Origin of the sequence: Bacillus sp. PS95 (genome assembly GCF_037963565.1) — a bacterium.
GTDB lineage: Bacteria > Bacillota > Bacilli > Bacillales > Bacillaceae > Bacillus > Bacillus subtilis.
Genome location: NZ_CP150160.1, coordinates 2,505,500 through 2,562,680, shown reverse-complemented (window position 1 = coordinate 2,562,680; position 57,181 = coordinate 2,505,500). Strand labels below are relative to the sequence as shown.

The window sequence follows — 57,181 nt, the reverse complement described above, 5'->3', positions numbered from 1 at the left end:
GTTTTTCCAAAGAGTTCGTGATGAAATAGGGAATAGGTTGAAGGAATTTGCTGAAACAGGGAAATAAATAAACTCTTTTGTTAAAGGATGCATATTTATATGTGTCCTTTTTTTATTAATGTCTAGCTATACGAACTTGACACCAGTGAAATGTCATTAACTATCTAACAATGAAAAACACTACTCCATTGTACTCTCAAATAATAATAAATCATTGAAAACTATAATAAGCGAATGTTGAGGCATAGAAAATAAAATCTTTTCTATTGAGGACCTAAAGGAGTGTAGAAAAGTCACAACAACTTTTTTTAAATTTTTTGCATATTCATTGAAACGTTTAATAACACTATAGTTTAATTTAAAATCTCCTCATTTGGACAAACAGCTGTTACATAGCATTACCCAAGGGGTGATGCATTTTATGAAAGTGATAATCATCGAGGGACCGCAAGCTGACAAATGCATTAACGATTGCTATCATTATTTAATAAAACTTTATAGGAAGGAGATTCAGGGTGATAGCAATATATGTAAGGGTATCGACCGAGGAACAAGCGATCAAGGGATCGAGCATCGACAGCCAAATCGAGGCCTGTATAAAGAAAGCAGGGACTAAAGATGTGCTGAAGTATGCAGATGAAGGATTTTCAGGAGAGCTTTTAGAACGTCCGGCTTTGAATCGCTTGAGGGAGGATGCAAGCAAGGGACTTATAAGTCAAGTCATTTGTTACGATCCTGACCGTCTTTCTCGGAAATTAATGAATCAGCTAATCATTGATGACGAATTGCGAAAGCGAAACATACCTTTGATTTTTGTAAATGGTGAATACGCCAATTCTCCAGAAGGTCAATTGTTTTTCGCAATGCGCGGGGCAATCTCAGAATTTGAAAAAGCCAAAATCAAAGAACGGACATCAAGCGGCCGACTTCAAAAAATGAAAAAAGGCATGATCATTAAAGATTCTAAATTATATGGCTATAAATTTGTTAAAGAGAAAAGAACTCTTGAGATATTAGAAGAGGAAGCAAAAATCATTCGGATGATTTTTAACTATTTCACCGATCATAAAAGCCCTTTTTTCGGCAGAGTAAATGGTATTGCTCTACATTTAACTCAGATGGGGGTTAAAACAAAAAAAGGCGCCAAAGTATGGCACAGGCAGGTTGTTCGGCAAATATTAATGAACTCTTCCTATAAGGGTGAACATAGACAGTATAAATATGATACAGAGGGTTCCTATGTTTCAAAGCAGGCAGGGAACAAATCTATAATTAAAATAAGGCCTGAAGAAGAACAAATCACTGTGACAATTCCAGCAATTGTTCCAGCTGAACAATGGGATTATGCTCAAGAACTCTTAGGTCAAAGTAAAAGAAAACACTTGAGTATCAGCCCTCACAATTACTTGTTATCGGGTTTGGTTAGATGCGGAAAATGCGGAAATACCATGACAGGGAAGAAAAGAAAATCACATGGTAAAGACTACTATGTATATACTTGCCGGAAAAATTATTCTGGCGCAAAGGACCGCGGCTGCGGAAAAGAAATGTCTGAGAATAAATTGAACCGGCATGTATGGGGTGAAATTTTTAAATTCATCACAAATCCTCAAAAGTATGTTTCTTTTAAAGAGGCTGAACAATCAAATCACCTGTCTGATGAATTAGAACTTATTGAAAAAGAGATAGAGAAAACAAAAAAAGGCCGCAAGCGTCTTTTAACGCTAATCAGCCTAAGCGATGACGATGATTTAGACATAGATGAAATCAAAGCACAAATTATTGAACTGCAAAAAAAGCAAAATCAGCTTACTGAAAAGTGTAACGAAATCCAGTCAAAAATGAAAGTCCTAGATGATACGAGCTCAAGTGAAAATGCTCTAAAAAGAGCCATCGACTATTTTCAATCAATCGGTGCAGATAACTTAACTCTTGAAGATAAAAAAACAATTGTTAACTTTATCGTGAAAGAAGTTACCATTGTGGATTCTGACACCATATATATTGAAACGTATTAAAGAGGGGTGTATGCACCCCCCTTTTGTAATTACAATCTCATTTTCAATACACCTCGCAGCATACGTCGCCAGCTTTGTCCCTTTACCAGCGGAATAGCTTTCAATTCCTTTTATCAGCCCGATCGTTCCGATGGAGATTAAGTCCTCTGCATCCTCACCTGTATTTTCAAATTTTTTCACAATATGGGCGACCAAGCGAAGATTATGCTCAATCAGCATGTTTCTGGCATGTTCATCCCCTTTAGCCATGAGCTCTAAGTATTTTTTTTCCTCGCTGCTTGAGAGCGGTTGTGGAAAGGCATTGTTTTTCACGTAAGATACTAAAAAGACAAGCTCTTTAACAACAAAGCCGAGCGCTGCGAAAACACCTGTCACCATCGTCACCTCCACAAAAGTATGTAGGCAAAAGCCTATATGTAAATGTATGTGACCGGGAGGCTGTCTGTGTCTGTACCGGGAAATTTCTCGCGGGGGAGTCCGGCTTTTGTAAGCAGCATACTAACTTCAAATGTTAAAAATAATCTTTATCAAGCGCCCATACATTGAAATGAACAAAGGTATGGGGGGATGGGAATGAAAAAATGGATGGCAGGCCTGTTTCTTGCTGCAGCAGTTCTTCTTTGTTTAATGGTTCCGCAACAGATCCAAGGCGCATCTTTGTATGACAAAGTGTTATATTTTCCGCTGTCTCGTTATCCGGAAACCGGCAGTCATATTAGGGATGCGATTGCAGAGGGACATCCAGATATTTGTACCATTGACAGAGATGGAGCAGACAAAAGGCGGGAGGAATCTTTAAAGGGAATCCCGACCAAGCCGGGCTATGACCGGGATGAGTGGCCGATGGCGGTCTGCGAGGAAGGCGGCGCAGGGGCTGATGTCCGATATGTGACGCCTTCTGATAATCGCGGCGCCGGCTCGTGGGTAGGGAATCAAATGAGCAGCTATCCTGACGGCACCAGAGTGCTGTTTATTGTGCAGTAATAAAGAAGAGGCTCTTTCTTGAGCCTCTGTTGTTACAATCCTTCGCCGAGCTGAATTTTTGGGGGATAGGTTTCTGCTTTTCGCCAATATTGGCGTGTGCCTTCGTCCCGTACAACGATGCCCAGCTGTGCCAGTTCGAGACGGAATTCTTCAATATCGTCTTTTTCTTCGTCCTGCAGCGCTTTGTGACGAGCTTTTAATAAGGCATGGGCGCCTTGCGATAGGTCTGGTGCATCAGGAATCCATCGGCGAAATTGATCTTTAAACGGATCACCATCTGTTGCCCATTCGTAATGATGCTGTCTAAAGGCCTTCTCAACGTTTACTGGTTTTTCATCAATTTCTTCCCGTACCAATTCATATCCGGCTGTTCCCAGGAGGACAAGCCGTTTGTGATCCATAAATACAAGAGCGATGTCATCGGAATGAATTGTTTGCACTTTTTTTCCTTTGATGAATTCCACTGTGTGATCTGTAATTTTGACAGACAGCAGCATTGCAATAACAGAATAAGCGAACCAAATCCCCGCACACATACCGAGAAGAGCAGTGATAAATGAAGCTGTAGATCCCTGAAAAGAGGTAATGAGCCGAAGCGGTCCTTCAAGAGGGATCCAGGGGAGGGATAATGCCCATTTCGCAATCTGCGGAATAAAATACCCGATTGCAAAACCGATGATTGCAAGTGCAGCGTATAAAAAGAATACAGCGGTTTTCGTAACTCCAATAAGAGTATGAGATTGATTCTGCAACATGTCACCTTCTTTTTACTGAAAAAATCGAATTCCTTCCCATATTTTAACTTAAACTGATGGTAAATCAAGGATAAAGTGATAATTATGGATATAAAGAGGTTCAGTAATAGAACTGGCAGGAGCAGTCGGCCCATGAAAAATAAAATTTACATGCGCAGACGATGTAAGCCCCATTTGTTTTCTGCGTATCACAATACAGTCCAAAGGGAACATAAAGAGTAAAGGCTTTTTAGACAATCAGGAGGAACAGATATGAAAATCGGATTAATCGGCTTAGGGAAAATGGGCATAAACATAGGAAAGCAATTCATTGACCGCAATCATCAAGCGGTTGGATATGATGTAAATCAAGCGGCTGTTGATGAACTGAAAGCATACGGGGCAGAGGGAACAACGAATCTTAAAGAGTTCATTTCTTTATTAGACCCGCCGCGTATCCTATGGGTTATGGTACCGCATGGCATTGTCGATGCTGTTTTGCGTGATGTATCACCTTTATTAAGTAAAGGCGATATGATTATCGAAGCTGGAAACTCTCATTATAAAGAATCAATTCGCCGCTACAATCAAATGAAAGAAGCGGGTATCCATTATCTCGATGCCGGAACGTCGGGCGGAATGGAAGGCGCACGGCATGGAGCCTGTTTTATGGTGGGGGGCGACCATGAAGCATGGGAGATTGTGGAACCGCTTTTTCGTGATACTGCCGTCGAAAATGGTTATCTATACGCTGGTGAAGCGGGAAGCGGACATTTTTTAAAAATGATCCATAATGGAATTGAGTATGGAATGATGGCCGCGATTGGTGAAGGATTCGAAGTGCTTGAAAACAGCCAATTTGATTTTGACTATGAGAAGGTTGCCAGAGTGTGGAATCATGGTTCTGTCATTCGTTCTTGGCTTATGGGACTGACTGAGCGAGCTTTCTCTAAGGATGCGAAACTGGATCAGATCAAGGGCATTATGCATTCCTCAGGTGAAGGAAAATGGACGGTGGAAACCGCGCTTGATCTGCAGACGGCAACGCCGGTCATCGCCATGTCACTAATGATGAGATACCGTTCTTTAACAGACGATACGTTTACAGGAAAGGTGGTTGCTGCGCTTCGAAATGAATTTGGAGGCCATGCGACAGAAAAAAAGTAAGGGGGCCAACAAGCCTCCTTATTTTTTTGGCACCTTCAGAAGATGAGGGAACTTTTTATAAATGACCAGCATGATGATCAGAATATATGTACCGTAAATGCTGATAGACAATAATTTATTGCTGGTGAAATTGGCACCTGCAATAGTGACAACAACAATATTGGGGATTTTCCCTATTAAAGACGCAAAGAAAAAAACATGCCAGCGAACCTGGCTCAGCCCGCAGATCACGTTCATTACAAGTGAAGGTATGACAGGTATCAGCCTTCCTAATAAAACAGCGGTAAAAGCGTTTTTGTTGAAGGAAGCCTCGTAGCTTTGTATGGCAGGATAGGCCTGAACTTTTTTTCTGGCCCAATCTCTAAAACTGTACCTGGCGAGAAAAAACAGCAATATTGTACCAAGCATTGAGCCGGTCAGTGTAATCCAAATTCCATTTGCAGTCCCGAACACTGCGCCATTTAAAGCAGCAACCAAAGCAAACGGCACTATTGGGAAAAAAACATCGGCAGCAATCAGCAACATACTAAATAAAACGGAAAACATCCCTCCTGCTTTGATTGCATCAAGCCAAGCTTCTTTCTGAAAAAAACCGACTGCAATGATAGCGATAATCACAAGTATACCTATTACTTTTTTTAACATGTCTATGGTCACTCCCAACTTAGGTGATGTCAGGAGCCAAAACCTCCGTCATCTAAATTAGTATAACTGGTGCCATTTCAGCGGTTCAACTGAAAACCAGGTTAAGAACACAATTCTTTTTTACCTCATAAAAAAGGCTGTCCATCTCTCTGTTTTCTGCATTCTTAATAATAGGGAGGGATAGAAATGGTAACCATAAAAAAGGATTTTATACCGCTATCAAATAATAATCGTCCTGGCTATTCGATGACGCCTGCTTATATTACGGTGCATAATACAGCGAATACAGCAAAAGGCGCTGATGCGAAAATGCACGCCAATTTTGTGAAAAACCCGAGCACATCCGAAAGCTGGCATTTTACAGTTGACGATTCAGTCATTTATCAGCATCTCCCGATAGATGAAAACGGCTGGCATGCGGGAGACGGTACAAACGGGACAGGAAACCGCAAATCGATCGGGATTGAAATCTGCGAAAATGCTGACGGCGATTTTGAAAAAGCAACATCAAATGCCCAGTGGCTGATCAGAAAGCTGATGAAGGAAAACAATATTCCGTTACATCGTGTTGTTCCCCACAAAAAATGGTCCGGGAAAGAATGTCCGCGGAAACTCTTGGACCACTGGAACTCTTTTATAAACGGAATTTCTTCCTCGGATACACCTCCAAAAGAAACTTCACCATCATATCCTCTGCCGTCTGGGGTTATAAAGCTCACTTCGCCTTATCGAAAGGGCACAAACATTCTCCAGCTGCAAAAGGCTTTAGCTGCACTTCACTTTTATCCTGATAAGGGAGCCAAAAACAATGGCATAGATGGAGTTTACGGACCGAAAACAGCGAATGCCGTCAAGCGTTTTCAGCTCATGAACGGATTAACTGCAGACGGGATTTATGGGCCAAAAACAAAGGCCAAGCTTAAATCGAAGTTAAAGTAAATGCAGGATTTAACGGATAACCTGTTTCCAGTGCGGATTCAGGTTATTTTCTTTTCTTTGGTTTGTGTGTTTTTCAGATTGGAAAGAAGGGAATTTTAAAAAATCATCAGCTGCGCCGCAATGAAAGCAGAATGATATTCACTGAGGGGGACACGTTAACTATAGGAAAAAACAGTGATAGCGAAAAACTCTTCATTGAACGAAGAGAAACAGAGGTATAACATTAAGGTGAGGCTTTTGGGGGTGTAAAGATGAAACATTTTATCATCCTTTTCCTTCTGCTGTTTGTTACAGCAGGATGCGAGGGAAGGGGATACGAAGACGTTGTAGCATTTGGTGACAGCAATACGCGTGGCTCTAATTGGGATTATCGCGATTATCCAAAAGCACAGCAGTGGGTCAATATATTAAAAACAGCTGAGCGCGGTAACCTTGATATACTCAATGCGGGAATCGGCGGACAGACGACAGAGGATGCCCGTCTCCGATTTCAGACAGATGTGCTGGATCAAAAACCGAAGTATTTGTTTATTATGTTCGGCACCAATGACGCTGCCATACTGACTGAGGGGAAACCGAGAGTGTCGAAGCAGCGTTTTAGAGAAAATCTGGTTTATTTTATTGAAGAAAGCAGAAAACACGGGATCAAGCCAATCTTAATGACGTGTATCCCAATTATAGAAGGTAATGGGAAGCATCATCTGTTTTACTATTCCAGATATCAAGCAGCTGCTTTTGAACCAAAAGGCGGAGCAAGGAAATGGCACAACTCATATAACGATATTACAAGAGATGTGTCGAAGCGCCTGGATGTCCCTCTTGTAGATAACTGGAAGCATTTTATAGAAGCAGACGGCGGAAAAGCAACTGATGAAGCGCTTATCCAATCTGGTTTAATAGATCCTTCTGGAAATCATATGACACCTAAAGGGGCAAGGATCGTATATGAAGGAATACAAGATGGGCAGATCCTGCAGCGTTGAGCCGGACAACCGCCTAGTCCGATTTATTTCTCCTACATAGGCTGTTATAAAACCTTATTAAGGAGGCGCTTCACATGTATGGCGCAGGCAGAGCATATGGATACGCTTTTATTGTTGTTTTAGTTGTTGTTCTCCTGGTTGTGGGCGGCATATACTGGTTAGCATAATAACCGGCCCTTTAAAACACCTCTTTTTAGGGGTGTTTTTTGCTGAAAGTAGTAGTAAAGCGCGCAGCCAAAGTGATATAATATCAGTCATCTGAGTAAAAAAAGGAAATACGCCCGGAAAAAATAGACAAATTCCTATTAAGAAGATACGGAAATAATATGTCCGAGCGATCTTCTTTTTATTTCGTTTTCAATTAACTCGATAAAGTCACGGTTTAAATTCATTTCGGTGGCTTTGAAATAAGATTCTATTAGTAATTCATCAGACAGTTTTCTCATGCTAGGAACCCAATTAATGGGAGAGGCACCTCCTTAAAAGTTGGAATCATTCATGATTTTAACGCATACAATGATAAGTTGCGTTCATCTGAGGTTGAAGTTATCTTTAATCTACCATGAAATGCATATAAGAACAATCGTTCTGTTATCCACACCAAAAAGTGGATAACTTGTGAGTATCGTGTTTATAATTTGTCTAAAGAGTGATGTAATAAGAGTGGATAGTGTGTGTAAATTTATCCACACCTGGTGAAGAAACCCAATTTTTGTCGAAATTTTTTTGCTCAGTTTTTCTTTAGGCGCAAGTTCGATTTTTTTCGACAATCATTTTGAAAGAAAGAAAAAGGGAAGGGTGCGGGTTTTGTTAAAAAAGTTTTTTTTACCTGACGAGTTTGTAAAAAATATTTTTCATATTACACCTGAGAAATTAAAGGAACGAAATGTAAAAGGGATTATTACTGACCTGGATAATACGCTTGTTGAATGGGACAGACCGAATGCGACGCCGCGATTGATCGAGTGGTTTGAAGAAATGAAGGAACACGGCATTAAAGTGACAATTGTCTCTAATAATAACGAAAGAAGAGTGAAACTTTTCTCAGAACCGCTTGGAATCCCATTCATCTATAAAGCAAGAAAACCGATGGGTAAAGCCTTTAATAGAGCGGTGCGCAATATGGAGCTGAAAAAAGAGGACTGCGTTGTCATCGGAGACCAGCTGCTGACCGATGTACTCGGGGGAAACCGAAACGGCTACCATACGATTTTGGTCGTGCCAGTCGCTTCCTCTGACGGATTCATTACGCGCTTTAACCGCCAGGTCGAACGCAGAATACTGAGTGCTCTCAAACGAAAAGGGCACATTCAGTGGGAGGAGTAAGAAATGGAAAAGGTTGTTTGTATCGGGTGCGGAGTTACGATCCAAACCGAGGACAAAACAGGTTTGGGGTACGCGCCGCCTGCATCGCTTACGAAAGAAAATGTGATTTGCCAGCGTTGCTTCAGACTGAAAAACTATAATGAAATACAAGATGTCTCCTTAACTGATGATGATTTTTTGAACATTCTTCACGGTATTGGAGAAACGGACTCTCTTGTCGTAAAAATTGTTGATATTTTTGATTTTAACGGCAGCTGGATTAATGGGCTGCAGCGCTTGGTGGGGGGAAACCCTATCTTATTAGTTGGCAATAAAGCGGATATTTTGCCTAAGTCACTGAAAAGAGAACGTCTGATCCAATGGATGAAGCGTGAAGCGAAAGAGCTTGGCTTAAAACCGGTTGACGTATTTTTGGTTAGTGCGGGACGCGGCCAGGGAATCAGAGAAGTAATTGACGCGATTGAGCATTACCGCAATGGAAAAGACGTCTATGTTGTCGGATGTACAAATGTAGGAAAGTCAACCTTTATTAACCGGATTATTAAAGAAGTGTCAGGTGAAGAAGATATTATTACAACATCCCAATTTCCTGGCACAACCCTTGATGCGATTGAAATCCCGCTGGATGACGGTTCATCGCTTTATGATACACCGGGAATTATCAACAACCATCAAATGGCGCATTATGTCAATAAAAAGGATCTGAAAATATTATCTCCTAAAAAGGAGCTGAAGCCTCGCACATTCCAGCTTAATGATCAGCAAACACTGTATTTTGGCGGACTTGCAAGGTTTGATTATGTGTCTGGGGAAAGATCTCCTTTTATTTGCTATATGCCGAATGAGCTGATGATTCATAGAACAAAACTTGAAAATGCAGACGCGCTTTATGAAAAGCATGCAGGGGAATTGCTCACACCTCCGGGTAAAGATGAAATGGATGAGTTTCCGGAATTGGTCGCCCATACGTTTACGATAAAAGACAAAAAGACAGATATCGTTTTCTCTGGGTTAGGCTGGGTTACTGTCCATGACGCCGATAAAAAGGTAACTGCATACGCGCCAAAAGGCGTTCATGTATTTGTTCGACGTTCATTAATTTAAGAAAAGGGGAGAGGAGTATGAAAAAGCTGTACGGGGTTATCGGAAATCCGATTGGCCATTCTATGTCACCTGATATTCATAACGCATCATTGAAAGACCTCGGGCTTGACGGACATTATCATGCCTTCAAGGTAGAAGAGAATGATCTGGAGGATGCGGTAAAAGGAATAAGAGCTCTAGGCGTACAAGGAATCAATGTGACTGTTCCGCACAAGGTTTCCATTATGGATTATCTGGATCATATTGATGAGAGTGCAAAAGTGCTCGGTGCCGTAAACACGGTCAGAAGAGAGGGAGATAAGCTTGTCGGATACAATACCGATGGGGAAGGCTTCGTGAAGTCATTAATGAAGGTATTAGACAAGCCCATCTCTGAACTGTCATTCTTAATGATCGGCGCTGGCGGAGCGGCGAGAGCCATTTTTACAACAATTGTCCGAAATACCCCGAAAAAATTTGACATTTGCAACCGGACGTTAGAAAAAGCAAAGCGGCTTACAGAAGCTACTCCCTCGTTTCACAATAAAGAAGTATTAAGCATAAAAGAAGCAGAAGAACGTCTTGAGCAGTATGATGTTATCATCCATACAACGTCTGTGGGCATGTATCCGAACGTGGACGATGTGCCGCTTTCATTACAGCGTGCCGCGAGCAGTGCCGTCGTATGTGATATCGTGTATAATCCAATACAGACGGCCCTTTTAAAAGAAGCAAGCCAAAAAGGCTTGAAAACACTCGACGGTGTGGGCATGTTTGTTGAACAGGCAGCATTGTCTTTCCAATTGTGGACTGGACAAGAGCCTAATATTGAAAAAATGAGATCCATTGTAATAGGAAAATTAGGAGGAACAGAATGTTAACAGGTAAACAAAAACGTTTTTTGCGTTCAAAAGCGCATCATTTAACGCCGATTTTTCAAGTAGGTAAAGGCGGAGTAAACGACAACATGATTAAACAAATTGCTGAGGCGCTTGAAGCGAGAGAGCTCATTAAAGTCAGCGTGCTTCAGAATTGCGAAGAGGATAAAAACGATGTAGCGGAAGCTCTTGTAAAAGGAAGCCGCTCTCAATTGGTGCAGACAATCGGCAATACGATTGTGTTATATAAGGAATCAAAGGAAAATAAACAAATCGAGCTTCCTTAAAGGTGGTTGAAATGAAGAAAATCGGAATTTTCGGAGGCACGTTTGACCCTCCGCATAATGGTCACCTCTTAATGGCGAATGAGGTGCTGTACCAGGCAGGGCTTGATGAAATTTGGTTTATGCCTAATCAAATTCCGCCGCATAAACAGAACGAAGACTATACCGACAGCTTTCATCGCGTGGAAATGCTAAAGCTTGCAATTCAATCTAATCCGTCCTTTAAGCTGGAGCTTGTTGAAATGGAAAGAGAAGGGCCATCATATACCTTTGATACCGTTTCTTTACTGAAGCAGCGTTATCCAAATGATCAGCTGTTCTTTATTATCGGCGCTGATATGGTTGAATATTTGCCGAAATGGTATAAGCTGGACGAGCTGCTGAACCTCATTCAATTTATTGGAGTAAAGCGCCCCGGTTTTCATGTTGAAACCCCTTATCCGCTTCTCTTTGCAGACGTTCCGGAATTTGAGGTATCATCAACTATGATAAGGGAACGGTTTAAAAGCAAGAAGCCCACTGACTACTTAATCCCTGATAAAGTGAAGAAGTATGTAGAGGAGAATGGTTTATATGAATCGTGAGGCGGCACTTGCATGCGTGAAGCAGCAATTGACCGAACACCGATATATCCATACGGTTGGCGTGATGAACACGGCGATCGAACTTGCGGAGCGTTTTGGAGCCGATTCTAAAAAAGCGGAAACAGCGGCAATCTTTCATGATTACGCCAAATTCCGCCCGAAAGAAGAAATGAAACAAATTATTGCACGTGAAAAAATGCCTGCGCATTTATTGGATCATAATCCGGAGCTCTGGCACGCTCCGGTCGGCGCTTATTTGGTCCAAAGAGAGGCAGGGGTTCAAGATGAAGACATTCTTGACGCCATTAGGTATCATACCTCAGGGCGCCCCGGTATGACACTTTTAGAAAAAGTCATTTACGTTGCCGATTACATTGAGCCAAACCGGGCATTTCCCGGTGTCGATGAGGTGCGTAAGCTTGCTGAGACAGATTTGAATCAAGCGCTGATTCAGTCCATTAAAAATACAATGGTTTTTCTTATGAAAAAAAATCAACCGGTTTTTCCAGACACATTTTTAACGTATAACTGGCTTGTGTCTGGCAGCTGAACAGGAGGAATTTGTGAATGAACCAAAAGTCCATTTTAAAGATCGCAGCTGCGGCTTGCGATGATAAACGGGCAGAGGATATTTTAGCACTGGATATGGAAGGTATTTCTCTGGTTGCTGATTATTTTCTGATCTGCCACGGAAATTCAGATAAACAGGTACAGGCGATTGCCCGTGAAATCAAGGATCAAGCTGATGAAAACGGCATTCAAGTCAAAAAGATGGAAGGCTTTGATGAAGCAAGATGGGTTCTCGTTGATCTAGGCGATGTAATTGTCCATGTCTTCCACAAGGATGAAAGAAGCTACTACAACCTTGAAAAGCTGTGGGGAGACGCTCCGCTCGCAGATCTTGATCTTGGAATGAATCAATGATTTATCAAGGCTTTGCAAGCGTGTATGACGAGTTAATGTCACACGCGCCTTACGATCAATGGACAAAATGGATTGAAGCATCTCTCCCGGAAAAAGGCCGTATTCTCGATCTGGCATGCGGCACGGGGGAAATCTCCATCCGGCTTGCCGAAAAAGGCTTCGAGGTTACAGGCATCGATCTCAGCGAAGAGATGCTTTCTTTCGCCCAGCAAAAGGTATCGAGTAGCCAGCCTATTTTATTTCTTCAGCAGGATATGAGAGAGATTACCGGCTTTGACGGTCAATTTGACGCTGTTGTGATATGCTGTGACTCATTAAATTATTTAAAAACAAAAAATGATGTGATCGAAACCTTTAAAAGTGTTTTTCGGGTATTAAAGCCTGAAGGCATTCTGCTGTTTGATGTTCATTCATCTTTTAAAATTGCGGAAGTCTTTCCGGATAGCACATTTGCTGACCAGGACGAAGATATCAGCTATATTTGGCAGAGCTTTGCCGGAAGTGACGAGCTTTCTGTCATTCATGATATGTCGTTTTTTGTGTGGAACGGAGAAGCGTATGATCGTTTTGATGAGACACACGAGCAAAGAACGTTCCCGGTGGAAGAATACGAAGAAATGCTTAAGAACTGCGGCTTTCAGCTCCATCGCGTGACAGCTGATTTTACGGATACCGAGCCATCAGCACAATCAGAACGCCTCTTTTTCAAGGCGCAGAAATCAAAAACCATCGTTTCCTAAAACGATGGTTTTTTAAAATGCTTTTTTATGCTTTTGCAGTACAGACGAACGTATGACATACTCGTCTACACATGAAACTGCTTTTTCACTGCGGAAATATCCTCCTCGTACTTCATATGAGTATTTTGAAATACCCGGTGAAACATATCCTGCACACCGCTTTCCAGCGCTTTAATGCCTTCTCCTGTTACACCGCCTTTAACGCAAACCTTTTCCTGTAATGCAGGCAGGGTATACAATTCGGTTTCTAACAGTTTTCCCATTCCGACAAGCATTTCCTTACACATCAAAATCGCGTCCTGTTTAGACACTGATGTTTCCGAAACAGCTGCATCTATAAACCGCTGAATCAGATAGCTCATAAAAGCGGGGCCGCAGCTTACGATGTCTGATGCAACCCTGGTGATGTCACTTTCAATTTGCAGCGGATGAGAGATATGCTGCATCAGCTCATTGATTTTCGTTTTTGCAGATTCGCCGCAGCTTGTGCCGAAAGTGACGAGAGAAACACCTGCCAGCGCTCTGTTCGTAATACTTGGGATCACTCGAGCCACTTGACACGGCACATATTGTTCGAGCTGTTCGGTTTGAACGGGGCTTGTAATTGAGATGAGAATATGATCTTTTCTTAAATAAGGTAACGCTCTTGCCAGTAAAGGATATATATCAAGCGGCTTAACACAAATAAAAATCATCTCGTTTTCAGAAACGAGCTTTTCGAGACTTTCGGTAACGTTTATGCTGTTGTAGCGGTTTTTTATGTGCAACGCTTTTTCAATTGTGCGGTTTGTGATTGTCATGTTTGAGGGATCGGCTGCTTTTGATTCAATAAATGATTCGATAAGGATCGTACCCATATTTCCTGTGCCGATAAAGCCTATCTTCAATGGTTTCCCCTCCTTTGAGCTATTATCCTCTAAACCATATGTGTTATGAAAATAAAATATGACGAAAGCGGGGAACATGCACGATGAATTGGTTGAATCAGCATAAGAAAGCAATTATTTTAGCGGCTTCTGCGGCTGTTTTCACAGCGATTATGATCTTTCTGGCCACAGGGAAAAATAAAGAGCCGGTGAAGCAAGCTGTACCAACAGAGACAGAAAATACAGTGGTAAAGCAGGAAGCAAACAACGACGAGTCAAACGAAACAATTGTGATAGACATCAAAGGTGCTGTTCAGCATCCTGGCGTTTATGAAATGCGAACAGGGGACAGAGTATCTCAGGCAATTGAGAAAGCGGGCGGGACCAGTGAACAAGCAGACGAAGCGCAAGTAAATTTGGCGGAGATTCTGCAGGACGGGACAGTGGTGTACATCCCGAAAAAGGGAGAGGAAACAGCAGTGCAGCAAGGTGGCGGAGGGTCTGTCCAAAGCGATGGAGGGAAGGGAGCGCTGGTGAATATCAATACAGCAACCTTAGAGGAGTTACAAGGCATCTCAGGGGTGGGGCCATCCAAAGCTGAAGCTATTATTGCATACCGGGAAGAAAACGGGCGTTTCCAAACAATTGAAGATATCACTAAGGTTTCAGGAATAGGTGAAAAGTCATTTGAGAAAATAAAGTCTTCCATTACAGTAAAGTGATTTGACGGTCATGCATTATGATAGGTAAACTAAAGGTCAGGCAACACAACATTTGGAGGGAACAACGTGGAACGAATTTCATGGAATCAATACTTTATGGCTCAAAGCCATTTATTGGCGCTGCGCAGCACATGTCCGAGATTATCTGTCGGCGCTACTATAGTCAGAGACAAACGCATGATAGCAGGAGGCTACAATGGGTCAATCGCGGGCGGCGTACATTGTGCAGATGAAGGATGCTTAATGATAGATGATCATTGCGCAAGAACCATTCACGCTGAAATGAATGCGATTCTTCAATGCTCTAAGTTTGGGGTGCCGACTGATGGAGCCGAGATTTATGTGACGCATTATCCGTGCATTCAATGCTGCAAATCTATTATTCAAGCGGGTATCAAAACGGTTTATTATGCTGAGGATTACAAAACACATCCGTATGCGCAGGAATTATTTGAACAGGCGGGTGTAACAGTTGAACAGGTTGAACTCGATGAAATGATCGTTGATCTGAAAAACAGGGAAAAGCTTTCATTTGTAGCGGGTCTTATAGGGAAATTGGCTGATGCCGGTTTAGCGGAGGAAGAATTGAAAAAGATACATGAACAGGCGAATACACTTTTCACGAGCTACGTGTGATGAATGCGTAATTCGCGCTTATTATTGCCTATGGCGGCAGCTTCGGCAACGGCTGGAATTACTGCCGCCGCTTATTTCCCCGCTATTTTTCTTTTCATCCTCTTTCTCCTCATCATTTTAATCAAAACGAGGCACGCTTTTCTCATTATTGTTTGTTTCTTCTCTTTTATATTGTTTTTTGTACTGTATGCAGTCACAGATTCTCAGAATGTCTCTTCCTATCGGCAGGGAACCTATCAATTCAAGGCAGTGATTGACACTATTCCCAAAATTGACGGCGACCGTATGTCTATGATGGTTGAGACACCTGATAAGGAAAAATGGGCTGCTGCGTATCGCATTCAGTCTGCTGGTGAAAAAGAACAGCTGTTATACATAGAACCAGGAATGTCATGTGAGTTGACTGGTACATTGGAAGAACCGAATCACGCAACTGTGCCGGGTGCATTTGATTATAACGAGTATCTTTATCGGCAGCATATTCATTGGAACTACTCTGTCACGTCTATTCAAAACTGCAGCGAACCTGAAAATTTTAAGTACAAGGTGCTCAGCTTGAGAAAACATATCATATCATTCACAAACAGCCTTTTGCCTCCTGATTCGGCAGGGATTGTACAGGCACTTACAGTTGGTGACAGATTTTATGTGGAGGATGAAGTGCTTACCGCGTATCAAAAGCTTGGTGTTGTCCATCTCTTGGCAATATCAGGACTCCACGTGGGGATTTTGACAGCAGGTTTGTTTTATATCATGATTCGCCTTGGTATAACTAGAGAAAAGGCGTCAATTCTGTTGCTGTTATTTCTGCCGCTCTATGTGATGTTGACCGGCGCTGCTCCTTCAGTGCTACGCGCCGCTCTCATGTCGGGTGTTTACTTAGCTGGAAGCCTTGTCAAATGGCGTGTCCACTCTGCAACTGCAATTTGTCTTTCATACATCGTCCTTCTGCTCTTCAATCCTTATCATCTCTTTGAAGCCGGTTTTCAGCTATCGTTCGCCGTCAGTTTTTCTTTAATTCTATCCTCTTCTATTTTTCATCAGGTTAAAACCTCCTTGGGGCAGCTGACAATTGTATCACTCATCGCTCAGCTGGGCTCGCTTCCGATTCTCCTATATCATTTTCATCAGTTTTCTATCATCAGCGTACCGATGAATATGTTGATGGTACCATTTTATACCTTCTGTATTTTGCCGGGAGCTGTAGCAGGTGTTCTTCTATTAAGTCTTTCCGTTTCGTTTGGGAGATTGTTTTTCAGCTGGTTTGATTTATTGATAAGCTGGACCAATAGGCTAATCACAAACATTGCAGATGTTGAAGTGTTCACGATTATGATCGCACATCCTGCACCTGTTTTGCTTTTTTTATTCACGGTCACGATCATCCTATTGCTTATGGCGATTGAAAAACGCTCCTTGTCGCAGTTGATGGTAACCGGAGGCATTTGCTGCACGGTGATGTTTCTGCTCTTTATATATCCGTGTCTTAGTTCCGAAGGAGAAGTGGATATGATAGATATTGGACAGGGTGACAGCATGTTTGTAGGTGCTCCGCATCAGCGGGGTCGTGTCTTAATTGATACCGGCGGCACTTTGTCTTACTCGTCAGAGCCTTGGCGCGAAAAACAGCATCCGTTTTCACTGGGGGAAAAGGTGCTGATTCCGTTTTTAACTGCTAAGGGAATCAAACAGCTTGACGCTTTAATTCTGACGCACGCTGACCAAGATCATATCGGAGAGGCGGAGACTCTGCTGAAGCATCATAAAGTAAAGCGCCTCGTGATTCCGAAGGGGTTCGTTTCTGAACCTAAAGATGAGAAAGTGCTGCAGACAGCCAGAGAAGAGGGAGTGACAATTGAAGAGGTGAAGCGAGGCGATGTATTGCAAATAAAGGATTTGCAGTTCCATGTACTGTCACCTGAAACACCTGATCCGGCAAGCAAAAATAATTCCTCTCTCGTTCTGTGGATGGAGACGGGCGTTCTGAGCTGGATTTTGACGGGTGATCTGGAGAAAGAAGGGGAACAGGAGGTGATGGACGTGTTTCCAAATATTAAAGCAGATGTCTTAAAGGTGGGGCACCATGGGAGCAAAGGCTCTACCGGTGAAGAATTCATCCAACAGCTTCAGCCGAAAACGGCCATTATCTCAGCCGGGAAAAACAATCGGTACCATCATCCTCATCAAAAAGTTCTGCAACTATTACAGAGACATTCTATCCGCGTGCTGCGAACAGATCAAAACGGAACGATCCAATATAGATACAAAAACAGAGTTGGAACCTTTTCTGTCTATCCTCCATATGATACATCAGATATAACAGAGACGAACTAAAAAAGACTGCCGAGAAATCAGCAGCCCGGGCAGTCGCTGTTATGAACCAACTAGGTGAATAACCGTTGCCATGACAAACAAGAAGGCGAAAAATCCGAAGGACACAACAAAACCAACAGCTGAATCTACAGCATCATTTCGTTTGCTTTGAACGTTTTTTTCAAAATCATTCAACTTTATCCCTCCTGACTGACTTAAGTATAATGGAATTGTTTTGAAAAATCTAGAAGCTAAGGTAACGTTTTCTGTTCTGGTGATTATCGCCTTTTTACAAGCTGTCCCGGGGGCTTGCGAACAGGCGTTTAATATAAATGGGGAAGCAGCAGTCAGGCTTCCTCTTTACTATTTTGCAAACTCAATTTAGGATAGAGGGGGATGATGAAAGAGAGGAAGTCGTACAACAATGGTATTTGATGTGTGGAAAAGCCTAAAAAAAGGAGATGTCCATCCGGTTTATTGCTTATACGGAAAAGAGACATATCTGCTGCAAGAAACCGTCAGCAGGATCAGACAGACGGTCGTTGATCAGGAGACAAAGGATTTCAATCTATCCGTTTTTGATCTGGAAGAGGACCCGCTGGATCAAGCGATTGCAGATGCTGAAACGTTTCCGTTTATGGGAGAGCGGCGTCTTGTCATTGTGAAAAATCCATATTTTTTAACAGGTGAAAAGAAAAAAGAAAAAATTGAGCACAACGTCAGTGCGCTTGAATCATATATACAATCACCTGCGCCTTACACAGTCTTTGTCCTGCTTGCTCCGTATGAAAAGCTTGATGAGCGGAAAAAGCTGACGAAAGCGTTAAAGAAGCACGCGTTTATGATGGAGGCGAAGGAATTAAACGCAAAGGAAACGACAGACTTTACTGTCAACCTTGCAAAAACAGAGCAGAAAACAATCGGCACGGAAGCGGCGGAGCATTTGGTTCTGCTTGTGAACGGGCATCTGTCATCGATTTTTCAGGAGATTCAAAAGCTCTGCACGTTTATTGGAGATCGTGAAGAAATTACGCTGGATGATGTGAAAATGCTTGTTGCTAGAAGCCTTGAACAAAATATTTTTGAGCTGATCAATAAAATCGTCAACCGAAAACGAACTGAGAGTCTGCAAATTTTTTATGATTTGCTTAAACAAAATGAAGAACCGATCAAAATTATGGCGCTTATTTCGAACCAGTTCCGGCTGATTCTGCAGACAAAGTACTTCGCGGAACAGGGATACGGACAAAAACAAATCGCTTCTAATCTAAAAGTTCACCCATTTCGGGTAAAGCTGGCGATGGATCAAGCAAGGCTTTTTTCAGAGGAGGAGCTCCGTTCAATTATTGAACAGCTTGCCGTCATGGACTATGAGATGAAAACCGGAAAAAAGGACAAGCAGCTTCTGCTCGAACTGTTCCTTTTACAGCTGTTAAAAAGAAATGAAAAAAACGATCCCCATTATTGAGGATCGTTTTTATATTATGCAGAAAGTCCGTTCACTTTTTTCGCTAGTCTTGATTTGTATCGAGCTGCGGTATTTTTGTGTACAAGACCTGTTTTCACTGCTTTATCAATACGTTTAGCTGCTTCAGTAAGAGCAGTTTTCGCTTTGTCAGCTTCGTTGTTGGCAACAGAAGCTTCAACTTGTTTGATTGCAGTACGCATAGCAGATTTGATTGTCGCGTTATGAACGCGGCGTTCGTTGTTTGTTTTTGTACGTTTAATCGCTGATTTAATGTTTGGCATGTGTTTCACCTCCTAAGATACAACCTGTAGCACAGTGTCTTAAGGTTAAATCTTCTTCACAATAGAACAAATTGTATTCTATCAAACACACCTTTAGATTGCAATATAAATGTAAAGTATTTTTCATTGAAGGTTCTCTTTTTAGCATGATTCATTCAGCAAATGGCAACAATATAGGTACTTAATGTGAAGGAGGCCCCTGTATGAAAAAGAGTGAGCTGGATGTGAATCAGTATTTGATACGGACCGATTTGGCAGTGGAAACGAAGGAAGCAATGGCCAATCAGCAGGCTGTGCCGACAAAAGAAATTAAAGGCTTTATTGAAAAAGAGCGTGATCACGGCGGCATTAAAATCCGCACAGTTGATGTTACAAAGGAAGGCGCGGAGCTTTCGGGAAAAAAAGAAGGGCGCTATTTAACGCTTGAAGCACAGGGAATCAGGGAGAATGATTCGGAAATGCAGGAGAAGGTCTCTGCTGTCTTTGCGGAGGAATTCTCAGCTTTTCTTGAAAACCTTAATATCTCAAAAGATGCGAGCTGTTTGATCGTTGGGCTCGGCAACTGGAACGTGACACCTGATGCGCTTGGACCGATGGCAGTAGAAAATCTGTTGGTAACAAGGCACTTGTTTAAGCTTCAGCCGGAAAACGTACAGGAGGGTTACAGGCCTGTCAGTGCATTTGCACCGGGTGTAATGGGGATAACAGGAATCGAAACAAGTGACATTATTAAAGGTGTGATTGAGCAATCGAAGCCTGATTTTGTCATCGCCATTGATGCGTTGGCAGCGCGGGCGGTGGAAAGGGTCAACACAACCATTCAAATATCGGATACAGGCATTCACCCGGGATCTGGAGTGGGGAATAAACGAAAAGATTTAAGCAAAGACACGCTTGGTGTTCCGGTGATTGCTATCGGTGTTCCGACAGTAGTTGATGCCGTGACAATTGCCAGCGACACGGTGGACTACATATTAAAACATTTTGGCAGAGAAATGAAGGATAACAGGCCATCAAGATCGCTTGTTCCGGCAGGCATGACGTTTGGGAAAAAGAAAGTGCTCACTGAAGAAGATCTTCCCGATCAAAAGCAGCGCCAATCGTTCCTAGGGATTGTCGGAACCCTTCAAGAAGATGAAAAACGGCAGCTCATTCACGAGGTGCTTTCGCCTTTAGGACACAACTTAATGGTTACGCCGAAGGAAGTCGATTCATTTATCGACGATATGGCAAATGTTTTAGCGAACGGACTAAACACAGCGCTTCATGAAAAAGTGTCACAAGAAAACAAAGGCTCCTACAATCACTAAACAGTTCTACTTCCTCTAGCTTGTTCATAGAGTAATTACTAGACAAGCGCTGGAGGGATTCAATGAGAAATAAACGCAGAAACAGACAGATTGTTGTTGCGGTAAATGGAGGGAAAGCGATAAAAGCCATCTTTCTATTTATCGTAAGCCTTATCGTGATTTTTGTTCTATCCGGTGTGCTGACGTCTCTCCGGCCGGAACTTAGGCCGTCGTCTGACTCTTTTTATGGGATTGCTGAAGAATTGCCGGGTGACGTATTTGCACATTTGCTGCGGATGGAAAACCATTATTTCGCTTCTGACCTCTCTCAAACCGACAGCTCATTTCATCTTTCTCGTCTTTCTTTAAAGCTGGCGACGAGCATTAACCTCGAAGATCCGCGGAGCTTTCTCGGTCGGGAGCTGCCAGGGTTTGCACAATTTGATACCGAGATTTTGTTAGCTGGACAAGGAACCGATTATACGAATATGCCTGCGGAATCGCCGCCGCCGTCTAAGGTGATGGAGGAAGAAAGGGAAGCGAATTTGGCAGAGATTGAAAAACAGCAAACGCAATCAGATAATGCGCAAAAAGATCCGCCCAAACAAACAACAGGTGATAAAAAGGTCGTGTTTATCTATCACACGCACAATACGGAATCATATCTCCCTCTATTAAAAGGTGAGACCGATCCTGACATGGCGCGCCATTCTAAAGCCAACGTCACGCTTGTAGGAGATATGTTCGGACAAGCGCTTGAATCCCAAGGCATCGGAGCCACAGTGAATAAAACCGATATACAATCAAAATTGAATAAAAAAGGCTTAAACTATGCCAGGTCCTATGATGAATCAAGGCCGGTTGTGAAAGACGCCCTCGCTTCAAACAAAAATCTGCAATATATCATTGACATCCACAGAGACTCACGGCGCAAAAAAGACACAACCGCAACGATTAAAGGGAAAAGCTATGCCAGGGTAGCCTTTGTCGTCGGGAAAAAAAGCAAAAACTTCGAAGAAAACTATAAAATTGCGAGTGAGCTTCATAAACTGATGGAGAAAAAATACCCCGGACTTAGCACAGGTGTCTTTTCCAAAGGCTCGCCAGGCGATAATGGTGTTTACAATCAGGATTTAACCGATAGAGCGCTTTTGCTCGAGTTTGGCGGAGTAGATAATAATCTCGAAGAGCTGCAGCGTGCGGCTAACGCGGCCGCGGACGTATTCAGCGAAATGTACTGGGATGCTGAAAAGGTCAACGCAGCGAGCGGGGAGACGAAAAAACAATAAGAAATAGGTGGTTGATTTGATTGCATACTTTGGAAAATGCTTACTGCTTATCACGATCATGTTTTTAGGCGTACTGTTCGGCATGCAGCAGGCAAACAACGGGATGCTGAGTATGAAAGGCTATCATGACCCTTCACTGAAGGGGGCGTTTACGCTCACCGACGGAAAAGATAATGAAAAAGAAGCCTCAATCCTAGGAGAAACAGTCACGGCAAAAGATTTAGAAGAAAAACAAAAAGAGCTGGAAAAGGTGGAGACATTCAATATGTTTTCAAAAGCCGGAAAAGCGCTTTCGGACACCGTAACCAATACTGCCCAGTCAATGTATGAATGGATACGGGATATGAATCAATAAGTACGTGAAAGAGAAAAGCAGCCCAGATATGATAGGGAACTTTTCTCTTTCTTGTTTTACATTGAATCTTTACAATCCTATTGATATAATCTAAGCTAGTGTATTTTGCGTTTAATAGTAGGAGTGATAGATTGTGACAGATAAAGAAAAGCGTTTAGAGAGGCAATCGAGAATACGGAATTTCTCTATCATTGCCCATATTGACCACGGAAAATCGACCTTAGCGGATCGTATTTTAGAAAAAACGTCGGCAATCACTCAACGAGAAATGAAAGAACAATTGCTCGATTCTATGGATCTTGAACGTGAGCGGGGCATAACCATTAAATTAAACTCTGTTCAGCTTAAATATAAAGCAAAAGACGGAGAAGAATATATCTTTCATCTAATCGATACGCCGGGACACGTCGACTTCACATATGAAGTATCCCGAAGCCTTGCTGCCTGCGAGGGAGCGATTCTTGTCGTGGATGCAGCCCAGGGGATTGAAGCGCAGACGCTCGCCAATGTCTACTTAGCGCTTGACAACGATCTTGAAATCCTTCCGGTCATCAATAAAATCGACCTTCCGAGCGCCGAGCCTGAACGTGTGCGCCAAGAGGTAGAAGACGTTATCGGCCTTGATGCATCAGAAGCCGTGCTTGCTTCAGCAAAAGCCGGTATTGGGATTGAGGAGATTTTAGAACAAATCGTAGAAAAGGTGCCAGCTCCGACCGGAGATCCGGAGGCGCCGCTCAAAGCGCTGATCTTCGACTCGCTTTATGACGCCTACCGCGGTGTCGTGGCTTATATCAGAGTCGTTGAAGGAACGGTAAAGCCGGGACAAAAAATCAAAATGATGGCAACCGGCAAAGAATTCGAAGTAACAGAGGTAGGCGTGTTCACGCCGAAAGCAACTCCGACAAATGAACTGACGGTCGGTGATGTAGGCTTCCTGACTGCCTCAATCAAAAATGTCGGTGACACACGTGTCGGTGATACAATAACGAGCGCTGCTAATCCTGCAGAAGAAGCGCTGCCGGGATACCGCAAGCTAAACCCGATGGTGTACTGTGGTTTGTATCCGATTGATACAGCGAAGTATAATGATTTAAGGGAAGCTCTTGAAAAGCTTGAGCTGAATGATTCCTCCCTTCAATATGAAGCGGAAACTTCGCAAGCGCTTGGATTCGGGTTCCGCTGCGGATTTTTAGGCATGCTTCACATGGAGATCATTCAGGAGCGAATTGAGCGTGAGTTCAACATCGACCTGATTACAACAGCGCCAAGCGTTATCTATGACGTGTACATGACAGACGGCGAAAAGGTCGTTGTCGACAACCCGTCCAACATGCCGGATCCTCAAAAGATCGAACGGGTTGAGGAGCCATACGTAAAAGCGACGATGATGGTGCCGAATGACTATGTCGGCGCTGTGATGGAGCTTTGCCAAGGAAAACGCGGCAATTTCATTGATATGCAGTATTTAGACGCAAACCGTGTCAGCATCATTTATGATATGCCATTAGCGGAAATCGTATATGAGTTTTTTGACCAGCTGAAATCAAGCACTAAAGGCTATGCGTCCTTTGATTATGAACTGATCGGCTACAAACCGTCCAAGCTTGTGAAAATGGACATTATGCTGAATGGTGAAAAAATCGATGCCCTTTCCTTTATCGTGCATCGTGATTACGCATATGAACGCGGAAAAGTGATCGTTGAAAAACTGAAAGAACTCATTCCGCGCCAGCAGTTTGAAGTTCCGGTACAAGCCGCAATCGGCCAGAAAATCGTGGCCCGCTCCACCATAAAAGCAATGCGTAAAAACGTATTGGCTAAATGTTACGGAGGGGACATCTCGCGTAAACGGAAACTTCTTGAAAAACAAAAAGAAGGAAAACGCCGTATGAAGCAGGTCGGCTCAGTTGAAGTGCCGCAAGAAGCATTTATGGCAGTTCTGAAAATGGACGACAGTCCGAAAAAACAATAGAAGCCGCCGCAGTCTTGTACTGCGGCTTCTTTCTGTAAAGAAGGTGAATCCGTTGAAATCAGCTTATATCCATATCCCATTTTGTGAGCATATTTGCCACTACTGCGATTTCAATAAATATTTTATTCAAAGTCAGCCAGTCGACGAGTATTTAAACGCACTCGAACAGGAAATGATAAATACAATAGCAAAAACTGGGCAGCCTGATCTCAAAACAATCTTTATCGGAGGAGGCACGCCGACCTCCCTGTCTGGGGAACAGCTTAAAAAGCTGATGGACATGATCAACCGCGTACTGAAGCCCTCAAGCGACTTATCGGAATTTGCGGTTGAAGCGAATCCGGATGACTTGTCCGCAGAGAAATTAAAAATATTAAAAGAAGCAGGCGTAAATCGCCTCAGCTTTGGTGTGCAAACGTTCGAAGACGATCTGTTAGAAAAAATCGGCCGAGTGCACAAGCAAAAAGATGTATTCACCTCTTTTGAAAGAGCGCGGGAAATCGGTTTTGAGAATATCAGTCTTGATCTCATGTTCGGGCTTCCGGGGCAAACCCTCAAGCATCTGGAACATTCCATAAACACTGCTTTATCATTGGACGCCGAGCATTATTCCGTTTACTCCCTTATTGTAGAACCGAAAACGGTATTTTATAATTTGATGCAAAAAGGGCGGCTTCATCTTCCGCCGCAGGAGCAGGAAGCTGAAATGTATGAAATGGTGATGAGCCAGATGGAAGCTCACGGCATTCATCAATATGAAATCAGCAACTTTGCTAAGGCAGGCATGGAATCTAAGCACAATCTAACGTATTGGAGCAACGAACAATATTTCGGTTTCGGAGCCGGCGCTCACGGATATATCGGCGGCACACGAACAGTGAACGTCGGACCTGTTAAGCATTACATTGACCTGATAGCTGAAAAGGGTTTTCCGTACAGAGATACACATGAAGTGACAACAGAAGAACAGATTGAGGAAGAAATGTTTTTAGGTTTGAGAAAAACAGCCGGTGTCAGCAAAAAACGATTCGCAGAAAAATACGGCCGTTCCTTGGATGGACTTTTCCCAAGCGTATTAAAAGACCTCGCTGAAAAAGGGCTGATTCACAATTCGGAGTCTGCCGTTTATTTGACTCATCAAGGGAAATTATTAGGCAATGAAGTTTTTGGCGCTTTTTTGGGTGAGTTATAATTGACATTTTTCTTGTGGTTTGATACTTTTGTTATAGAATTAGCACTCGCTTATTGAGAGTGCTAACAGAGGTGATGATGATGTTAACAAATCGTCAGCTGCTGATCCTACAGGTTATAATCAACGATTTTATTAAATCGGCACAGCCGGTGGGATCAAGAACTCTTTCGAAAAAAGATGAAATCACATTTAGCTCTGCAACAATAAGAAACGAGATGGCTGACTTGGAGGAATTGGGCTTTATTGAAAAAACCCATTCATCCTCAGGACGTGTTCCGTCAGAAAAAGGGTATCGGTACTATGTTGACCATTTGCTGTCACCCGTCAAACTGACGAAAAGCGACCTGGACCAAATCCACTCGATCTTCAAAGAGAAAATTTTCGAGCTGGAGAAGACAGTTCAAAAATCAGCGCAAATTTTGTCCGATCTGACGAATTACACATCCATCGTACTCGGGCCGAAGCTGAGTGAGAATTACCTTAAACAGATTCAAATCATTCCGATTCAGCCTGATATGGCGGTAGCGATTCTCGTTACCAATACGGGGCATGTGGAAAACAAAACGATTAACTTTCCGACCAAAATGGATCTGTCTGATATTGAAAAACTGGTCAATATACTGAACGACCGATTAAGCGGCGTTCCAATGGATGAACTGAATGAGCGCATATTTAAGGAAGTTGTCATGTACCTAAGACAGCACATTAAGAACTATGACAATATACTCGACGCGCTTCGTTCAACCTTTCATTCCACAAATCACGTTGAAAAGTTGTTTTTTGGCGGGAAAATCAATATGCTGAACCAGCCTGAGTTCCATGATATCACCCGAGTTCGGTCGCTGCTTTCATTGATTGAGAAAGAACAGGATGTTTTAAAGCTGGTTCAATCCCCGCATACGGGGATTTCGATTAAAATCGGAAAAGAAAACGACTATGAAGAGATGGAAAATTGCAGTCTGATTACGGCTTCTTATTCCGTAGACCAGAAGCAGATCGGCTCAATTGCGATTATCGGCCCGACCCGCATGAATTATTCCAGGGTTGTCAGCCTGCTTCAGCATGTGACTTCGGACTTGTCAAAAGCATTAACAAGTCTGTATGATGAATAAGGGAATTTTGGCAAATTTTATCGAAGGGCAGCACCTGTCCTTCTCCTTACACTTTGAGGGAGGTGAACACAATGTCAGAAGAAAAACAAACCGTTGAACAAAACGAAACAGAAGAGCAAGAAATCATTGAAGAACAAGCTGCCGCTGATGAACATCAGGAAGAAACAAATGAAAGCGAACTTCTTCAAAACCAAATTAACGAATTGCAAGGTTTGCTTGAGGAAAAAGAAAACAAACTTTTGCGTGTTCAAGCAGACTTTGAAAACTATAAACGACGCAGCCGTTTAGAGATGGAAGCGTCCCAAAAATACCGTTCTCAAAATATCGTGACTGATTTACTGCCGGCTCTTGACAGCTTTGAACGAGCGCTTCAGGTTGAAGCCGACAATGAACAGACGAAAAGTTTGCTCCAGGGAATGGAAATGGTCCACCGTCAGCTCGTAGAAGCCTTGAAAAAAGAAGGCGTCGAAGCCATCGAAGCTGTAGGGCAGGAATTTGATCCTAATCTGCACCAAGCTGTTATGCAGGCTGAAGACGAAAACTACGGCTCCAACATTGTTGTTGAGGAAATGCAAAAAGGCTATAAGCTGAAGGATCGCGTCATTCGCCCTTCCATGGTCAAAGTGAATCAATAATTACATAGCAGGAGGTTATTCAAGTGAGTAAAGTTATCGGAATCGACTTAGGAACAACAAACTCATGTGTGGCAGTGCTTGAAGGCGGCGAGCCTAAAGTTATTGCTAACGCTGAAGGAAACCGCACAACGCCATCAGTTGTTGCATTTAAAAACGGCGAACGTCAAGTAGGGGAAGTGGCTAAACGCCAATCTATTACAAACCCTAACACAATTATGTCTATCAAACGTCATATGGGTACTGATTATAAAGTTGAAATTGAAGGAAAGGATTACACTCCACAAGAAGTGTCTGCTATCATCCTTCAACACCTTAAATCATACGCTGAAAGCTATCTTGGCGAAACAGTATCAAAAGCAGTTATCACAGTTCCTGCATACTTTAACGATGCTGAGCGTCAAGCAACAAAAGACGCTGGTAAAATTGCAGGTCTTGAAGTAGAACGTATCATCAACGAGCCGACTGCAGCAGCGCTTGCATACGGACTTGATAAAACAGATGAAGATCAAACGATCCTAGTATACGACCTTGGCGGCGGTACATTCGACGTTTCCATCCTTGAGCTTGGCGACGGTGTATTCGAAGTTCGTTCAACTGCCGGCGACAACCGTCTGGGCGGGGACGATTTTGACCAAGTTATCATCGATCATCTTGTGTCTGAATTCAAAAAAGAAAACGGCATTGATTTGGCAAAAGACAAAATGGCGCTTCAGCGTTTGAAAGACGCAGCTGAAAAAGCGAAAAAAGATCTTTCCGGCGTATCTTCTACGCAAATTTCTTTACCGTTTATCACAGCTGGAGAAGCAGGACCGCTTCACCTTGAACTTACATTAACTCGCGCTAAATTCGAAGAGCTTTCTTCTCATTTAGTAGAGCGCACAATGGGTCCTGTCCGTCAAGCGCTTCAAGATGCAGGACTTTCTGCAAGCGAAATCGACAAAGTCATCCTTGTCGGCGGATCAACTCGTATCCCTGCCGTACAAGAAGCAATCAAAAAAGAAACTGGAAAAGAAGCGCATAAAGGTGTAAACCCGGATGAAGTTGTAGCGCTTGGTGCTGCGATTCAGGGCGGCGTTATCACAGGTGACGTAAAAGATGTTGTTCTTCTTGACGTTACACCGCTTTCTCTCGGTATCGAAACAATGGGCGGCGTGTTTACAAAACTGATCGACCGCAACACGACGATCCCAACAAGCAAATCTCAAGTGTTCTCAACTGCTGCTGATAACCAAACAGCTGTTGATATCCATGTTCTGCAAGGTGAGCGCCCAATGTCTGCCGACAACAAAACACTCGGCCGCTTCCAGCTTACTGATATCCCGCCAGCACCGCGCGGCGTGCCTCAAATCGAAGTTTCTTTCGATATTGACAAAAACGGTATCGTAAACGTAAGAGCAAAAGACTTAGGCACAGGAAAAGAACAAAACATTACAATTAAATCTTCTTCAGGTCTTTCTGATGAAGAGATCGAACGCATGGTAAAAGAAGCGGAAGAAAATGCTGACGCTGATGCGAAGAAAAAAGAAGAAATCGAAGTCCGCAACGAAGCAGATCAGCTTGTTTTCCAAACTGAGAAAACATTAAAAGATCTTGAAGGCAAAGTGGACGAAGAACAAGTGAAAAAAGCCAACGATGCCAAAGATGCTTTAAAAGCAGCGATTGAGAAAAACGAATTTGAAGAGATCAAAGCGAAAAAAGATGAGCTTCAAACAATCGTTCAAGAGCTTTCTATGAAGCTTTATGAAGAAGTTGCTAAAGCACAGCAAGCTCAAGGCGGAGCAAACGCTGAAGGCAAAGCGGATGACAACGTTGTCGACGCTGAATACGAAGAAGTAAACGACGACCAAAACAAAAAATAAGTTCTTTTTAGTGTCAGACCCGCTTCCGGAGCTGACCGAAAAGAACACATTTCATAATCTGATTCAATGATTAGAAAGTCAAAGTCAGGCATCTCTTGGCTTTGACTTTTTTTCTTGCCCGGGATAAAAGGAATTGAAAAATCATAATTCAAAATGATACAATCTAATTTATGTGAGAAATTCGGGAGAGTGAAGCGAGATGAGTAAGCGTGATTACTATGAAGTGCTGGGAGTAAGTAAGAGCGCTTCAAAGGATGAAATTAAAAAAGCTTATCGGAAGCTGTCAAAAAAATATCATCCTGATATTAACAAAGAAGCCGGATCAGATGAAAAATTTAAAGAGGTAAAAGAAGCGTACGAAACGCTGTCAGATGACCAAAAACGTGCGCATTACGATCAATTTGGTCACACTGACCCTAACCAAGGCTTCGGCGGCGGAGGTTTTGGCGGCGGCGATTTCGGCGGTTTTGGTTTCGATGATATTTTCTCAAGTATATTCGGCGGAGGCACAAGACGAAGAGATCCAAACGCTCCGCGCCAAGGTGCTGATTTACAGTATACGATGACCCTGTCGTTTGAGGATGCGGCTTTCGGTAAAGAAACAACCATCGAAATTCCCCGCGAGGAAACGTGCGAAACATGTAAAGGCTCAGGTGCGAAACCTGGAACAAATCCAGAAACATGCTCCCACTGCGGAGGCTCCGGCCAGTTAAACGTGGAGCAAAATACACCGTTTGGAAAAGTCGTTAACAGACGGGTCTGCCACCACTGTGAAGGTACAGGCAAAATCATTAAAAACAAATGTGCGGACTGCGGCGGCAAAGGAAAAATCAAAAAACGCAAGAAAATCAATGTGACAATTCCAGCCGGTGTAGATGACGGGCAGCAGCTTCGTCTCTCGGGACAGGGTGAACCAGGAATAAACGGCGGCCCTGCTGGGGATTTATTTGTCGTGTTCCATGTACGCGCACACGAGTTCTTCGAGCGTGACGGCGATGATATTTACTGTGAAATGCCGTTAACGTTTGCTCAGGCTGCTCTTGGAGATGAGGTAGAAGTGCCGACGCTGCATGGAAAAGTGAAATTGAAAATTCCGGCCGGTACACAAACAGGAACGAAATTTAGATTAAGAGGCAAAGGCGTTCAAAATGTCAGAGGCTATGGACAGGGTGACCAGCATATCGTCGTCCGCGTCGTTACGCCGACAAATCTGACTGATAAACAAAAAGACATTATCCGCGAATTTGCTGAAGTCAGCGGAAACCTGCCTGACGAACAGGAAATGAGTTTCTTTGACAAGGTAAAACGCGCGTTTAAAGGCGATTAATTATTGGATGAGGAGTTGGTAGTTTTGAAATGGTCCGAATTAAGCATTCACACAACACATGAAGCGGTCGAACCTATCTCAAATATATTGCATGAAGCTGGTGCAAGTGGGGTTGTGATAGAGGACCCGCTTGATTTAATTAAAGAACGTGAGAATGTGTACGGGGAAATCTACCAGCTCGACCCCAATGATTACCCAGATGAGGGTGTCATTGTCAAAGCATATCTGCCGGTTAACAGTTTTCTGGGCGAAACTGTAGACGGCATTAAAGAAACGATTAATAATCTCCTTCTTTACAATATTGATTTGGGCAGAAACCACATCACTATTTCTGAAGTAAATGAAGAAGAGTGGGCGACTGCCTGGAAAAAGTATTATCATCCTGTGAAAATTTCTGAAAAGTTTACAATTGTGCCGACGTGGGAGGAATATACGCCGGTCCATACTGATGAACTGATTATTGAAATGGATCCGGGAATGGCTTTCGGCACAGGGACGCATCCGACAACCGTACTCTGCATTCAGGCGCTTGAACGCTTTGTGCAAAAGGGTGATAAGGTGATTGATGTCGGCACTGGTTCGGGAATTTTAAGTATTGCGGCTGCAATGCTTGAGGCTGAATCGGTTCATGCCTACGATCTTGATCCCGTGGCTGTAGAAAGTGCACGCCTCAATCTCAAGCTGAACAAAGTCAGCGATATTGCTCAAGTGAAGCAAAACAATTTGTTAGACGGGATTGAAGGGGAACATGATGTGATTGTGGCCAACATTTTGGCTGAAGTCATTCTTCGCTTTACTTCACAAGCGTACAGCCTGTTAAAAGAGGGCGGCCACTTTATTACGTCAGGAATCATCGGTCATAAAAAACAAGAAGTAAAAGAAGCACTGGAACAAGCTGGCTTTACCATTGTAGAAATCCTTTCAATGGAAGATTGGGTCAGCATTATTGCGAAAAAATAATAGTTAGTAGGTGTCACAGCGTATGCAACGATATTTTATCGAGCTCACGAAGCAGCAAATAGAGGAAGCGCCGGCTTTTTCGATTACCGGCGAAGATGTTCATCATATTGTGAACGTGATGAGAATGAATGAGCGAGATCAGATTATCTGCTGCTCTCAAGACGGCTTCGAGGCAAAATGTGAACTTCAATCTGTTTCCAAAGATAAAGTGTCCTGCCTTGTGATAGAATGGACGAATGAAAACAGAGAGCTTCCGATAAAGGTCTATATTGCGAGCGGCCTTCCGAAAGGAGATAAGCTTGAATGGATTATCCAAAAGGGGACTGAGCTCGGAGCTCATGCCTTTATTCCTTTCCAAGCCGCGCGTTCTGTTGTCAAGCTGGATGACAAAAAGGCAAAGAAAAAGCGGGAAAGATGGACGAAAATTGCAAAGGAAGCGGCTGAGCAATCGTACCGTAACGAAGTGCCGCGAGTGATGGATGTCCATTCTTTTCAGCAGCTTCTTCAAAGGATGCAGGATTTCGATAAATGTGTCGTTGCATACGAGGAGTCATCGAAGCAAGGGGAAATAAGCGCATTCAGCGCGATTGTAAGCAGCCTTCCGAAAGGATCATCTCTATTGATCGTATTTGGTCCCGAAGGCGGTTTAACAGAAGCGGAGGTTGAACGGCTCACAGAGCAAGACGGTGTGACGTGCGGCCTTGGACCGAGAATTTTAAGGACAGAAACCGCTCCGCTATACGCATTGAGCGCGATTTCTTATCAAACAGAGTTATTAAGAGGTGATCAGTAATGGCAACTGTTGCTTTCCATACGCTTGGCTGTAAAGTCAACCATTATGAAACAGAAGCAATCTGGCAGCTTTTCAAAGAAGCGGGCTATGAAAGAAGAGACTTTGAACAAACAGCTGATGTATATGTCATTAATACATGTACGGTTACAAATACGGGAGATAAAAAAAGCCGCCAAGTGATCAGACGCGCCATTCGTCAAAATCCTGACGGTGTCATCTGTGTCACAGGCTGCTACGCGCAAACCTCACCTGCTGAGATTATGGCGATCCCCGGTGTCGACATTGTAGTTGGAACACAGGACCGTGAAAAAATGCTTGGCTACATTGACCAATACCGAGAAGAACGCCAGCCGATTAATGGCGTCAGCAACATCATGAAAGCAAGAGTATATGAAGAGCTTGATGTGCCTGCTTTCACGGACCGCACAAGAGCGTCATTGAAAATACAGGAGGGCTGCAATAATTTCTGCACATTCTGTATCATTCCGTGGGCGCGCGGCCTGCTCCGCTCCCGCGACCCTGAAGAAGTCATTAAACAAGCGCAGCAGCTTGTCGATGCCGGATATAAGGAAATTGTTCTTACGGGTATTCATACAGGCGGCTACGGCGAAGATATGAAAGATTACAACTTCGCGAAGCTTTTGAGCGAATTAGACACCCGTGTGGAAGGCGTGAAACGGATCAGAATTTCTTCCATCGAAGCCAGCCAAATCACTGACGAAGTGATCGAGGTCTTAGACCGCTCAGATAAGATAGTGAATCATCTGCATATTCCTATCCAATCCGGATCAAACACAGTGCTTAAACGGATGAGACGCAAATATACAATGGAATTCTTTGCAGACCGTTTAAATAAATTGAAAAAAGCACTGCCAGGCTTAGCTGTTACTTCTGATGTCATCGTCGGGTTCCCTGGAGAAACAGAAAAAGAATTTATGGAAACCTATAACTTTATTAAAGAACATAAATTCTCTGAGCTGCATGTTTTCCCTTACAGTAAACGTACAGGAACACCAGCTGCACGAATGGAAGACCAAGTGGATGAAAACGTGAAAAACGAACGTGTGCACCGCCTGATTGCTCTTTCTGACCAGCTTGCAAAAGAATACGCTTCTCAGTATGAAAATGAAGTGCTTGAGATTATCCCTGAGGAAGCGTTTAAGGAAACAGAAGAAGAAAATATGTTTGTCGGTTACACAGACAATTATATGAAGGTTGTTTTCAAAGGTACGGAAGATATGATCGGCAAAATCGTAAAAGTCAAAATCCTAAAAGCAGGTTATCCTTACAACGAAGGACAGTTTGTCCGTGTGGTTGAGGATGAAATAACTGAACACATGCGTTTGTCTTCTTAACCTAAAAAATCGGTGCATTAAAATGTACCGGTTTTTTATTTAGCCGGGATAAGAAGGTGAATCAATCGGTAAAACAAGTTTGTAAGCGGAAGAAACAAAAGAGCTGTCACCACATTAAATAAAAGGCTGAAATGAGCAATCCTTTGGGCAGGATCAGGTGATAACTGTTCTACAAAGCCGGTCGCTGCGGTCAGAAAAGGCAATACTAGAGCGACCCCTAGCACGTTAAATACCACATGGGCATACGCTGTCTGTTTCGCCGCATATCCGCCGGATACAGCAGCCATGACAGCTGTAATGCATGTCCCGATATTTGATCCGAGTACGACGCTCATCGCCTGTGTCAGTCCGATAATCCCTTCATTCATAAAACTCATCAAAATGCCGATACAGACAGAACTGGAGTGAATGATGGCAGTTAAGACCATCCCGATGAGCAAAGCGGACCAGTTTGAATCGTTAACATGATATAGAACGTCGGCTCCCGTTTTCAGCTTCGTCAGCGGCCCGGCAAGATGGCTGAATCCGCTGATGCAAAAGAAGATGATGCCCAGTCCAAGGAAGCTTGTTCCCAGCTGTTTCAAAGGATACCTGCCAGTCAGAAAAAACAATAAACCTCCTATTAAAAGAACCCAAATCAAAATATCCATTTTGATAGCAATAAATTCAGTTGTAAAAGTAGAGCCAACATTTGTCCCCAGAATCATCGGTATCGTCCGCTTAAAAGAAAGAACGCCCGCACTTACAAAGCCGATGACAATGACCATAAAGGCTGAGCTGCTCTGAAGTATCCCCGTAAATACAATGCTGATAAGAAACGCTTTTAACGGATGGTCTGTAAATAAAAGCAAACGTTCTTCAATTTTTGAGTACGCCATTGAAATTAAGCCCTTTCGAAGCATGTTCATGCCTGCGAGAAAGAATAATATAAGAGCAGTAAAGCTAATCAGAATTAACATCCTATTCACCAACCCCTTTCTTTCATTATATAGACAGGCAGTCGCACTCATGACGGAAAAGTGAACTCACTTAGTTGACCTGACTGATGGCTTATATTATAATGTCAAAGTACATGTTTATATGTGTAACTTAAAGGTAGTCGATTGGTGTATTCGGAGGGAGGGAAAGAGAATGTCAAAAACGGTCGTTAGAAAAAACGAATCGCTTGAAGATGCTCTTCGTCGCTTCAAACGCAGTGTATCAAAGACAGGTACTTTGCAAGAAGCAAGAAAGCGTGAATTTTATGAAAAACCTAGCGTAAAGCGCAAGAAAAAGTCTGAAGCTGCTAGAAAACGCAAATTCTAAAAGAGGGTGGATTTATGAGTCTTCTTGAGCGTCTCAACCAGGATATGAAGCTGTATATGAAAAACCGTGAGAAAGACAAACTGACTGTCGTTCGAATGGTTAAGGCTTCACTTCAAAATGAAGCAATTAAGCTTAAGAAAGACAGTTTGACCGAGGATGAGGAACTCACTGTCCTTTCTCGTGAACTTAAGCAACGTAAAGACTCCCTCCAGGAATTTTCAAACGCTAATCGTTTAGATTTAGTAGATAAAGTTCAAAAAGAGCTGGACATTTTAGAAGTTTATTTACCTGAGCAGCTGTCAGAAGAAGAGCTGCGTACAATCGTAAATGAAACCATCGCGGAGGTCGGTGCGAGCTCAAAAGCGGACATGGGCAAAGTGATGGGGGCAATTATGCCTAAAGTAAAAGGTAAAGCTGACGGAAGTTTAATTAATAAGCTTGTGAGCAGTCAACTGTCTTAAATGGCAAAGAAAAGGACATCTTTCTAAGAGAGATGTCTTTTTTTATACATAAAAAAATGAAACCTTTGATACATTTGTTACGTATGAAGAGAAGGCACTTTATTATAAAAGGAAGGAGGGATACACCGCCCTTGCTTCAAATCAAAGGATTCCGTGCTGCTCTTTTGAGTATATTTTTGCTTTCTTTATTAGGCGTACAGCTGAACGCAAAAGCAGAAAAACAAATTGTTTATGTGATCCCGGTTGAAAAAAATGTCGAACAGGGTCTCGCCTCGTTTTTGTCCCGTTCGTTACAAGATGCAAAGGATGCACATGCAGACCATATTATTCTCGATATCAATACCCCGGGGGGATTGGTCAAATCTGCTATTGATATGGCCGATTTGATAACCGAAAGCGAGATCCCCGTAACTGCATATGTCAACAAACGCGCGTTGTCTGCTGGTGCATATATTGCACTTCAAGCAGATCACATTTATATGGCGCCTGGCGGAAAAATGGGAGCCGCCGCGATTGTTGATGGCCAAGGCAATGCCGCTGACCAAAAAGCTCAATCACTTTGGCTGGCAGAGATGGAAGATGCCGCAGTGAAAAATAACCGCGATCCAAAATATGCGCTCGCAATGGCTGACCCAGATATAGATGCCAAGGAAGTTGGCGCGCCTAAGGGAGATCTGCTGACACTTAACGCAGACAAGGCGATTGAGGTAGGCTATTCAGAAGGCACTGCTGACAATTTCTCCACGCTCGTAAAGAAGCTTGGGTTCGAAAAGGCGCAGATCAGCTATGCAAAGGAGAGCTTTGCGGAAAAGACAGCAAGATGGCTGACGAATCCGGTCATTGTCCCTATTCTGCTGACAATCGCTTTTTTAGGTCTGACGGTAGAGCTTTTTTCCCCGGGTGTCGGCCTCCCTGGAACGGCTGGACTCATTGCGTTATTGCTGTTCTTTTACGGGCATCTTGCAGCCGGCCTTGCCGGGTATGAGACGGTTCTCCTCTTTATAGCAGGGGTGATTCTCATTCTGCTTGAGATTTTTCTTCCCGGAGGAATCATTGGATTACTGGGCTTGGGAGCGATTATTGCGAGCCTGTTTTTAGCCGCGGGGAGCTTCACTGTCATGGCGGTTTCTCTCTTGATCGCCTCAGCTGTTTCGATTACAGCTTTTATTTTACTGACAAGGGTGTTGGGAAAGCGTATGAAATTCTTTAAGAAATTGATATTAAATGATTCTACAAACACGGAGAGCGGCTACGTTTCAAATCAAACGCGCACGGACTTAATGGGAAAAGTGGGTATAACCTTTACACCGCTGCGTCCTTCCGGTACCGTGATTATTGATGATGAACGCCTTGACGTTGTTTCGGAGGGATCGTTTACAGAAAAAGATAAAAAAGTAAAAGTGATTAAAGTAGAAGGCTCACGCATTGTCGTGAGAGAAATTTAAATAGAAACGAGGAGAAGTTATATGGATCCGTCAACACTTATGATTCTGGCAATTGTCGCAGTAGCGATCATTGTTTTGGCAGTATTTTTTACATTTGTGCCTGTAATGCTTTGGATTTCAGCTTTGGCAGCCGGAGTGAAAATCAGCATTTTCACTCTAGTTGGGATGAGGCTTCGCCGCGTCATTCCGAATCGGGTTGTTAACCCGCTGATTAAAGCGCATAAAGCGGGACTTAATGTTGGAACAAACCAGCTTGAAAGCCACTACCTGGCTGGAGGTAATGTTGACAGAGTCGTCAACGCGCTTATCGCCGCTCAGCGAGCTAACATTGAACTCACATTCGAGCGCTGTGCTGCCATTGATCTTGCAGGCCGGGACGTGTTGGAAGCTGTTCAAATGAGCGTTAATCCTAAGGTGATTGAAACACCGTTCATAGCCGGTGTCGCAATGGACGGGATTGAAGTCAAAGCGAAAGCGAGAATCACAGTAAGAGCGAATATCGAGCGCCTCGTCGGGGGAGCAGGAGAAGAAACCATTGTAGCTCGTGTAGGTGAGGGGATCGTTTCTACAATCGGTTCATCTGATAATCATAAAAAAGTGCTTGAAAACCCTGACATGATTTCTCAGACAGTCCTTGGAAAAGGATTGGACTCAGGAACTGCGTTTGAAATTCTCTCAATTGATATTGCAGATGTAGATATCGGCAAAAACATCGGGGCAATTTTACAAACCGATCAGGCCGAGGCTGATAAAAACATCGCGCAGGCAAAAGCGGAAGAACGACGTGCGATGGCTGTCGCTCAAGAACAGGAAATGCGTGCCCGCGTAGAAGAAATGCGCGCGAAAGTGGTAGAAGCCGAGGCGGAAGTGCCGCTTGCGATGGCAGAAGCTTTGCGTGAAGGGAATATTGGCGTCATGGATTACATGAATATCAAGAACATCGATGCTGACACAGAAATGCGTGATTCATTCGGCAAGCTGACGAAAGACCCTTCGGATGAAGACCGCAAATCATAATCTCTCTAAGAAGGGAGAACGCTGATGGAAGATTTACTGACCAATCCGCTTATTATTGCAGCGATCATCGGAATCATTTCTGCGATTTTCGGCAAAAAGAGCAAAGAAGAAAAGCAAAACAGCCAAAAAAGTAAAAAACCTCAACACATGCAATCTGCTTCTCCTCAAAAGAAGCAGTCAAAAGAAGATGCCCCTGCACCTATCCCTAACCGTATGGAACAGGCAAGACGGGAAGCGGAAGAAAGACGCAGGGAAACAGCAAGAAACCTGAAAGGGCTGGAACGAGATCTTGCTGCTGCCAAACAAAAAACAGTATACACAAAACAAAAAATGCTTCAGGTGAATAGAGACACCGTCGTACAGGGGATCGTTCTAGGAGAGGTGTTCGGACCTCCACGGGCGAAAAAACCTCACCGTACGATGCGCCCGGCCCGTAAAAATTAAAGTGTTAGAACCTCCTTTCAAATCATACATATGAGATGAAAGGGGGTTCTTTTTGTATGGGGCAAAGAAAGAATCGTATGAAAGCTTGGCTGACAAGAGCATTGGAAATTCCCCCGGACGTTATGATGGATCTGCCGAGGATTACAATGGTTGGCAGACTTCATATCTACATAGAAAACCACAGAGGCCTTTTGCTTTTCAGTGAGAATGAAGTGCGGCTGATGCTGAAGCAGGGCCAGTGCATCATATCTGGTAAAAATTTTGTCATCAAGGCGATTCTTCCGGAAGAGATACTTTTGGAGGGTACGATTGATGTCGTTCGATATGTTGAGTCATAAAGCCGAGGGGGAAATGTTGTGAAAAATAAATGGCTGTCTTTTTTTTCGGGTAAGGTCCAGCTTGAATTGACGGGAAGAGGGATTGAGCGGCTCCTTAATGAATGCACAAGACAGGGGATTCCGGTCTTTCATGTCAAAAAAAAGAAAGAAGCCGTATCGTTATATATACAGCTTCAGGATGTACATGCCTTTCGGCGGGTAAGAAGTAAATTTAAATGTAAAGCCCGATTTATCAATCGGAAGGGATTTCCCTTCCTGTTGCTGAAATCAAAGCTGAATATAGGGTTTACGATCGGTTTTGCGATTTTTTTCATTCTTTTGTTTTTGCTGTCCAATATGGTGTGGAAAATTGATGTGACAGGCGCTAAGCCTGAAACAGAACATCAAATGAGGCAGCATCTTAATGAAATCGGCGTCAAAAAGGGCCGTCTGCAGTTTTTAATGATGTCGCCCGAAAAAATACAGAAATCATTAACCAATGGAATAGACAATATCACTTGGGTCGGAGTTGATCTGAAGGGGACGACCATTCATATGAAAGTTGTGGAGAAAAATGAGCCCGAAAAAGAAAAATATGTTAGCCCGCGCAATATTGTCGCCAAAAAGAAAGCAACCATTACGAGAATGTTTGTGCAAAAAGGACAGCCCATGGCCGCCATCCACGATCATGTTGAAAAGGGACAGCTGCTTGTTTCGGGACTGATCGGCAGCGAAGACCATCAGCAGGAAGTCGCCTCAAAAGCAGAAATTTACGGAGAAACCTGGTATAGATCAGAAGTGACAGTCCCGCTTGAAACATTATTTAACGTCTATACGGGCAAAGTAAGGACAAAGCACAAGCTTTCTTTTGGTTCTTTGGCAATCCCGATCTGGGGGATGACGTTTAAAAAAGAGGAATTGAAGCATCCAAAAACAGAACAAGAAAAGCATTCGCTTCATTTTCTCGGATTTAAGCTCCCTGTATCCTATGTCAAAGAGCAAACGAGAGAAAGTGAAGAGGCTTTGCGAAAATATACAAAAGAAGAAGCAGTTCAAGAAGGCATTAAATTGGGTAAACAGGATGTAGAGGATAAAATAGGCGAAAACGGCGAGGTGAAAAGTGAAAAAGTTTTGCACCAGACTGTTGAGAATGGTAAAGTAAAGTTGATTATTCTCTACCAAGTTATAGAAGATATCGTTCAAACCACACCTATTGTCAGGGAGACTGAAGAATGACAGAACATTTACTTGCGATGAATCAAAAACTGAAAAACCCGGACGAGGCGCTTTCACTCTTCGGGAACCAAGATTCTTTTTTGAAATTGATGGAGAAAGATCTGAATGTAAATATCATTACGCGCGGCGAGACGATTTATGTTTCAGGCGATGATGAATCGTTTCAGATTGCAGACAGGCTGCTGGGATCGCTCCTCGCTTTAATTCGCAAGGGGATAGAGATCTCTGAACGTGATGTGATTTACGCCATCAAAATGGCAAAGAAGAATGAACTTGAATACTTTGAAAGCATGTATGAAGAAGAAATTACAAAAAACGCAAAAGGCAAATCAATCCGTGTAAAAACAATGGGACAGCGGGAATACGTGGCCGCTATGAAGCGGAATGACCTTGTATTCGGCATTGGTCCGGCGGGAACCGGGAAAACGTATCTGGCTGTCGTAAAAGCAGTCCATGCTTTAAAAAACGGACATATCAAAAAAATCATTTTAACAAGACCTGCCGTGGAAGCCGGTGAAAGCCTTGGTTTTCTCCCAGGTGACCTAAAAGAAAAAGTAGATCCTTATTTGCGCCCGCTGTATGACGCTCTCCATGATGTGCTTGGGGCAGATCATACAGAACGTCTGATGGAAAGAGGCATCATTGAAATTGCTCCGCTCGCATATATGAGGGGGCGGACGCTCGATGATGCTTATGTTATACTTGATGAAGCACAGAATACCACGCCTGCTCAAATGAAAATGTTTTTGACGAGACTGGGTTTTGGCTCTAAAATGATCATTACAGGTGACGTCAGCCAAATTGATCTGCCGAAAGGCGTCAAATCGGGACTTGCAGTAGCGAAGGAGATGCTGAAAGGAATAGACGGCATTTCTATGATTGAGCTAGACCAGACAGACGTGGTCAGACATCCGCTTGTTGCGAAAATTATTGAAGCATACGATAAGCAAAATTAATGCTGAATGACCCGATCGCGCGTTATCGGGTCATTTTTATGATTGCTTATGGGCTTGATGTTTCAAGAGGAGGTTCTTGTGTTGAAAAAGAAGGCTAAGACCAAAAGCAGCTCAAAAAAATGGAGCAGTTTTAAAAATGCCCGCTCCATGCATGTACTGCTGTATCTTCTGCTGGCTACCATTATGTTTGCTTTGCTCTTTGTACATGTTAAGCCGGAAACACTTGATTTAGACCTGTTTTCAGTTAGCGACAAGACCATTTACGCTCCGGCAACCGTAGAAGATCAAAAAGCCACAGAGGAAAAAAAGCAAGCCGCTGAGGACGCGGTTGAAGATCAATATACATTAAAAAAAGAATATACAGACAATCGGATTGACCTTGTGTCATCAATATTCGACAGTATTAGTGAAGTGAAAAAATCATCAGAAGAAGGCAGTAAATCACCATCGGAAAAATCAATGGTCAAATCTGTAAAGGACAAATTGACTTCAGATGTGAATGATTCTATATCGGAGGATTCCATCAAGACATTGCTTAAAGCAGACAGTGAAGACTTTTCTTTTGTCAGAGATACGGTCATTACCGCAGTAAATACGGTCATGAGCAGTGAAATCCCCTCGGATAAACTATCTGATGCAAAGGATAAGGTAGAAAAAGAGCTAAAGAGCAATTCTATTCCGTCTAAATACTTGGGAGCTGCGACAGAAATCGGGCGTTTTGCTATTATTCCGAATTACGTTTTCGATCCGAAAGCAACAGAGGCAAAACGGCAGGAAGCCTCAGATAATGTCCAGCAGGTCCAAATCAAACAGGGGCAAGTGCTCGTGGAAGAAAATGACCTCATTGATCGGGAAGTGTACAGGAAACTTGAGCTGACTGGGTTATTAAATAACTCAAATCTCTTTAAACCGATCAGCGGGCTATTGATTATGATCGGACTTTTCATTGCAACACTTGTATATTATTTTGAAAAACAGAAACAAAATCTGAAGTTTAAAAACCAATCCATTCTGTTATTCTCGATTATCACAACACTTTTGCTTGTGATCATGGAGGTTGTCAGTTTGTTTCAGAAGATGGAGTATAATAATATCGGCTATCTGGTCCCCATTGCGGCAGGCGCCATCTTAATCAAACTGCTGATGAATGAACGCATTGCCATTTTGGGAAGTATCATTCTTGCGATTTGCGGAAGTATGATGTTTAATCAGGGTGTGACAGGAACATTCAATTATGTCATAGGGATTTATTATTTGATCAGCGGCATTTCAGGTGTATTATTTTTAGGAAAACACAATGCAAGATCAAAGATTTTGCAGACCGGACTTTTCGTGGCGTTTATTAATATGGTTGTCGTTCTATCCTTATTATTGATCCAGAACACTGCGCTGTCGGGTCTTGAAATCGGCACGTTAATGCTCATGGGGGTTGTGTCGGGGTTTGCTTCATCTGTATTGATCATCGGCCTGATGCCGTTTTTTGAGACGGGCTTTGGCATTTTATCCACCATGAGGCTGCTCGAGCTGTCTAATCCTAACCATCCGCTATTGCGCAAAATACTGACAGAAACACCAGGTACATATCATCACAGTGTAATGGTTGCCAATTTATCAGAGGCAGCCTGTGAAGCGGTTGGGGCTAATGGTTTGCTTGCAAGAGTCGGCGCATATTATCACGATCTCGGAAAAACAAAGCGCCCGCAATATTTTATTGAAAACCAAATGAATATTGACAATCCGCATGACAAGCTGTCACCTCAGTTGAGTAAAAATATTATCATCTCGCATACGACAGACGGTGCGAATATGCTGAGAAGCTATAAATTTCCGAAAGAGCTTGTCGATATTGCTGAGCAGCATCATGGAACCTCGCTTTTAAAGTTTTTTTACTATAAAGCGAAGGAAAAAGGCGACCAGATTACAGAGGAAGAGTTCCGTTATCCGGGGCCGAAGCCGCAGTCAAAGGAAGCCGCAATTATATCAGTGGCCGACAGTGTTGAAGCGGCCGTCAGATCCATGCACAATCCAAATCCTGAACGAATTGAAAAGCTTGTCCGGGGTATTATATCCGATAAGCTTCAGGACGGACAGTTCAGTGAATGCGATTTGACATTTAAAGAGCTGGATACAATCGCAAAAACGCTCTGTGCAACATTAAAAGGAATTTTCCACTCCCGGATTGAATATCCGGAGGCTACTAAGAAGGTGAAATAGATGAGTTTACTGATTGATATCGTTGATGAAACGGGAAGCGTCTCAGAAGAGATGCTCGAAGAAGTAGAAAATCTGCTTCAATTTGCTGCTGAGCGTGAAGGCGTTCAAGACCAGGCTGAAGTTTCTGTCACGATTGTTTCCAATGATGACATACATCAGATTAACAAAGAATACCGGGGAAAGGATGCTCCGACAGATGTCATCTCATTTGCTCTTGAAGAAGAGGGGGAAGGCGAGATCGAAATCGTGGGCGCCGAAATGCCTCCGGTTTTAGGTGATATTATCATCAGTGCCGATCGCACAAGAGAGCAGGCAGAGGAGTATAATCATTCTTTTAAAAGAGAGCTCGGATTTCTAGCTGTACACGGATTTCTGCACCTTTTAGGATATGACCATATGACGAAAGAGGAAGAAGAGGAGATGTTTACTAAGCAAAAGGAATTGCTGGACGCTTATGGACTCAAAAGATCATAGAAACGAGCTGAAGCGATTCTTCAAAAGCTTCGTGCATGCAGGCCGGGGCATCTGGGAAACAGCGCGGACGGAGCGGAATTTCCAATTTCATGCCGCAGCCGCCTGCGCTGTTCTCATTTGCGGCTTCCTTGTAGAGCTCAGCATGATTGAGTGGATGATTATATTCCTTTTGATAGGCGGTATGTTTTCGCTTGAGCTTTTAAATACAGCCATTGAACATACGGTTGATTTAATAACTGACAAACATCACCCTCTTGCTAAAGCGGCCAAGGACGCTGCCGCCGGGGCTGTTTGCGTTTTTGCCGTGATTTCGTGTATCATTGGTTTACTTATTTTTTTGCCAAAGCTGTAATGGCTGAAAATTCTTACATTTATTTTACATTTTTAGAAATGGGCGTGAAAAAAAGCGCGCGATTATGTAAAATATAAAGTGATAGCGGTACCATTATAGGTAAGAGAGGAATGTACACATGAACAGACAAGAATTAATAACAGAAGCTTTAAAAGCGCGTGATATGGCATATGCGCCGTATTCCAAATTCCAAGTAGGAGCCGCTCTTCTTACCAAGGATGGAAAAGTGTACAGAGGCTGCAACATTGAGAACGCGGCATACAGCATGTGCAATTGCGCCGAGCGTACCGCTTTATTTAAAGCTGTTTCTGAAGGGGAAACAGAGTTTCAGATGCTGGCCGTTGCGGCTGACACCCCTGGACCGGTATCTCCGTGCGGAGCCTGCCGCCAGGTGATTTCTGAGCTTTGCACAAAAGACGTTATTGTCGTACTGACTAATTTACAAGGACAAATAAAAGAAATGACTGTGGAAGAATTATTGCCAGGCGCATTTTCATCGGAGGATTTACATGACGAACGAAAGCTTTAAATCAGGATTTGTATCCATTATTGGAAGACCAAACGTAGGAAAATCTACATTTTTGAACAGAGTCATTGGACAAAAAATCGCGATCATGAGCGATAAGCCCCAAACGACGAGAAACAAGGTGCAAGGAGTACTGACGACAGGCACATCACAAACCATTTTTATTGACACACCAGGGATTCATAAACCTAAGCATAAGCTTGGGGACTTTATGATGAAAGTGGCGCAAAATACATTAAAAGAAGTCGATTTGATCTTGTTTATGATCAATGCTGAGGAAGGCTACGGGAAGGGCGACGAATTCATCATTGAGAAATTGCAGACGATGTCTACGCCTGTATTCTTAATCGTAAACAAAATCGATAAAATTCATCCCGACCAATTGCTTCTGCTAATTGACGAATACCGCAAACGCTATCCTTTTAAGGAAATTGTTCCGATTTCTGCTTTAGAAGGAAATAACATCGAAACATTGCTCGCGCAGATTGAAGCGTATTTGCCGGAAGGGCCGCAATTCTATCCGAGTGACCAGGTAACTGACCACCCTGAACGATTTATCATTTCTGAATTAATCAGGGAAAAGGTGCTGCATTTGACGAGAGAAGAAATCCCGCACAGCATTGCGGTGGCCATCGAATCCATCAAAGGGCAGGACAACGGTTCTGTGCACGTAGCGGCAACGATTGTGGTCGAGCGGGATTCCCAGAAAGGCATCGTGATCGGTAAAAAAGGAAGCCTTCTAAAAGAGGTTGGAAAAAGAGCGAGAGCGGATATTGAAGCACTGTTGGGCTCCCGTGTCTACCTTGAATTGTGGGTGAAAGTGCAGAAAGACTGGCGTAATAAAATGTCCCAGCTTCGCGATTTTGGCTTTAAAGAGGACGAATATTAATCTCTTGCTGTGTGTGTCATTATCTCACAGGAACAGGGATACATTAGCAAATTTTGTTTAACATGAAATGGAGGACATCTGGTCAAGATAAAGGTAAGAATTTGGAGTTTAGGTAAGCTAGTTTAACTACAGAAAGGTGGGTTTCTTGTGTTGAATTTTACCTGGAACGTATTTTCTCAAACAGGAAATGTTGATACGTATCTTCTTTTTAAAGAACTGGAAAAAGAGAACATGGAAAGACCCGAAGAACTAGAAGATGAGCTAGCCCGATTTGATTATCCAATTTTATAAACCTCTTGGCCGCTCCTGCTTGAGGAAGGTGCGGAAATGCTGACAAAATGTGAAGGGATCGTTCTTCGCACAAATGATTACGGAGAGACGAATAAAATCGTAACATTACTGACAAGAGAACACGGAAAAATAGGTGTTATGGCACGAGGCGCCAAAAAACCGAACAGCCGTTTATCAGCAGTCAGCCAGCCCTTTTTGTATGGTTCTTTCTTAATGCAAAAAACATCGGGCCTCGGAACGCTTCAGCAGGGGGAAATGATCCTCAGCATGAGAGGCATCAGGGAAGACTTGTTTTTAACAGCATATGCTGCCTATGTTGCTGAGTTAGTCGACAGAGGCACAGAAGAAAAAAAGCCAAATCCTTATTTATTTGAATTCATATTAGAATCATTAAAACAGTTGAATGAAGGAACAGATCCGGATGTTATCACCTTCATTGTTCAAATGAAGATGCTCGGTGTCATGGGCCTGTATCCTGAGCTGAATCATTGTGTACATTGTAAAAGCCAAGACGGAACCTTTCATTTCTCTGTTCGTGATAATGGTTTTATATGCCACCGCTGTTTTGAAAAAGATCCTTACAGGATACCGATTAAACCGCAAACGGCAAGGCTGTTAAGGCTCTTTTACTATTTTGATCTGTCGAGACTCGGCAATGTGTCCTTAAAAGAGGAAACAAAAGCTGAATTAAAGCAAGTGATTGATTTATATTACGAAGAATATTCGGGATTGTATTTAAAATCAAAGCGCTTTTTAGATCAAATGGAAAGCATGAAACATCTTATGGGTGAAAACAAAAGTTGACATTTGGTCCATCTTTTTATATGATCATTTATTATAAAATATGTTGCAGTGAGAGAAAGAAGTACTTGCGTTTACCTCATGAAAGCGACCTTAGGGCGGTGTAAGCTAAGGATGAGCACGCAACGAAAGGCATTCTTGAGCAATTTTAAAAAAAGAGGCTGGGGTTTTGTTCTCAGCAACTAGGGTGGAACCGCGGGAGAACTCTCGTCCCTATGTTTGCGGCTGGCAAGCATAGAGACGGGAGTTTTTTGGTTGCTGCCGCAGTCAACTTATGAAAGAAAAGTGGAGGTGCTTGAAATGAATATTCAAGACATGATTCTGACCTTGCAAAAGCATTGGTCCAGTCAGGGCTGTGTGCTTATGCAGGCTTACGATGTAGAAAAAGGAGCCGGCACGATGAGCCCGTATACATTTTTGCGCAGTATCGGCCCTGAGCCGTGGAAAGTGGCTTATGTAGAGCCTTCCAGACGTCCTGCAGACGGCCGCTACGGGGAGAACCCGAACAGACTGTATCAGCATCATCAGTTCCAGGTCATTATTAAACCGTCTCCTGATAACATTCAAGAGCTGTATTTGGATTCCTTGCGTGCTCTTGGAATTGATCCGCTTGAGCACGATATTCGCTTTGTTGAAGACAACTGGGAGAATCCGTCTTTAGGCTGCGCGGGTCTAGGCTGGGAAGTTTGGCTTGACGGAATGGAAATAACACAATTTACGTATTTCCAGCAGGTCGGGGGATTAGAGTGTAAACCCGTTTCTGTAGAGATTACGTATGGGATTGAGCGTCTCGCGTCTTATATCCAGGATAAAGAAAACGTATTTGACTTGGAATGGACGTCAGGGTTTACAGTAAAAGATTTATTCATGATGGCTGAATATGAGCATTCTGTTTATACGTTTGAAACATCAGACGTCGATATGCTGTTCCAATTGTTCAGCACATATGAAAAAGAAGCGATCAAGCAAATGGACAACGGACTTGTTCATCCAGCATATGACTATGTGCTGAAATGCTCGCACACCTTCAACCTGCTTGATGCCAAAGGTGCGATCTCTGTTACCGAGCGGACGGGCTATATCGCAAGAGTGCGGAATTTAGCTAGAAAAGTAGCAAAAACCTATTATGAGGAACGAGAAAAACTAGGGTTCCCAATGCTTAAAGGGGAGGGTTCTTCTCATGAGTAAACAGGATTTACTTTTAGAGATCGGATTAGAGGAAATGCCGGCGCGCTTTTTGAATGAAAGCATGGTTCAGCTTGGCGACAAGCTGACAGGCTGGCTTAAAGAAAAAAATATTACTCACGGTGAAGTGAAACTCTTCAATACACCGAGACGTCTTGCTGTGTTCGTTAAGGATGTCGCAGAAAAGCAGGATGATATAAAAGAAGAAGCAAAAGGGCCTGCGAAAAAAATTGCCCTTGATGCGGACGGGAACTGGACAAAAGCGGCAATCGGCTTTTCAAAAGGCCAAGGCGCAAATGTGGAAGACCTGTACATCAAAGAAGTAAAAGGCATAGAGTATGTATTCGTGCAAAAATTCCAAGCCGGCCAAGAAACGAAGTCGCTTCTGCCGGAACTGAGCGGTTTAATTACAAGCTTGCATTTCCCGAAAAACATGCGCTGGGGAAATGAAGATTTGCGTTATATCCGACCGATCAAATGGATTGTCGCATTATTTGGACAGGATGTCATTCCATTTTCGATCACAAACGTTGAGTCTGGACGGACAACACAGGGACATCGTTTCCTCGGACATGAAGTGTCAATTGAATCACCTTCAGCTTATGAAGAGCAGCTGAAAGAACAGCATGTTATTGCTGATCCTAGCGTCCGAAAGCAAATGATTCAATCTCAGCTGGAAGCAATGGCTGCTGAAAACGATTGGAGCATTCCAGTTGACGAAGACCTTCTTGATGAAGTGAATCATTTAGTAGAATACCCGACAGCTCTTTACGGTTCATTTGAATCCGAGTTTCTGTCAATTCCTGAAGAAGTGCTTGTCACAACAATGAAAGAGCATCAGCGCTACTTCCCTGTCAAAGACAAAAACGGTGACCTGCTGCCTCACTTTATCACAGTCCGAAACGGCAACAGCCACGCGATTGAAAATGTGGCCCGAGGCAATGAAAAAGTGCTGCGCGCACGTTTATCTGATGCGTCATTCTTCTACAAGGAAGATCAGAAACTAAACATTGATGCAAATGTGAAGAAGCTTGAAAATATCGTTTTCCATGAAGAGCTTGGTTCTCTTGCTGATAAGGTTAGAAGAGTCACATCAATCGCAGAGAAACTTGCCGTTCGTCTTCAGGCTGATGAAGATACATTAAAACATGTGAAGCGGGCTGCTGAAATTTCTAAATTCGACCTTGTGACGCATATGATATATGAATTCCCTGAACTTCAAGGAATTATGGGCGAAAAGTATGCGAGAATGCTTGGCGAAGATGAAGCTGTGGCGGCGGCAGTTAATGAACATTATATGCCTAGATCAGCGGGCGGAGAAACGCCTTCTACTTTCACCGGAGCTGTTGTGGCAATGGCGGATAAGCTTGACACAATCGCTTCATTCTTCTCTATCGGCGTAATTCCGACCGGTTCCCAGGACCCTTACGGACTGCGCCGCCAAGCTAGCGGTATTGTTGCGATTCTTCTTGACCGCAACTGGGGAATTTCATTTGAAGAGCTGCTAACTTTCGTACAAACCGATAAAGAAATTGAACTGCTGGATTTCTTCACTCAGCGCTTGAAATATGTCTTGAATGCTGAACAAATCAGACATGATGTCATTGACGCCGTGCTGGAAAGCTCTGAGCTTGAGCCGTACTCTGCGCTGCATAAAGCACAAGTACTGGAGCAAAAGCTTGGTGCACCTGGCTTTAAGGAAACAGCCGAAGCGTTAGGCCGAGTGATCTCTATCAGCAAAAAAGGAGTCCGCGGAGACATTCAGCCTGATCTGTTTGAAAATGAATACGAAGCAAAACTGTTTGATGCCTACCAAACAGCGAAGCAAAATCTGCAGGAAAACTTCAGCAAAAAAGATTATGAGGCGGCGCTTGCTTCACTTGCAGCCTTAAAAGAACCGATCGATGCTTACTTCGATCATACAATGGTTATAGCGGATAATGAGTCATTAAAGGCAAATCGTTTAGCGCAAATGGTAAGCTTGGCGGATGAGATCAAGTCCTTTGCGAATATGAATGCCCTTATTGTAAAATAAAGAGAGAAAAGGCGGTTGCTGTGTGATCGGTAATCGTCTTTTCCCCATTTATAAGTTTTTTGTTTGATTACAAGATATTTACGTTATAATATGGATTATTATTTCTTTACATAGCTATGAAGTGAAAAGGTGGTGAGTACGATCGAACTAAATAAACGGCAAGAACATATTTTGCAGATTGTAAAAGAAAACGGGCCGATTACAGGGGAGCATATTGCAGAAAAGCTGAACCTAACCAGGGCGACATTGCGCCCGGATTTAGCCATACTCACCATGTCAGGATTCCTCGAGGCGCGCCCGAGAGTCGGTTATTTCTATACGGGAAAAACCGGCACACAGCTTTTGGCGGATAAACTCAAAAAGCTTCAGGTGAAAGACTTTCAATCTATCCCCGTAGTGATTCACGAAAACGTTTCTGTGTACGATGCGATTTGCACCATGTTTTTAGAAGATGTAGGTACTCTGTTTGTGGTGGACCGCGATGCTGTTTTAGTCGGGGTGCTTTCACGAAAAGACTTGCTCAGAGCGAGCATTGGCCAGCAGGAGCTTACATCGGTCCCTGTTCACATCATCATGACAAGGATGCCGAACATTACGGTGTGCAGACGCGAGGATTATGTGATGGACATTGCAAAGCACTTAATAGAAAAACAAATTGATGCACTGCCTGTCATCAAAGACACCGATAAAGGCTTTGAAGTGATCGGCAGAGTGACAAAAACAAATATGACCAAAATACTTGTCAGTTTATCTGAAAATGAAATCCTATAAGATTGCAAACTAACGGGGGGATAATATGAATAACCGCATCATCTATGTTGTATCGGATTCCGTCGGTGAAACGGCTGAATTGGTAGTAAAAGCAGCACTCAGCCAATTTAACGGATCGGCGGATGATACTCATGTAAGAAGAATTCCTTATGTTGAAGATATAGGCACTATCAATGAAGTGATTTCACTTGCAAAGGCAGACGGCGGCATTATCTGTTTTACACTCGTGGTGCCGGAAATCAGAGAATATTTGATAGCCGAAGCGGAAAAAGCAAATGTTTTATATTATGATATTATCGGCCCGTTGATTGATAAAATGGAAACAGCCTACGGTTTAACAGCGAAATACGAACCGGGGCGGGTGCGCCAGCTTGATGAAGATTATTTCAAAAAAGTGGAGGCCATCGAGTTTGCAGTTAAATACGATGATGGACGTGATCCAAGAGGAATTTTAAAAGCTGATATCGTTTTGATCGGCGTGTCAAGAACGTCTAAAACACCGCTGTCTCAATATCTCGCACACAAACGCCTGAAGGTTGCCAATGTTCCGATTGTACCGGAGGTTGATCCGCCGGAAGAACTCTTTAACGTTGATCCGAAAAAATGCATCGGTTTAAAAATTAGCCCTGATAAACTGAATCATATCAGAAAAGAACGTTTAAAATCACTCGGGCTTAATGATAAAGCGATTTATGCAAATATCAACAGAATCAAAGAGGAACTCGAGTATTTCGAAAAGATTGTGGATCGGATCGGCTGCCAGGTTGTTGATGTTTCAAATAAAGCGGTTGAGGAAACAGCAAATATTATCCATCATCTCAAAACAAAAAACATATAACTCAGGACGCTCTATCCTGGGTTTTTGGCTGTGCCAAAAGGGAATAATGAAAAACAATAGCATCTTTGTGAAGTTTGTATTATAATAAAAAATTGTGATAAAATGATTAATTTTAGGTTTAAGGATCGTGTGATACGAATAAACTATTATGGGTAAGATGTCAAGAATTTCTCCCGGAAATTTTTCGACAAATTCATATACATCCACAATAATAAAGGATGTGCGATTTTGCTTGCTTTTATGCAGGAGTTTAATGGAGGGATGGAGAATTACTCTTCTTAATGAACAAGAAAAGACGATTTTTGTCGATGCTGATGCTTGTCCGGTAAAAGATGAAATTTTACAAACAGCATCCGAGTATGAAGTTCAAGTTCTTTTTGTCGCTTCATTTGAACATTATCAGCTTTCCAGAAGCAATGAAGAAAAATGGAAGTATGTTGATCCTCATAAAGAAGCTGCTGATTTATATATCGCAAATCACGTGAAACCGGGAGATATTGTTGTGACGCAGGACATCGGATTAGCATCTCTGCTGTTGAACAGAAATGTCTCCGTTATGTCGGAAAGAGGTCGTCTTTACAAAGAAGACACGATTGATTTTGCCCTAGAGGGCCGTCATTTTTCCGGCAAACAAAGAAGAAAAGGTGTATATGCCAAAGGGCCTAAAAAATTGAATAAAGAAGATCGAGAACGATTTATTACACTGCTGCAAAAAATCCTGTCGAACGATGAAGGGATTTTGCACTAAAGCATCGAATAATGTACGACGGAGTGTTATAAGATGGGAAATCGGATACCAGATGAAATTGTGGATCAGGTGCAAAAGTCGGCAGATATCGTTGAAGTCATAGGTGATTATGTTCAATTAAAGAAGCAAGGCCGAAACTACTTTGGACTCTGTCCTTTTCATGGAGAAAGCACACCTTCGTTTTCCGTATCGCCCGACAAACAGATTTTTCATTGCTTTGGCTGCGGAGCGGGCGGCAATGTTTTCTCTTTTTTAAGGCAGATGGAAGGCTATTCTTTTACCGAGTCGGTTTCTCACCTTGCTGACAAATACCAAATTGATTTTCCAGATGATATAACAGTCCATTCCGGAGCCCGGCCAGAGTCTTCTGGAGAACAAAAAATGGCTGAGGCACATGAGCTCCTGAAGAAATTTTACCATCATTTGTTAATAAATACAAAAGAAGGTCAAGAGGCACTGGATTATCTGCTTTCTAGGGGCTTTACGAAAGAGCTGATTAATGAATTTCAGATTGGCTATGCTCTTGATTCTTGGGACTTTATCACGAAATTCCTTGTAAAGAGGGGATTTAGTGAGGCGCAAATGGAAAAAGCGGGTCTCCTGATCAGACGCGAAGACGGAAGCGGATATTTCGACCGCTTCAGAAACCGTGTCATGTTTCCGATCCATGATCATCACGGGGCTGTTGTTGCTTTCTCAGGCAGGGCTCTTGGCAGCCAGCAGCCTAAGTATATGAACAGTCCTGAAACCCCGCTCTTTCATAAAAGCAAACTGCTTTACAATTTTTATAAGGCCCGCCTTCATATCAGAAAGCAGGAAAGAGCAGTCTTATTTGAAGGGTTTGCTGATGTCATATCGGCCGTAAGCTCGGGTGTAAAGGAAAGCATAGCCACGATGGGAACGTCTCTTACAGATGATCATGTCAAGATCCTGAGAAGAAACGTCGAAGAAATCATTCTTTGCTATGACTCTGATAAAGCCGGTTATGAAGCCACCTTAAAAGCTTCGGAGCTTCTGCAAAAAAAAGGCTGCAAAGTCAGAGTTGCAATGATTCCTGACGGATTGGACCCTGATGATTACATCAAAAAATTCGGCGGGGAAAAATTTAAAAACGACATTATTGACGCCAGTGTCACCGTAATGGCGTTCAAAATGCAATATTTCCGAAAAGGAAAGAACCTGTCCGATGAAGGCGACCGCCTAGCTTACATTAAAGACGTACTGAAAGAAATCAGCACGCTTTCAGGGTCTCTAGAGCAGGAAGTCTATGTAAAGCAGCTTGCTTCAGAGTTTTCGCTTTCACAGGAGTCTTTAACTGAGCAGCTGTCTGTTTTCAGCAAGCAAAACAAACCTGCTGACAATAGCGGTGAAACTAAAACGCGGCGAGCGCATCTGACGACAAAAGCAAGGCAAAAACGTTTGCGTCCGGCGTATGAAAATGCAGAAAGGCTGTTACTCGCTCACATGCTTCGAGATCGGAGCGTCATCAAAAAAGTGATTGACCGGGTAGGGTTTCAATTTAATATTGATGAGCACCGGGCATTAGCCGCTTATCTTTATGCTTTTTATGAAGAGGGAGCCGAGCTGACGCCTCAGCATCTGATGGCCAGGGTGACGGATGATCATATAAGCCAGCTCTTGTCCGATATATTAATGCTTCAGGTTAATCAAGAGCTTAGCGAAGCCGAGTTATCAGATTATGTAAAAAAAGTGTTGAATCAAAGAAATTGGTCAATGATAAAAGAAAAAGAGGCGGAAAGAGCCGAAGCAGAAAGGCAAAAAGATTTTTTAAGAGCTGCTTCTTTGGCTCAAGAAATCGTTACATTGAACCGATCTTTAAAATAACTGGAGAACTGATGAGGAGCATTTATTGGCAATGATTCCTTGCGGAGGAGCAAATAGATCGCTTAACCTCATCATGAATTGTCATTTCATTATTCGCACATTGTTAAAGGCAGTTCACATAGAAAACGCCTGAATGGACCGAATAAGAATCATACCGCTTATAGAATTCGTTGCAAGCTTTGGAAGGAGGGATCCATAATGGCTGATAAACAAACCCACGAGACAGAATTAACATTCGACCAAGTAAAAGAGCAATTAACAGAGTCTGGTAAAAAACGTGGCGTTTTGACATATGAAGAAATTGCTGAGCGTATGTCCAGCTTTGAAATTGAATCAGACCAAATGGATGAGTATTATGAATTTTTAGGTGAACAAGGTGTTGAATTAATTAGTGAGAATGAAGAAACAGAAGATCCTAATATTCAGCAGCTTGCCAAAGCCGAAGAAGAATTTGACCTTAATGACCTAAGTGTACCGCCTGGCGTTAAAATCAATGACCCAGTTCGTATGTATTTAAAGGAAATCGGTCGGGTTAACCTTCTTTCTGCAAAAGAAGAAATCGCCTACGCTCAAAAGATTGAAGAAGGTGACGAAGAATCTAAACGCAGATTGGCTGAAGCGAACCTGCGGCTTGTTGTCAGTATCGCAAAACGGTATGTCGGACGCGGTATGCTGTTCCTTGATCTGATCCAGGAAGGAAACATGGGTCTGATGAAAGCCGTTGAAAAATTTGATTATCGCAAAGGTTATAAATTCAGTACGTATGCTACGTGGTGGATCAGACAGGCGATTACACGCGCCATTGCCGATCAGGCGAGAACGATCCGGATTCCCGTTCATATGGTTGAAACCATTAATAAATTAATCCGTGTGCAGCGTCAATTACTGCAAGACTTAGGCAGAGAACCAACACCTGAAGAAATTGCGGAAGATATGGATTTAACGCCTGAAAAAGTACGCGAAATCTTAAAGATTGCTCAAGAGCCGGTATCTCTGGAAACACCGATCGGTGAAGAGGATGACTCGCACCTTGGTGATTTCATTGAAGACCAAGAAGCAACTTCACCTTCTGACCACGCCGCATACGAGCTATTGAAAGAGCAGCTGGAAGATGTGCTTGATACGTTAACTGATCGTGAAGAAAATGTATTGCGTCTTCGATTCGGTCTTGATGACGGCCGTACAAGAACATTAGAAGAGGTCGGCAAAGTATTTGGAGTAACGAGAGAGCGTATTCGACAAATCGAAGCCAAAGCGTTGCGGAAACTAAGACATCCTAGCAGAAGTAAACGTTTGAAAGATTTCCTTGAATAAGATGGAACGGGTCTTGAAGATCCGTTCTTCTTTTTTTTAAAAAGATATATGGATAATATGCCTTTATTTTACTGAAAAATGATGTCATTTGCAAATGAACATTGTGGTGAAAAATTTCAAAATCTAATTCCATATTTTCTATTGTAAGCGTATACAATACATTATACAATAGAATAAAAAGGATATTAGAGATTTAGGCATGTTTCAATTCAATTTTGTATAAAGTGTGAATAAAAAACTTTTGTATAGCAATCCATTTACTTTTTGTAAAAATAAGTTAGAATTAGAAGTGTTTACATAGGGGGAAGGATCAAAAAGGGGGAAGGGAAATGAAATGGAACCCGCTTATTCCATTTTTGCTGATCGCTGTTTTAGGAATTGGTCTAACTTTCTTTTTATCAGTAAAAGGACTTGATGACTCTCGGGAGATTGCAAGCGGAGGAGAAAGCAAATCTGCTGAAAAGAAAGATGCAAACGCTTCACCAGAAGAAATTTACAAGGCAAACTGCATCGCATGCCACGGTGAAAATTATGAAGGTGTTTCGGGTCCGAGCTTAAAAGGTGTAGGGGATAAGAAAGATGTCGCTGAAATTAAAACAAAGATCGAAAAAGGCGGTAATGGAATGCCTTCCGGTCTTGTTCCTGCCGATAAGCTGGATGATATGGCAGAGTGGGTGTCAAAAATTAAATAAAAGAACTATTTTTCTCTTTATACATTCACAGGCCGCCGAGATGTTCTCGACAGCCTTTTATTTTTGACTGCCGCGTGCAGACCCGCATCAAAAGAAATAATTTCAAAATCATTTGCTTCAGCTTGGATTCCGGGCTGATTTTTTATATGATAGTAAAGGAAAAAATGATTGAGAAAAGTTGTGATGACAAGTGAACGAATTAAAATTATCTAAACGATTGCAAACAGTAGCGGAGTACATACCGAATGGAGCGGTGATGGCCGATATCGGCTCTGACCACGCCTACCTTCCTTGTTATGCGGTGCTGAATCATAAAGCCAGCGGGGCGATTGCCGGAGAAATAACAGACGGCCCATTTTTGTCTGCAAAGCGGCAGGTTGAAAAATCAGGCTTAAACTCGCACATTTCTGTAAGGCAGGGAGACGGACTGGAAGTGATTAAAAAAGGTGAAGCTGATGCCATTACGATTGCCGGAATGGGCGGGGCTTTGATCGCTCACATTTTAGAAGCGGGCAAAGACAAATTAACGGGGAAGGAACGGCTCATTTTACAGCCGAATATTCATGCTGTTCATATCAGGGAGTGGCTTTATAAAGAAAGATATGCGCTGATAGATGAGGTAATCCTTGAAGAGGACGGAAAGTGCTATGAGGTGCTGGTAGCAGAAGCGGGAGACAGGGATGCGGCTTATGACGGTATTTCTTTATCAGCCGGGATGCTCGTCGGCCCTTTCTTGGCAAAAGAAAAAAATGCTGTCTTTTTGAAAAAGTGGACACAAGAGCTTCAGCACACTCAAAGCATTTATGAACAGATCAGCCAAGCGGCGGATACAGAGCAAAACAAACAAAAATTAAAGGAGCTCGCCGATCGAATGGAGTTGTTAAAGGAGGTAATCGATCATGGCTAAAAGTGTAAATGGGCAGCAGATCATCCAGCTGTTTGAACAATTTTCCCCGAAAGCCTATGCGGTTGAAGGAGATAAAATCGGCCTGCAAATCGGGACTTTAAACAAACCAATTAAAAATGTGATGGTTACACTTGATGTGTTAGAGAGCGTTATCGATGAAGCGATTGAAAAAGAGGTTGACTTGATTATTGCACACCATCCTCCTATTTTCCGGCCGCTAAAGCATATTTCAACAGATCAGCCTGCCGGAAGGTTAATTGAAAAGTGTTTGAAGCATGATATTGCTGTTTATGCAGCTCATACAAATTTAGACGTTGCGGACGGCGGCGTGAATGATTTGCTTGCTGAAGCATTAGAGCTGAGTGAGACGGAAGTGCTGGCACCTACTTATACGGATCCTCTGAA

Annotated in this window: 63 protein-coding genes and 2 pseudogenes (2 of these 65 cut by a window edge); 57 read left to right on the top strand and 8 right to left on the bottom strand. The window is 42.9% G+C overall.

Translation table 11 applies throughout. The annotated features are described in order from the left end of the window. The 3 genes and pseudogenes from NSQ12_RS13235 to spoIVCA all read left to right on the top strand — a co-directional run. Window positions 1-67, top strand: partial view of a thioredoxin-dependent arsenate reductase gene (locus tag NSQ12_RS13235; RefSeq protein ID WP_004398596.1) — the 3' end only. 353 nt of this gene lie to the left of the window's left edge; only the last 67 of its 420 coding nucleotides appear in the window; its start codon lies off the left edge, out of view; its stop codon occupies window positions 65-67. Window positions 68-421: 354 nt separating this feature from the next. Beyond that, a pseudogene (locus tag NSQ12_RS13230) lies at window positions 422-600 on the top strand (hypothetical protein). Then, entirely contained in the window at window positions 558-2,018 is a 1,461-nt protein-coding gene (gene spoIVCA, locus NSQ12_RS13225) for a site-specific DNA recombinase SpoIVCA (protein WP_223257626.1), read from the top strand. Before NSQ12_RS13230 ends, spoIVCA begins: the two are co-directional and overlap by 43 nt. Before the next feature lie 30 nt (window positions 2,019-2,048). Here spoIVCA and NSQ12_RS13220 read toward each other — a convergent pair. Next, window positions 2,049-2,396 (bottom strand): annotated as a pseudogene (locus NSQ12_RS13220) (sigma-70 family RNA polymerase sigma factor); the annotation flags it as partial. Window positions 2,397-2,591: 195 nt separating this feature from the next. Here NSQ12_RS13220 and nucB point away from each other — a divergent pair. After that, a complete protein-coding gene (gene nucB / locus NSQ12_RS13215; protein ID WP_160221688.1) occupies window positions 2,592-3,002 on the top strand; it encodes a sporulation-specific Dnase NucB in 411 nt (136 codons plus the stop codon). 32 nt (window positions 3,003-3,034) lie between these two features. Here nucB and NSQ12_RS13210 read toward each other — a convergent pair whose 3' ends face one another. Then, the gene (locus NSQ12_RS13210; RefSeq protein ID WP_219144591.1) at window positions 3,035-3,757 is read right to left on the bottom strand and encodes a DUF308 domain-containing protein; all 723 of its coding nucleotides are present in this window, start codon (window positions 3,755-3,757) and stop codon (window positions 3,035-3,037) included. Between the two features lie 252 nt (window positions 3,758-4,009). On the opposite strand from NSQ12_RS13210, the gene gnd reads away from it, so the two are divergent. Continuing rightward, window positions 4,010-4,903, top strand: a complete 894-nt coding sequence (gene gnd / locus NSQ12_RS13205) for a phosphogluconate dehydrogenase (NAD(+)-dependent, decarboxylating) (protein WP_163138265.1) — start codon at window positions 4,010-4,012, stop codon at window positions 4,901-4,903. 18 nt (window positions 4,904-4,921) lie between these two features. Here gnd and NSQ12_RS13200 read toward each other — a convergent pair whose 3' ends face one another. Next, window positions 4,922-5,548, bottom strand: coding sequence for a TVP38/TMEM64 family protein (locus NSQ12_RS13200; RefSeq protein WP_038429330.1), 627 nt, complete (start codon window positions 5,546-5,548; stop codon window positions 4,922-4,924). 186 nt (window positions 5,549-5,734) lie between these two features. Here NSQ12_RS13200 and cwlH point away from each other — a divergent pair, with 186 nt between their 5' ends. Both cwlH and NSQ12_RS13190 read left to right on the top strand, forming a co-directional pair. Beyond that, window positions 5,735-6,487, top strand: coding sequence for an N-acetylmuramoyl-L-alanine amidase CwlH (gene cwlH, locus NSQ12_RS13195; protein ID WP_163138266.1), 753 nt, complete (start codon window positions 5,735-5,737; stop codon window positions 6,485-6,487). A gap of 251 nt (window positions 6,488-6,738) precedes the next feature. Beyond that, on the top strand, window positions 6,739-7,470 hold the full coding sequence (locus NSQ12_RS13190) for an SGNH/GDSL hydrolase family protein (protein ID WP_003229964.1): 732 nt from the start codon (window positions 6,739-6,741) through the stop codon (window positions 7,468-7,470). Between the two features lie 305 nt (window positions 7,471-7,775). On the opposite strand, the gene NSQ12_RS13185 is transcribed toward NSQ12_RS13190, so the two are convergent. Next, window positions 7,776-7,916, bottom strand: coding sequence for a sporulation histidine kinase inhibitor Sda (locus tag NSQ12_RS13185; RefSeq protein ID WP_003226124.1), 141 nt, complete (start codon window positions 7,914-7,916; stop codon window positions 7,776-7,778). A gap of 361 nt (window positions 7,917-8,277) precedes the next feature. Here NSQ12_RS13185 and NSQ12_RS13180 point away from each other — a divergent pair, with 361 nt between their 5' ends. The 8 genes from NSQ12_RS13180 to NSQ12_RS13145 are packed head-to-tail and all read left to right on the top strand — an operon-like array spanning window position 8,278 to window position 13,289. Then, a complete protein-coding gene (locus tag NSQ12_RS13180) occupies window positions 8,278-8,796 on the top strand; it encodes a YqeG family HAD IIIA-type phosphatase (RefSeq protein ID WP_003226126.1) in 519 nt (172 codons plus the stop codon). A gap of 3 nt (window positions 8,797-8,799) precedes the next feature. After that, window positions 8,800-9,900: a ribosome biogenesis GTPase YqeH gene (gene yqeH / locus NSQ12_RS13175; protein ID WP_003229966.1), complete on the top strand. Its 1,101-nt coding sequence runs from the start codon at window positions 8,800-8,802 to the stop codon at window positions 9,898-9,900. Window positions 9,901-9,917: 17 nt separating this feature from the next. Beyond that, window positions 9,918-10,760, top strand: coding sequence for a shikimate dehydrogenase (gene aroE, locus NSQ12_RS13170; RefSeq protein WP_003229967.1), 843 nt, complete (start codon window positions 9,918-9,920; stop codon window positions 10,758-10,760). Then, window positions 10,754-11,044, top strand: coding sequence for a ribosome assembly RNA-binding protein YhbY (yhbY, locus tag NSQ12_RS13165; RefSeq protein ID WP_003226133.1), 291 nt, complete (start codon window positions 10,754-10,756; stop codon window positions 11,042-11,044). Before aroE ends, yhbY begins: the two co-directional genes overlap by 7 nt. An 11-nt stretch (window positions 11,045-11,055) precedes the next feature. Then, window positions 11,056-11,625, top strand: coding sequence for a nicotinate-nucleotide adenylyltransferase (locus NSQ12_RS13160; RefSeq protein WP_021480066.1), 570 nt, complete (start codon window positions 11,056-11,058; stop codon window positions 11,623-11,625). Then, window positions 11,615-12,175, top strand: coding sequence for a bis(5'-nucleosyl)-tetraphosphatase (symmetrical) YqeK (gene yqeK, locus NSQ12_RS13155; RefSeq protein WP_339174886.1), 561 nt, complete (start codon window positions 11,615-11,617; stop codon window positions 12,173-12,175). The genes NSQ12_RS13160 and yqeK overlap by 11 nt, the downstream gene beginning before the upstream one ends. A gap of 17 nt (window positions 12,176-12,192) precedes the next feature. Next, complete coding sequence (rsfS, locus tag NSQ12_RS13150) at window positions 12,193-12,549, top strand: ribosome silencing factor (protein ID WP_014480315.1); 357 nt, start codon at window positions 12,193-12,195, stop codon at window positions 12,547-12,549. Further along, the gene (locus tag NSQ12_RS13145; protein WP_003229973.1) at window positions 12,546-13,289 is read left to right on the top strand and encodes a class I SAM-dependent methyltransferase; all 744 of its coding nucleotides are present in this window, start codon (window positions 12,546-12,548) and stop codon (window positions 13,287-13,289) included. Before rsfS ends, NSQ12_RS13145 begins: the two co-directional genes overlap by 4 nt. Before the next feature lie 65 nt (window positions 13,290-13,354). Here NSQ12_RS13145 and comER read toward each other — a convergent pair whose 3' ends face one another. Next, a complete protein-coding gene (comER, locus tag NSQ12_RS13140) occupies window positions 13,355-14,176 on the bottom strand; it encodes a late competence protein ComER (protein ID WP_014480313.1) in 822 nt (273 codons plus the stop codon). Between the two features lie 83 nt (window positions 14,177-14,259). Between comER and comEA the strand changes: the two genes are divergently transcribed. The 3 genes from comEA (at window position 14,260) to NSQ12_RS13125 (ending at window position 17,847) form a co-directional block, all read left to right on the top strand. Beyond that, window positions 14,260-14,877: a competence protein ComEA gene (gene comEA / locus NSQ12_RS13135; protein WP_004398514.1), complete on the top strand. Its 618-nt coding sequence runs from the start codon at window positions 14,260-14,262 to the stop codon at window positions 14,875-14,877. A 66-nt stretch (window positions 14,878-14,943) separates the two neighbouring features. Beyond that, the gene (locus NSQ12_RS13130) at window positions 14,944-15,513 is read left to right on the top strand and encodes a ComE operon protein 2 (RefSeq protein ID WP_003229978.1); all 570 of its coding nucleotides are present in this window, start codon (window positions 14,944-14,946) and stop codon (window positions 15,511-15,513) included. A 3-nt stretch (window positions 15,514-15,516) separates the two neighbouring features. Then, window positions 15,517-17,847 (top strand): DNA internalization-related competence protein ComEC/Rec2, encoded by a 2,331-nt coding sequence (locus tag NSQ12_RS13125; protein WP_212082276.1) that lies wholly within the window; start codon window positions 15,517-15,519, stop codon window positions 17,845-17,847. Window positions 17,848-17,886: 39 nt separating this feature from the next. Here NSQ12_RS13125 and NSQ12_RS13120 read toward each other — a convergent pair whose 3' ends face one another. Then, window positions 17,887-18,021: a YqzM family protein gene (locus NSQ12_RS13120; RefSeq protein WP_003229983.1), complete on the bottom strand. Its 135-nt coding sequence runs from the start codon at window positions 18,019-18,021 to the stop codon at window positions 17,887-17,889. A 40-nt stretch (window positions 18,022-18,061) separates the two neighbouring features. Between NSQ12_RS13120 and NSQ12_RS13115 the strand changes: the two genes are divergently transcribed. Further along, a complete protein-coding gene (locus NSQ12_RS13115) occupies window positions 18,062-18,211 on the top strand; it encodes a hypothetical protein (protein WP_003229985.1) in 150 nt (49 codons plus the stop codon). A gap of 39 nt (window positions 18,212-18,250) precedes the next feature. Continuing rightward, window positions 18,251-19,294, top strand: a complete 1,044-nt coding sequence (holA, locus tag NSQ12_RS13110; protein WP_029317888.1) for a DNA polymerase III subunit delta — start codon at window positions 18,251-18,253, stop codon at window positions 19,292-19,294. Between the two features lie 14 nt (window positions 19,295-19,308). Here holA and rpsT read toward each other — a convergent pair whose 3' ends face one another. Further along, window positions 19,309-19,575, bottom strand: coding sequence for a 30S ribosomal protein S20 (rpsT, locus tag NSQ12_RS13105; protein ID WP_003229989.1), 267 nt, complete (start codon window positions 19,573-19,575; stop codon window positions 19,309-19,311). A gap of 203 nt (window positions 19,576-19,778) precedes the next feature. On the opposite strand from rpsT, the gene gpr reads away from it, so the two are divergent. The 12 genes from gpr (at window position 19,779) to mtaB (ending at window position 33,713) form a co-directional block, all read left to right on the top strand. After that, window positions 19,779-20,885, top strand: coding sequence for a GPR endopeptidase (gene gpr / locus NSQ12_RS13100; protein WP_014480309.1), 1,107 nt, complete (start codon window positions 19,779-19,781; stop codon window positions 20,883-20,885). Between the two features lie 62 nt (window positions 20,886-20,947). Further along, entirely contained in the window at window positions 20,948-22,153 is a 1,206-nt protein-coding gene (spoIIP, locus tag NSQ12_RS13095; protein ID WP_038429323.1) for a spore autolysin SpoIIP, read from the top strand. Window positions 22,154-22,169: 16 nt separating this feature from the next. Next, entirely contained in the window at window positions 22,170-22,508 is a 339-nt protein-coding gene (locus tag NSQ12_RS13090) for a YqxA family protein (protein ID WP_038429322.1), read from the top strand. A 133-nt stretch (window positions 22,509-22,641) separates the two neighbouring features. Further along, entirely contained in the window at window positions 22,642-24,480 is a 1,839-nt protein-coding gene (gene lepA, locus NSQ12_RS13085) for a translation elongation factor 4 (RefSeq protein ID WP_003229999.1), read from the top strand. A 52-nt stretch (window positions 24,481-24,532) separates the two neighbouring features. Next, the gene (hemW, locus tag NSQ12_RS13080) at window positions 24,533-25,672 is read left to right on the top strand and encodes a radical SAM family heme chaperone HemW (RefSeq protein WP_129092540.1); all 1,140 of its coding nucleotides are present in this window, start codon (window positions 24,533-24,535) and stop codon (window positions 25,670-25,672) included. A gap of 80 nt (window positions 25,673-25,752) precedes the next feature. Next, window positions 25,753-26,784, top strand: a complete 1,032-nt coding sequence (hrcA, locus tag NSQ12_RS13075; RefSeq protein ID WP_003246126.1) for a heat-inducible transcriptional repressor HrcA — start codon at window positions 25,753-25,755, stop codon at window positions 26,782-26,784. Between the two features lie 71 nt (window positions 26,785-26,855). Then, window positions 26,856-27,419: a nucleotide exchange factor GrpE gene (gene grpE / locus NSQ12_RS13070; protein WP_029317891.1), complete on the top strand. Its 564-nt coding sequence runs from the start codon at window positions 26,856-26,858 to the stop codon at window positions 27,417-27,419. 23 nt (window positions 27,420-27,442) lie between these two features. After that, window positions 27,443-29,278, top strand: a complete 1,836-nt coding sequence (gene dnaK, locus NSQ12_RS13065) for a molecular chaperone DnaK (RefSeq protein WP_339174880.1) — start codon at window positions 27,443-27,445, stop codon at window positions 29,276-29,278. A 199-nt stretch (window positions 29,279-29,477) separates the two neighbouring features. Beyond that, entirely contained in the window at window positions 29,478-30,605 is a 1,128-nt protein-coding gene (dnaJ, locus tag NSQ12_RS13060; protein WP_003230010.1) for a molecular chaperone DnaJ, read from the top strand. Between the two features lie 24 nt (window positions 30,606-30,629). Continuing rightward, window positions 30,630-31,565, top strand: coding sequence for a 50S ribosomal protein L11 methyltransferase (prmA, locus tag NSQ12_RS13055; protein WP_004398884.1), 936 nt, complete (start codon window positions 30,630-30,632; stop codon window positions 31,563-31,565). A 22-nt stretch (window positions 31,566-31,587) separates the two neighbouring features. Then, complete coding sequence (locus tag NSQ12_RS13050) at window positions 31,588-32,358, top strand: 16S rRNA (uracil(1498)-N(3))-methyltransferase (RefSeq protein ID WP_088326531.1); 771 nt, start codon at window positions 31,588-31,590, stop codon at window positions 32,356-32,358. After that, a complete protein-coding gene (gene mtaB, locus NSQ12_RS13045; protein ID WP_088326528.1) occupies window positions 32,358-33,713 on the top strand; it encodes a tRNA (N(6)-L-threonylcarbamoyladenosine(37)-C(2))-methylthiotransferase MtaB in 1,356 nt (451 codons plus the stop codon). The genes NSQ12_RS13050 and mtaB overlap by 1 nt, the downstream gene beginning before the upstream one ends. Window positions 33,714-33,748: 35 nt before the next feature. Here mtaB and NSQ12_RS13040 read toward each other — a convergent pair whose 3' ends face one another. Continuing rightward, window positions 33,749-34,672, bottom strand: a complete 924-nt coding sequence (locus NSQ12_RS13040; protein ID WP_015714282.1) for a Na/Pi symporter — start codon at window positions 34,670-34,672, stop codon at window positions 33,749-33,751. Window positions 34,673-34,844: 172 nt separating this feature from the next. Here NSQ12_RS13040 and rpsU point away from each other — a divergent pair, with 172 nt between their 5' ends. The 25 genes from rpsU to NSQ12_RS12915 all read left to right on the top strand — a co-directional run. Beyond that, complete coding sequence (rpsU, locus tag NSQ12_RS13035) at window positions 34,845-35,018, top strand: 30S ribosomal protein S21 (RefSeq protein WP_003152957.1); 174 nt, start codon at window positions 34,845-34,847, stop codon at window positions 35,016-35,018. Window positions 35,019-35,032: 14 nt separating this feature from the next. Further along, window positions 35,033-35,479 carry a GatB/YqeY domain-containing protein gene (locus tag NSQ12_RS13030; protein WP_003230022.1) on the top strand — a complete coding sequence of 149 codons (447 nt, stop codon included), beginning with the start codon at window positions 35,033-35,035 and terminating at the stop codon, window positions 35,477-35,479. Window positions 35,480-35,610: 131 nt separating this feature from the next. After that, a complete protein-coding gene (locus NSQ12_RS13025) occupies window positions 35,611-36,924 on the top strand; it encodes a nodulation protein NfeD (RefSeq protein WP_264099058.1) in 1,314 nt (437 codons plus the stop codon). Between the two features lie 21 nt (window positions 36,925-36,945). After that, complete coding sequence (gene floA, locus NSQ12_RS13020; RefSeq protein ID WP_003230026.1) at window positions 36,946-37,941, top strand: flotillin-like protein FloA; 996 nt, start codon at window positions 36,946-36,948, stop codon at window positions 37,939-37,941. Between the two features lie 24 nt (window positions 37,942-37,965). Then, window positions 37,966-38,385, top strand: coding sequence for a hypothetical protein (locus NSQ12_RS13015; RefSeq protein ID WP_089172588.1), 420 nt, complete (start codon window positions 37,966-37,968; stop codon window positions 38,383-38,385). Between the two features lie 56 nt (window positions 38,386-38,441). Next, window positions 38,442-38,723 carry a sporulation protein YqfC gene (gene yqfC, locus NSQ12_RS13010; RefSeq protein WP_003226191.1) on the top strand — a complete coding sequence of 94 codons (282 nt, stop codon included), beginning with the start codon at window positions 38,442-38,444 and terminating at the stop codon, window positions 38,721-38,723. 18 nt (window positions 38,724-38,741) lie between these two features. After that, entirely contained in the window at window positions 38,742-39,938 is a 1,197-nt protein-coding gene (gene yqfD, locus NSQ12_RS13005) for a sporulation protein YqfD (protein ID WP_003230033.1), read from the top strand. Further along, entirely contained in the window at window positions 39,935-40,894 is a 960-nt protein-coding gene (locus NSQ12_RS13000; protein WP_014477373.1) for a PhoH family protein, read from the top strand. The genes yqfD and NSQ12_RS13000 overlap by 4 nt, the downstream gene beginning before the upstream one ends. Before the next feature lie 78 nt (window positions 40,895-40,972). Then, on the top strand, window positions 40,973-43,108 hold the full coding sequence (gene pgpH, locus NSQ12_RS12995; RefSeq protein WP_339174875.1) for a cyclic-di-AMP phosphodiesterase PgpH: 2,136 nt from the start codon (window positions 40,973-40,975) through the stop codon (window positions 43,106-43,108). Then, window positions 43,109-43,582 (top strand): rRNA maturation RNase YbeY, encoded by a 474-nt coding sequence (gene ybeY / locus NSQ12_RS12990; protein ID WP_032722131.1) that lies wholly within the window; start codon window positions 43,109-43,111, stop codon window positions 43,580-43,582. Next, entirely contained in the window at window positions 43,563-43,934 is a 372-nt protein-coding gene (locus NSQ12_RS12985; protein ID WP_015384119.1) for a diacylglycerol kinase family protein, read from the top strand. The genes ybeY and NSQ12_RS12985 overlap by 20 nt, the downstream gene beginning before the upstream one ends. A 118-nt stretch (window positions 43,935-44,052) precedes the next feature. Then, on the top strand, window positions 44,053-44,463 hold the full coding sequence (locus tag NSQ12_RS12980; RefSeq protein ID WP_032722130.1) for a cytidine deaminase: 411 nt from the start codon (window positions 44,053-44,055) through the stop codon (window positions 44,461-44,463). After that, window positions 44,444-45,349: a GTPase Era gene (gene era / locus NSQ12_RS12975; RefSeq protein ID WP_003230051.1), complete on the top strand. Its 906-nt coding sequence runs from the start codon at window positions 44,444-44,446 to the stop codon at window positions 45,347-45,349. Before NSQ12_RS12980 ends, era begins: the two co-directional genes overlap by 20 nt. Window positions 45,350-45,496: 147 nt before the next feature. Further along, window positions 45,497-45,640, top strand: coding sequence for a YqzL family protein (locus NSQ12_RS12970; protein ID WP_003230053.1), 144 nt, complete (start codon window positions 45,497-45,499; stop codon window positions 45,638-45,640). A 36-nt stretch (window positions 45,641-45,676) separates the two neighbouring features. Next, window positions 45,677-46,444, top strand: a complete 768-nt coding sequence (gene recO / locus NSQ12_RS12965) for a DNA repair protein RecO (RefSeq protein WP_003230055.1) — start codon at window positions 45,677-45,679, stop codon at window positions 46,442-46,444. Window positions 46,445-46,741: 297 nt separating this feature from the next. After that, window positions 46,742-47,629: a glycine--tRNA ligase subunit alpha gene (gene glyQ, locus NSQ12_RS12960; protein ID WP_003226213.1), complete on the top strand. Its 888-nt coding sequence runs from the start codon at window positions 46,742-46,744 to the stop codon at window positions 47,627-47,629. Further along, window positions 47,622-49,661 carry a glycine--tRNA ligase subunit beta gene (gene glyS / locus NSQ12_RS12955; RefSeq protein WP_069964217.1) on the top strand — a complete coding sequence of 680 codons (2,040 nt, stop codon included), beginning with the start codon at window positions 47,622-47,624 and terminating at the stop codon, window positions 49,659-49,661. The genes glyQ and glyS overlap by 8 nt, the downstream gene beginning before the upstream one ends. Before the next feature lie 132 nt (window positions 49,662-49,793). Continuing rightward, window positions 49,794-50,432 carry a transcriptional regulator CcpN gene (gene ccpN / locus NSQ12_RS12950; protein ID WP_003237058.1) on the top strand — a complete coding sequence of 213 codons (639 nt, stop codon included), beginning with the start codon at window positions 49,794-49,796 and terminating at the stop codon, window positions 50,430-50,432. Between the two features lie 25 nt (window positions 50,433-50,457). Further along, the gene (locus NSQ12_RS12945) at window positions 50,458-51,270 is read left to right on the top strand and encodes a pyruvate, water dikinase regulatory protein (protein WP_003230064.1); all 813 of its coding nucleotides are present in this window, start codon (window positions 50,458-50,460) and stop codon (window positions 51,268-51,270) included. Between the two features lie 253 nt (window positions 51,271-51,523). Continuing rightward, window positions 51,524-52,018, top strand: coding sequence for a YaiI/YqxD family protein (locus NSQ12_RS12940; RefSeq protein WP_003230065.1), 495 nt, complete (start codon window positions 51,524-51,526; stop codon window positions 52,016-52,018). Between the two features lie 33 nt (window positions 52,019-52,051). Next, window positions 52,052-53,863, top strand: a complete 1,812-nt coding sequence (gene dnaG, locus NSQ12_RS12935) for a DNA primase (protein ID WP_339174872.1) — start codon at window positions 52,052-52,054, stop codon at window positions 53,861-53,863. Between the two features lie 198 nt (window positions 53,864-54,061). After that, complete coding sequence (rpoD, locus tag NSQ12_RS12930) at window positions 54,062-55,177, top strand: RNA polymerase sigma factor RpoD (protein ID WP_003226225.1); 1,116 nt, start codon at window positions 54,062-54,064, stop codon at window positions 55,175-55,177. A 329-nt stretch (window positions 55,178-55,506) separates the two neighbouring features. Further along, window positions 55,507-55,869: a cytochrome c550 gene (cccA, locus tag NSQ12_RS12925; RefSeq protein ID WP_003230068.1), complete on the top strand. Its 363-nt coding sequence runs from the start codon at window positions 55,507-55,509 to the stop codon at window positions 55,867-55,869. A 256-nt stretch (window positions 55,870-56,125) separates the two neighbouring features. Then, window positions 56,126-56,776, top strand: coding sequence for a tRNA (adenine(22)-N(1))-methyltransferase TrmK (trmK, locus tag NSQ12_RS12920; RefSeq protein WP_003246178.1), 651 nt, complete (start codon window positions 56,126-56,128; stop codon window positions 56,774-56,776). Continuing rightward, on the top strand, window positions 56,769-57,181 hold the 5' portion of the coding sequence (locus NSQ12_RS12915) for a Nif3-like dinuclear metal center hexameric protein (RefSeq protein WP_038829714.1). 709 nt of this gene lie beyond the right edge of the window; only the first 413 of its 1,122 coding nucleotides appear in the window; it begins with the start codon at window positions 56,769-56,771; its stop codon lies beyond the right edge, outside the window. The genes trmK and NSQ12_RS12915 overlap by 8 nt, the downstream gene beginning before the upstream one ends.

Bases quoted from the DNA above. Each gene is read 5' to 3' on its own strand.
- nucB (WP_160221688.1), top strand. From the start codon at position 2,592: ATGAAAAAATGGATGGCAGGCCTGTTTCTTGCTGCAGCAGTTCTTCTT.
- NSQ12_RS13210 (WP_219144591.1), bottom strand. From the start codon at position 3,757: ATGTTGCAGAATCAATCTCATACTCTTATTGGAGTTACGAAAACCGCT.
- gnd (WP_163138265.1), top strand. From the start codon at position 4,010: ATGAAAATCGGATTAATCGGCTTAGGGAAAATGGGCATAAACATAGGA.
- NSQ12_RS13200 (WP_038429330.1), bottom strand. From the start codon at position 5,548: ATGTTAAAAAAAGTAATAGGTATACTTGTGATTATCGCTATCATTGCA.
- cwlH (WP_163138266.1), top strand. From the start codon at position 5,735: ATGGTAACCATAAAAAAGGATTTTATACCGCTATCAAATAATAATCGT.
- NSQ12_RS13190 (WP_003229964.1), top strand. From the start codon at position 6,739: ATGAAACATTTTATCATCCTTTTCCTTCTGCTGTTTGTTACAGCAGGA.
- NSQ12_RS13185 (WP_003226124.1), bottom strand. From the start codon at position 7,916: ATGAGAAAACTGTCTGATGAATTACTAATAGAATCTTATTTCAAAGCC.
- yqeH (WP_003229966.1), top strand. From the start codon at position 8,800: ATGGAAAAGGTTGTTTGTATCGGGTGCGGAGTTACGATCCAAACCGAG.
- aroE (WP_003229967.1), top strand. From the start codon at position 9,918: ATGAAAAAGCTGTACGGGGTTATCGGAAATCCGATTGGCCATTCTATG.
- yhbY (WP_003226133.1), top strand. From the start codon at position 10,754: ATGTTAACAGGTAAACAAAAACGTTTTTTGCGTTCAAAAGCGCATCAT.
- NSQ12_RS13160 (WP_021480066.1), top strand. From the start codon at position 11,056: ATGAAGAAAATCGGAATTTTCGGAGGCACGTTTGACCCTCCGCATAAT.
- yqeK (WP_339174886.1), top strand. From the start codon at position 11,615: ATGAATCGTGAGGCGGCACTTGCATGCGTGAAGCAGCAATTGACCGAA.
- rsfS (WP_014480315.1), top strand. From the start codon at position 12,193: ATGAACCAAAAGTCCATTTTAAAGATCGCAGCTGCGGCTTGCGATGAT.
- NSQ12_RS13145 (WP_003229973.1), top strand. From the start codon at position 12,546: ATGATTTATCAAGGCTTTGCAAGCGTGTATGACGAGTTAATGTCACAC.
- comEA (WP_004398514.1), top strand. From the start codon at position 14,260: ATGAATTGGTTGAATCAGCATAAGAAAGCAATTATTTTAGCGGCTTCT.
- NSQ12_RS13125 (WP_212082276.1), top strand. From the start codon at position 15,517: ATGCGTAATTCGCGCTTATTATTGCCTATGGCGGCAGCTTCGGCAACG.
- holA (WP_029317888.1), top strand. From the start codon at position 18,251: ATGGTATTTGATGTGTGGAAAAGCCTAAAAAAAGGAGATGTCCATCCG.
- rpsT (WP_003229989.1), bottom strand. From the start codon at position 19,575: ATGCCAAACATTAAATCAGCGATTAAACGTACAAAAACAAACAACGAA.
- gpr (WP_014480309.1), top strand. From the start codon at position 19,779: ATGAAAAAGAGTGAGCTGGATGTGAATCAGTATTTGATACGGACCGAT.
- spoIIP (WP_038429323.1), top strand. From the start codon at position 20,948: ATGAGAAATAAACGCAGAAACAGACAGATTGTTGTTGCGGTAAATGGA.
- hrcA (WP_003246126.1), top strand. From the start codon at position 25,753: ATGTTAACAAATCGTCAGCTGCTGATCCTACAGGTTATAATCAACGAT.
- grpE (WP_029317891.1), top strand. From the start codon at position 26,856: ATGTCAGAAGAAAAACAAACCGTTGAACAAAACGAAACAGAAGAGCAA.
- dnaJ (WP_003230010.1), top strand. From the start codon at position 29,478: ATGAGTAAGCGTGATTACTATGAAGTGCTGGGAGTAAGTAAGAGCGCT.
- NSQ12_RS13050 (WP_088326531.1), top strand. From the start codon at position 31,588: ATGCAACGATATTTTATCGAGCTCACGAAGCAGCAAATAGAGGAAGCG.
- mtaB (WP_088326528.1), top strand. From the start codon at position 32,358: ATGGCAACTGTTGCTTTCCATACGCTTGGCTGTAAAGTCAACCATTAT.
- NSQ12_RS13040 (WP_015714282.1), bottom strand. From the start codon at position 34,672: ATGTTAATTCTGATTAGCTTTACTGCTCTTATATTATTCTTTCTCGCA.
- rpsU (WP_003152957.1), top strand. From the start codon at position 34,845: ATGTCAAAAACGGTCGTTAGAAAAAACGAATCGCTTGAAGATGCTCTT.
- NSQ12_RS13030 (WP_003230022.1), top strand. From the start codon at position 35,033: ATGAGTCTTCTTGAGCGTCTCAACCAGGATATGAAGCTGTATATGAAA.
- floA (WP_003230026.1), top strand. From the start codon at position 36,946: ATGGATCCGTCAACACTTATGATTCTGGCAATTGTCGCAGTAGCGATC.
- NSQ12_RS13015 (WP_089172588.1), top strand. From the start codon at position 37,966: ATGGAAGATTTACTGACCAATCCGCTTATTATTGCAGCGATCATCGGA.
- yqfC (WP_003226191.1), top strand. From the start codon at position 38,442: ATGGGGCAAAGAAAGAATCGTATGAAAGCTTGGCTGACAAGAGCATTG.
- NSQ12_RS13000 (WP_014477373.1), top strand. From the start codon at position 39,935: ATGACAGAACATTTACTTGCGATGAATCAAAAACTGAAAAACCCGGAC.
- ybeY (WP_032722131.1), top strand. From the start codon at position 43,109: ATGAGTTTACTGATTGATATCGTTGATGAAACGGGAAGCGTCTCAGAA.
- NSQ12_RS12985 (WP_015384119.1), top strand. From the start codon at position 43,563: ATGGACTCAAAAGATCATAGAAACGAGCTGAAGCGATTCTTCAAAAGC.
- NSQ12_RS12980 (WP_032722130.1), top strand. From the start codon at position 44,053: ATGAACAGACAAGAATTAATAACAGAAGCTTTAAAAGCGCGTGATATG.
- era (WP_003230051.1), top strand. From the start codon at position 44,444: ATGACGAACGAAAGCTTTAAATCAGGATTTGTATCCATTATTGGAAGA.
- recO (WP_003230055.1), top strand. From the start codon at position 45,677: ATGCTGACAAAATGTGAAGGGATCGTTCTTCGCACAAATGATTACGGA.
- glyQ (WP_003226213.1), top strand. From the start codon at position 46,742: ATGAATATTCAAGACATGATTCTGACCTTGCAAAAGCATTGGTCCAGT.
- glyS (WP_069964217.1), top strand. From the start codon at position 47,622: ATGAGTAAACAGGATTTACTTTTAGAGATCGGATTAGAGGAAATGCCG.
- NSQ12_RS12945 (WP_003230064.1), top strand. From the start codon at position 50,458: ATGAATAACCGCATCATCTATGTTGTATCGGATTCCGTCGGTGAAACG.
- NSQ12_RS12940 (WP_003230065.1), top strand. From the start codon at position 51,524: ATGGAGGGATGGAGAATTACTCTTCTTAATGAACAAGAAAAGACGATT.
- dnaG (WP_339174872.1), top strand. From the start codon at position 52,052: ATGGGAAATCGGATACCAGATGAAATTGTGGATCAGGTGCAAAAGTCG.
- rpoD (WP_003226225.1), top strand. From the start codon at position 54,062: ATGGCTGATAAACAAACCCACGAGACAGAATTAACATTCGACCAAGTA.
- cccA (WP_003230068.1), top strand. From the start codon at position 55,507: ATGAAATGGAACCCGCTTATTCCATTTTTGCTGATCGCTGTTTTAGGA.
- trmK (WP_003246178.1), top strand. From the start codon at position 56,126: ATGGCCGATATCGGCTCTGACCACGCCTACCTTCCTTGTTATGCGGTG.